We start from the raw sequence: 47,090 nt of genomic DNA, 5'->3' as shown, positions 1-47,090 counted from the left end.
TGGGATTTTAAAATCCCAAAAGCCTTTCGACCCCAATTATTTGACTGCTACCCCTTGACAGGTCAAGACAGTATCTAAAACTTATTCGTTACCATCTTTACGGGCGATTCCCTACGGGATAGCTTCGCTTCACGTACTTACTTCAAACTCTCACAGAACAAGTGCTTGAATTCAAATCTCTCTTAAATCAATCCGAAATTTATCGCACTAATACTGCTAGCAGAAACACCACTGAGAGAAGCTAAAATCTCCCCAGTTTGTGCAAATCGGATTAAAGTTGCACCGCTATCTTGGACAATTGCCAATTGCGAGAAACTCAACCCGTTACCCAATACTAACAAGTCTTTACCGAGTTCAAAATCATCAATTGTATCAATACCGGAATAGCTAGAGAGTAAGAACTTATCATTCCCTACATCCCCTACTAAGGTATCATCCCCCAAATCGCCGCTGAGGAAATCGTTACCCTGACCTCCTAGCAGAATATCATTGCCTTGACCGCCGTAGAGAGTATCGTCGGCTTTTTCACCAATTACGATGTCTTCGCCTCGATTGCCAGAAAGGAAGTCAGTAGCCGCACCACCAGTCAAAGTATCAAAACCCTTTCCGCCGTAGAGAGTATCGTCACCAATTCCACCATCTGTTAAGTCGTTCCCTTGATTGCCATTCATCCAATCGTTGCCATCTAGGCTAAACAGCAAGTCATTTCCTTTTTTACCGCGCAATATATCATCGCTAGTGCTGCCCGTAATGGTATCATCGCCATCTGTGCTTTCGGTAGAATTTTCCCCATCTTTAACGAATTCTATACCGCTGCTGGGGAAAGGTTCTTCGGAGGTAGACGGTGTACTGGAGTCATCAGTATCTACAGTATTGCGGACTGTGGGATTGTTAGCTGTCGCCGACTGAATTTGGGTATTGAGAGATGCACCAGTATTTTCGGAAATCGCCGACTGAATCGTCTTATTTCCGGCTGCGACTTGCAGTAAATCTTGGGCTACTTCTCCTTGTGCAACTTTTTGTATGCGGGCGATTTCTGTGGCGGCATCTGAGGGCGAGGTATTGCTGGAGACGATCGCCTTTATTCGCTGATTTCCCTCTGCAATAATAGAGGCAGCATCCGAAGCAATACTAGATAGTTGCGGTACTTGCAGTTGACTCGTCGCCGACTCAATCATCGCCTGCAATTGCGTTGAATTGCTTAAATCGACAGTGCCAGATTTAATTTGATTGGCAACGGCAGAAATTACGCGATCGGCAATCTCACTTTTCGGGGTATTTGAAGCACCGCTAATTAAATCTGTGACTAAAACAATGGTATTTTGCACCTCAGCGTGTGCTGCATAAACCGCCAAACCGTTCGGGTCGTTTTGAGTAATTGCCTGTAGCGGATCGTAGCTAGTCAAGTCAATTCCTGACGACACTCCCAGTGCAGATTTTACCTGATTTTGGGCCTGATTTTGGTCACTACCTTGCTCGATCAACTCGGTCAATAGGGTAGTTAACGGAGTGACAACAATAGCATCAGGTGTGGCAAAGAGGGGGGTTTGCTGCGGCAAATAAGTAGAAGTATCGATGCCATCGGTAAGGACAATTTTGCCTTCATTTTGTTCGATATCACCACTGTTATTTTTGTCGAACTTGTCAAGAGAGACATCTAAGTTAAAGCTGCCATCGGCGTTAGTAATGGTGAAGGGTTCGTTATCATCTCGGATACCGTTAAAGTTGCCATCAAAGAAAACAGTAGCCCCGGCCATGTAACCGTCAATTGCTCTGCCCCTAGTGCTAGAACTCGGCCCCAAACTAAAGTTAGCTAACTCAAATGTGGCCAAGTTATTATCGTAGACTGTTGTGTAATCAAATCCGCAAGGATAAGGTATACGGAAGCGCTTACCAAATATTTTGAAACTTTTCTCACAGAATTTGACTGAAATTACCTTAGCTTCAGCACCCAAGAAAGCATTAACTTGTCCTGTGACATCAAACAGTACCGAGGGTTGGCTGATGCGCGAAGTGATTTCCGATGTTCGGATTTTTCCGTCGCCGCCTTGTTTGGGCTGGAATTCTCCAATATCTATCAAATCGATGCCGACTTTTCCTTGAATTCCACCTTTGACATAACCCTCGACAATTTTCGCATCTATCCCTGCACCCACCGCAATACTAGCGTCAAGACTGAGTTCGTCAACATCTGGCCCTGTACCGTCAGCATTTTCGCGATCGCTCACATAAAACCCATTCAAAACTTGGTCAGCAGAGTCCGCAGCAAAATTCGAGTTTTTCCACTCATTTAATCCGTAGGTATCGTACCCAAATCCTAGATGAGCTGAAGCACTAAAATTCCCTTCCAGTAAACCCTCGATCGGCCCCCATATCGGAAAATTTTGCTCGATATTAAAGTCAAATCCCAGTTTGGGCATCTGATAGCTGAAGACCGGAACATCCGGTTTACCTATCAGCAATTGAATCGCGGTTTCTGGTTTCGTCAATAGTGGCAAATCAAAGCCATCAATATCTTGTAAAGCATTTAAGAAGTCCTTGATATTGGCGCTTGTTTGGGAGTTAACTTGTTGGTTAGCCGTTTGCTGTACAGCATTTGTTGGAACTGGTAAAGCATTCTGAACATTAGCACTTGGGTCGGCAACATCTATATTACCCAGAGTGTAGGAACCCAAGTCAATTTTATCTGGAGAATTTGCTATTTGGTTTGCCAACTCCACAACTTTATCAACCTTCGCAACCGCCTCTAAAAACCGAGTATCGATATCGCGACCAGAGATTTTTGCTGCCAGTTCTAGTACACTGACTATGCCATCCCCATTTTTATCAAACGGCTCCGCTAGACCTATTTTAGACAGTAATTTGGTGTCAGCATTGAGGAAGTTGATAACTGGTCGAAATGGTTTAATGACATCGGAAATTTTACCGATAATTGGTTTAGCAAAATTATTGACAAATGTTCCCAAGTCTAGTTGCATATTGTTAAATGCAAGTGCGGGCTTTTGCGGCCCGGTGAATTGACCGTTAGCGTAATTTAAAATGGGCCAATCAACTGCTAAGTCGAAGTTATACGAGGGGAATGCAGCATTGCCGTTGATGCTGGTTTTTGCTGTGAGACCGAGATTAGCCTCGCTGCTTAAGCTGGCGTTGAATAACTCTTGAAACTGATAGTTGCCTTGCAGTTCTGGCAAGGTGAGGCGAGATCCATCATTGGGGCCGCCTAGATTGTCTAAGTCATTGAGCTTGACTTCGAGGTTGGCATCGACTTTAGTAGGGTTGTTGGTATCGTTTGCCAGGTCAACTTGGAAAAAACCTAAGTTGCCTTTAGCCTGGAATTGGTCATCTAGGTTCAAGTCAATGTTGGCGGTTAACTTGGTTTTGTCAGTATCTATGTAGCAGCCCAAATCTTTACTAACACCAACTCCTAAGGACAAGTTGTAGTTGTATTTTGATTTGGCTTTTCCATCTACATCTAAGCTTAATGCCGGCACTCCTAAATTTTGCGAGAGATTGAGATCCGGAAACTGATATTGCTTGGCAAGAGTAATTAGCAAGGTACTTTCATCAGCACTGGAATTCTCAGTTAAAGCAACATTGAAGTCAGAGCCCAGTGCAGTGCGGAGGCTACTTTCTAACTGACTCAGACTTTGAGTTCCATAATTTTTAATCGTATCGACTAACTTAGTCTTGAAGTCGCCAATAAAATCTGGGGAAATGTCCTTGAGGGGGCCGACAATCGGCAGGTTAACTGCCTGTAATTGGTCGTCAAGAATTTTCTCAAGTTTATCCAATCCAGCTTCTACGCCGCACCAATTCTTCTGTGTGTCGATGGTACCACCAGGCGTTGGCGGTGTCGGTGTCGGCGGTTCTGGTGTCGGTGTCGGCGGTTCTGGTGTCGGTGTAGGCGTTGGCGGTGTCGGTGTCGGCGGTTCTGGTGTCGGTGTAGGCGTTGGCGGTGTCGGCGTCGGCGGTTCTGGTGTAGGCGTTGGCGGTGTCGGTGTCGGCGGTTCTGGCGTCGGCGTCGGTGTAGTGTCGTTATCCGCGATCGCCACTGTCACCCCTGGAACCACAACCACATTATACTTAGCATCAGTGCTAGTCACACTGTGAGTAAGATTAGCGCTGTGTCCCCCTTCCACAATCCTATCGTCAACAGCCTGCACTGTAACTGTTTGAGCGTCGTTCCAATTATCCGCAGTGAAAGTCACAGGGGCGATCGCCTGAATCTGCTCACCTGTTGTGAGAGTTATAGTTACAGGGGCGATCGGCTGCGACATTAATTCGATCTCATAACTGCCATTCGCACCGCCTTCTGTAGCAGTTGTTTGCGTGGGAGTAATAGAAATACCAGCGGTATCATTGTCTTTATTGGTAATGCTAACATCCGCTACATCTCGGTTGTTATAATTCACATCTGTACTAACAGCAGCAGCCGTGACTATTTTGTAGTCAATATCGCCGTCAGCACTGCTATCCTCAACCCCTGTTACTGTCACCTGCTGCGGTGCACTCCAGTTAGCCGGAGTGAATGTTAAACTATTAGTCGAAACTGTTCCCTCGGCAACATTATCCGTGTTCAAACCGATAGTCACATCAGCAGTCGGCTGAGTATTTAGAACCACAGAAAAGTTAGCCTTGGTGCCCTCTTCCCCAGTAATTAATCCCGCCGTCGGATTAATTGTAATTCCCGGAGTGTCATCGTCACTGTTGGTGACAGTGACATCATCAGGATCGAGGCTATTGTAATTAGCATCGGTACTCACAGCAGCAGCCGTGACAATTTTGTAAGGTTGAGGGCCATCAGCTACCAAATCGTTAACACCACTCACCGTTATTGTTTGCGATTGATTGTAGTTAGCAGGAGTGAAAGTTAAGCTATCAGTCGAAACAGTTCCCTCTGCTGGGTTGGAACTCCTCAAACCGATGGTAACGTTAGCAGTTGGTTGAGAATCGAGTTTGACTGTGAAATCTGCCTTTCCGCCAGCTTCTGTTGTTGATATTGCTTTTGGACTGACAGTGAAACCGGCAGTATCATCATTAGTAATAGTTGTGGTGGCAGTAGCAGTAGTAATTGTCGGTGTAGAATCTAATTTCGAGGGATTGGACAGCGTAACCTCAAGGGTTTCATTGGTTTCGATCGCCGCATCGCCTAAAACATCAAGAGTAATGGTTTTCGATGTCTCGCCCGCTGCAAAATTAATCGTACCAGTCGCAGCAGTTGCACCGGATGTGCCGCCGATGTTTTTGTAGTCGCTACTGTCAGCAGTACCTGCGATCGCATAATCTACTGTGCTTGCCAACTCAGTGCAACCGCTGCGGGTAACAGTAAAAGTGGCAGCAGTTTTGCCTTCATTGCCTTCAGTAACGGTTGCAACACCAGCAGTAATCGCGTAGTCGATCGGATTAAGCAGAATTGTCACCTTGCTAGCACCCGCTCCGATGCGATCGCCTGGTCCTGAAATCACTCTGTTAAATCCGGCGTAAATCTCGGAATTGACTGGCCCCGTAGCATCAACTTGGCCGTTGAGGGCGTAAAGATACGGCGAATTCAAGCTATTTTTTAGCCCATTTTTGTTATCCCACGCCAGTTGTTCGTTGCTGACTTCTAACTCGACACTCGAAGCGTTAGTCACAAAGTTAGGCACATTTCCTTGGGTAAGTTCTCCGCCAGGAGGTGTATTGTAGTCATTCCCGTTAACGCTCATATTGCCGTTAACAATCTGCATCTCGGCATCGCGGCTTTGAGTGCTGCCATCCCCTCCATAGCCGTCGTTTGACCCTGAGTCACCGAGATTTACCGTCCATCCTGACGGGGCTTTGTCGTATTCAACGATGAATTTTGCTTTCTTGATCTTGCCGTCAAAATTAATTTTTGCTACGGCTTCTAACCAACTGTCTGCGTTGGAGTCGGTAGGGGTATTTACTAGAGAAATAAACTGGTTTGACCCACCAGTAATTGTCCCTGTTTTGAGGTCTATTTGATACGGACTCAGGCTTGAAACAGTATCGTTGGCTGGAATAGTTAATGTGGTTTGAGCCGTTGTATCGGCTATGCCACCTGTAATTGTGTCAAAGTTGAGGATTGCGGTTTCATCGTTTTCAGGGAGATTGTCAGCTTTGATAGTAACTGCAACATTCTGGGTGAGTTCCACACCTGTCGCACCTGCGGGGAATGTAATCGATGTAGGGGAAATGGTGTAGTCAGAATTTTCTGTGGCTGTGCTGCTGGGGTCGATCGCAATTGGTACAATAACATCAGCAAAAGGAGTCCCGCCGCTGAGAGTAACGGGAATATTAACTACTGTATCTGTTGTTCCTTCTGTACCGCTGTAAGCAGCCGCACCGAAATTAACTTTATTGCGTGTATTCAGCAGAATTGAGACATCTTTAGAGGTAAAGTTCGGCGTCGCTAAATCCAACTGGCCGTCAGCATTAAAATCTGTCGCAGCGATCGAACGGGGAACATTTCCTACACTAAAATTGATGGCAGTACCAAAACTGCCAGTACCATCCCCCAACAAGACTGAGACATTGTTATCTCCGCCGTTAGACGCGGCTAAATCGGTTTTGCCGTCGCCATTAAAGTCGCCCGCAATTACAGATTCGGGAGATAAGCCGACACTAAAGTTGGTAGCAGTACCAAAATTACCCGTACCATCCCCCAACAAAACTGAAACGTTGTTAGAACCGCTATTCGATGCAGCAAGATCGAGGTTGCCGTCGCCATTAAAGTCGCCTGTAACGACAAAGTGATTCCCCGTCCCCGCACTAAAGTTAACGGGGGCGCTAAAGTACCCCGTACCCTCTCCTAACAAAACTGAGATATTGTTAGTGGCGCTATTGTTCGATGTGACTAAATCGAGTTCGCCATCGCCATTAAAATCGGCTGTGGCAATAGTAAGAGATGCTCCTGCATTAATGCTAACGGGATCGCTAAAGCTACTGGTACCGTCTCCCAAAAGAATTGAAAGGTTGTTGCCATTCAAAGGGGCTGTGGCTAAATCTAACCTGCTATCTCCATTAAAGTCGCCCGCAGCGATCGATCGAGGATTTATCCCTGAACCGAAGTTGGTAGGATTGCCAAAAGTGCCAGTACCTGTCCCCAGCCGGATGGAAACGAAATCGCCGTTAGCGCCACTAATAGGATTGGCTACAGCTAAATCGAGGTTGCCGTCTCCATTAAAGTCGCGCACTGCAATGGAATTAGGAACCTCGTTGCCGGGATTAAATAAGTTAGTAGCAGTACCAAAGCTGCCCGTACCTGTTCCCAACAATATGGAAATATCTCTAGAACCCAAGTTTGCCACGGCTAAGTCGGGGAAACCGTCGCCGTTAAAGTCGCCCGTATTAATAGAAAAAGGAGTTGCCGTCGGCGAAAAGCCCGCACTAAAGTTAGTAGCCGTACTGAAGCTGGAGAGAACGTGGCTGTAAGCCGCCAGCACTTCTGGCCGAAATGCTAAAGGTGTTGCTATTTTCCCTGATGTTACTTCTAGGAACCAGTCGCCGCCTTTTGCTGCACTTCCGGTGAGGTTTTGCGAAGCAGCAACCGACGCGCCGGTTAACTCACTCAGGCGTTTTATAAATGCTTTACCTGTCTCGCCTGCTGCTACGTTGCACCCATACAAAAGAATGTGAGGTCGATTGTTGGGGATTGAGTCGGTTCGTGGGGAAAACCACTGCTGTAGATCGTGCCGATCGCACTCTATATCATCTAAACTAAAGCGAACGTCGCCGAGTTGGAAGCTGCCGGGAGCACCGTGAGAAACAATGTGAATGCTGTCAATATTGGTACGAAGAGCTAAAATTTGAGTAATTTGGTCGATCGCATCCCGGTTCCCATCCAAAACAACTACTTCCGTACCCGGTGTTACTCCGGCAATCAAACTTTGATAATCTTCAACTTGAGTGTCGATAAAGGCGATCGACCTTACTGAAACTGGAATATTTAAATTTGGCATAATCCACCTGACTGCGGTTTCAAAAAAATACAAAAATTCCGCTATTTCGTGACTGGCGTCCGAAACCATCTATCAATTTTTATTTATACAGACACACCCGTTCTCCGTAAAAACCCGGTGAGCGATCATCTTTCGTCCTCAAACTAACAGTTTTTTTACGGAATATATGTAAATTTTTCTTAAAAAATACCTGATTAATTAAAAGTTTGATAAATATACGGAAAATACTTAAGTATTATTACTGTAAAAAATGAGAGGTTGATTTACCACAAATATTTATGAAACGTAAGTGCAATTGTACAGAAATTTCAAACTCAGCAATTTTGATACATACTTTAGGGTGCGTCAGCAATTAGTCGTGCAGAAAATACGGTCTTCTAACGCACCTACTAAACTTTTGACTACCGCAAACCCCCATCTATCCCCGCTAAAATCTTCTCGGCTTGCCCGCACAAAGCAGCGTGACAGAAACCGTTACTCGCCAACAATCCCCCCCACTGACTCACATCTCCCCGGTTATATTGCAAAGTAGAACCGTCAAAACGAGTAAATTGACCGCCCGCTTCAGTCAAAATTAATTCCGGTGCCGCTAAATCCCAATCTTTCGGTGCAGACTTTCCCGAAAGAGCAATATAAACATCAGCCTTTTGTTCGACAATTGTCGCAATTTTACAGCCGATACTACCGATAGCTATTTGATTTTGACAAGGCAGTTTTTGTAACAATTGATTAAAGCGATCGTCCCGGTGACTGCGGCTAGTTACTATAGATAAATCTGCCACTATATTTCGCGCCGAAACCTGCAATTTGACCGCAGAACCGTCCCGAGTTTCCATAAAAGCGCCAGCATTTTGTACCGCGTAATAAATCTTTTGCTGTTGGGGCCAAGCCACAACGGCCAATACCGGTCTTCCCTCGAATGCTAAAGCAATGTGAACGGCAAATTCACCTGTCCTGTCAATAAAATCTCGCGTTCCATCCAAAGGGTCAATAATCCAAACCCAACTTTGGGGTAAGGGAACTTTGCCATAAGTTTCTAAATAAGATTTGTAAGTTTCTTCGCTGAGATAGCCAAATTCTGCATTCCCTAAAGCCGACTGCAATTCGTCGAGAATGTAAGAATTGACTGCGACATCGGCGGCGGTGACGGGGCCATCTTTTTTTTCTTGGATGTCGAGGTTCGGAGTGTTGGAATCCTGGCGATAATAGGATTGTAGGATATCTGATGCACTCCAGGCGATCGATCGGGCAATTTCGCTGATTTCTTCGAGAGTTTTCATGAATTTCTTTTTTGTGAACCGCAGATGAACGCCGATTAACGCAGATTTCTGTAGGGGCGGTGCCCCCGTGCCCGCCCCGGGAAACCATAGATTAGCAACTACCAATTAATATGAGGATATTTCCATTCATAATAATTAGGAAACACAAAATTAGTAAACGAAACCGAAATACTAACCTCCAATGATTTTACATGATGCCACCAACCGACAGGAATAAAGATAGCCTCTCCCGGTTCCAAAATCACTTCAATAATTTTCGCATCTCTGTAAAGCGGGTATTTGTCATAATCAGGATTTTCGCCGTCCACCTTGCTGAAAACTCCGACGTGATTGTAAAGCAGAGGTGTTTGTTGTGGAGAAATCAATTTAATTAGTTTGCGGCCAGAAACTTGAGCCAAAATTAAATTAACTGGATCATGGTGCAGCGGTGTAATCGTGCCTTTTGGGCCGAACCAAAAGAAAACTCTGCCTTTTGTGTCCGTTGGATTTAGGTATTCTGGGAAAATTTCAATGTCGTCGAATAGGGGTTTAAATTCCTCTCTTTCCAGAGTTTTGTTGTTAGCAACCATGTAGTAGTCGTTGCTAGGCCCGCCCTTGACCACCATCTCTACATATTTGCGGAACAAGACAATTTTTTTGTGATTTTCTATCTTAATTTCGTAATTCGGGTCGGAATTTCGGTTGGCTTGAATTTGTACCTCTGTATCGCCGTATTTTTGCTGCAAATACTCTGGCGTCCACAACTGCAATGCTTTCCAGTTGTGCATAATGTTGGTAATAATTACAGGAGTATTTTTGGCGTAGTAATTTTCGAGAAAATACTCTCTAGAAAGGCTGCTTTTGCGTTCGATTGTGCCAAACTTGGAAGACAATGCAGCTAATTGATTGCTAATCCTGAGATGCGATTCTAATTTCTGCAATAACTGCACGTACTGACTACCTGCTTGAAAGTAGGGATGAGAGGATATTTCCCTAACTTCTGCCGTGGCTGTTTCCGCATCTATGCCCGTACTTATTAGGGCTTGAATGATTTCTGCGTCTGGTTGATTTAATAATTTGTTTGCCGCCACCCACTGTTTCATATTGTCGGGGACTTCTTGTTTGCTTGGGGTGAGTAGATTGGGCAAGTTTTGTGTCAGCCATTCTAGGTTAACTTGCTGTTGTTCTGTGAGGGTAATCCGCAAAGGGGGAAGGGTGATAGTTAGGGGTTGGGGGTCAGACATGATTCGGGTATGTTGTTTTGGGAGTGTTTTGTGTGACTTAAACTTGTCTTACTAATATAGCAATTTTGTTAACGAACCGCGAAGGCGCTAAGGGCGCGAAGGAAGAGAAGAGGTAAGTTCACAAATTTTGTCGAACTTGCTGTCAGGATTTTAACTCAACAAGTGCTGCCAGTTCAATTTTTCTAGCTTTGAGCGGTTTTAACCGGATAGTTTGGTTAATTTTTATTTAAAATTAACCCTTATTCATCCAGGCGCGGGTTCCGAAGTTTTTGCAGGAATGGGAAGCGATTTTAGCCGCTGCAGTGAGAGTATCGGTAAAGTTGTTTTGCAAAATGTAGTGACAGAAAGCCCCGTGAAAGATGTCGCCCGCGCCTAAAGTATCTGTGGCTTGAATTTGAGGTACTTCTACAGTGCCATAACTGCCATTGCTGAGGTATAAAATTGATTTTTCGCCACGAGTGATGGCAATATGGGAAATTCCGGCTGCTGACAGGTAAGCAAAGACTTGTTCTGAATTGTCGCAGTTGGGCGGATGAAAGTTATCGGAACATACCGCCCATTCTATAAAAGGCAATATTTCCTCTAATCCGGGTTTCCAACTGCCGCCGTCGAGGACAATGGGAATGTTTTTTGACTTGGCAAGTTGAGCAATTTCTTGGCTGGCTGCGATTTGATGTCCGTCCAGCAGTACAATACTAACGGTTACTAAAATATCCTGGTTAATTACTTGGCGGTCAACTTGCGATTTCGTAGCATTGATGGAAATTACCGATCGATCGCCCGTTGCTTCAGTTACAATAATCGAGGACACTGGCGGCGAGTGCGATCGCCCTGGCTCCAAATCAATTATCCTGACATTATACTCCGCTAAGTCTGCACGAATTAATTGAGCGATCGCGTGAGTGCCCAAAACCCCAGCCCATATCGCCGCATTCCCCAAATAGCTAAAAGTGACCGCAGCATTCGCCGCTGGCCCGCCCGCAGCAATGGTACAATCAGAAGCAACAACTTTCTGATTTTCACCCGGAGGCTTCTCGGCCAAATAAACTAAATCTAAAGTCGCCAATCCCAAAAACAATCCCGTTTTCATAAGTTCTTAAATATGTGGCATGGGCGTCCCGCCCGTGCTTTATCTGCGGTTAAAATAAAAAATATCCAAATGCAGCCAAATCCCAATACAGGAACACTTTACATCGTCGGAACCCCGATCGGCAACCTGGAAGACATGACCTTTCGCGCCATCCGAATCTTGCAAACAGTAGACTTCATCGCCGCCGAAGATACCCGCCATACAGGCAAACTCTTGCACCATTTTCAAATCAAAACGCCCCAAATCAGCTATCACGAACACAACCAACAACAGCGACTTCCCGAACTCATCGACAAACTGCATTTAGGCAAAGATATCGCCCTCGTCACAGATGCCGGAATGCCTGGGATTTCTGACCCCGGTTCCGAGTTGGTCAAAGCTTGCGCGGATGCTAATATTAACATTATTCCGATTCCCGGCCCGACCGCCTGCATTGTTGGCATAACTGCATCAGGATTACCCACAGAGAGATTTGTATTTGAAGGTTTCTTACCCGTGAAAGGTCAAGAACGCCAACAGAGTTTAGAAGCTTTGCAAATAGAATCTCGCACTATAATATTATACGAATCTCCCCACCGATTGCGACAAACTTTACAAGATTTAGCAAATATTTTAGGAAGCGACAGACCGATTGTGCTGGCGAGAGAGTTAACTAAAATGCACGAAGAGTTTTGGCGTGGTAGTATAGAAAGTGCGATCGATCTTTACACCAATCGCGAACCCCAGGGAGAATTTACCCTCGTAATTGCCGGCATCCAAACAGCCGCACCAATCTTTTCCGAAGACGCCATCAAAGCAGAATTGCAAACATTAATTGCAGAAGGCATAAGTCGTTCCCAAGCCAGCCGCCAGCTAGCGCAACAAACATCCCTCCCCCGCCGCCAAATCTACCAACTCGCCCTGACACTAGACGACAGTTAATGATTATAATAGAAGGAATGCACGCCACCGATTTTGACACGCATACACGGATTAATTATTGACCACAAGTCAGTAGTCAGAAAGAAGACCGAAGTTGAAGTAATACTTACAATCATACTATAAAAACCTATGGCACGCGGCAACTACGAGCGACACAAACCATATTTACGCAACCCCCACATCAACAAACCAATCGCCGAGATTTATGCAGACTTAGACGCCTTTACCTGGGAGATATTTGAGGATCAACCCCACCGCTTCGAGACCGTCAGTTTTTACGTCTTGCTTCCCCCATTGATGTACGAAGGAAAATTCATCAAAGGAATTTACTTCAGCGAAGCAGTCGAACTAATCAACAAACTATTTCCCGGATTATCATCAGTCTTTCATTCCTTTACCTATGCCCCCTGGATTGGATATTCCTGGGCACCCATAGCCGATGCTTACTCCAGCTTGTACAAAAACCCGCAACGGGATAAATGGTTTCGCGAAACGTATCCTGAGCGCGCGCACAAACCAACTATACCCTTACAAGACTGCGACTTCATCAACGAATACTGGATTTCCCCCAGGAATGTCCCTGAAAAAGACATCGATTTACTCGCCGTCGCCCGAATTTCCGAAGAAAAGAACTTGCCAACAATTGCCAAAGCCTTAAAAGTTTACCGCCAAAAATACCCGCAAAAACCGATAAAATTAACAGTTATCACCGGACACGACTTTGATCCTAGCAACCTGAACACTCTCGACGAATGCGCCTTAAACGAATGGCGACAAATCGAGACAATTTTAACCAATCCCAAGGACTACATTAGCTTAGTACCGAGAGTAGACTACTACAGCGAAATGCCCCTGTATTATTCGCGAGCAAAAGCATTTGTACTCGGTTCTCTCCTCGAAGGAAAAAACCGAGCCATCATGGAAGCCATGAGTTGCAACGTACCAGTAATTTGTTTCCAAGAATTCAATCAATACGCCAGAGGAGACTCGCCCGTTTTCCCCGAAGGTGCAGGGCTTTATGCTAAATTCAACCCAGAATCTCTCGCCGATACTATATATACAGTATTGGAAAATCGGACAGAATTCAGACCACGATATCAGTATTTAAAGCATTCCGGGCGCAAGAACTTTTTCAATACTTGTATAGACAGTTTTCCTTACTATCAGCACAACATTCCCGACTACAAGCCCGGAGATGCGATTAACAATTTGTGGCTAGATTTAGCAGTTCAGCAAAATTATCAAGTCAGCTTGAATAGCTTTTTGTACGGAGGTTCACCCATTTCTCACCTGCGCGGAATAAATGCGATTCAGCAGAACCTCGGCGAGTTAACAAAATTCAAATAACATATCAAAATAGCCTGAGTCAACGCACCCTAAGATTTTGCTTGTGCCAGAGATTTATTTTTTACGTCAGACGTAAATTCCCATTCTAAGCCTAGTAAATTCAACAGGAGTGGACATTCAGTTTCATTGGAATGCTTGCCCAAACTATAATTGTGATATTTTTAATTATTTATTTGGGCAAAGTCTTTTTTATTTGTCTTAGCTGTGATTTCTAATTCAGAACCGAATAAACTTAACTGAGTCGAAGAATCAGCTTGATTTTTTCTTTTCCTCAAACCTGGTTTTTCAGATTCTTTAATATCTTGATGTATCTTGCTTGCTAGTACCCGAGCTAACTTAACAGGTACTGCATTGCCGACCATTTTGTATCCGTCAGCAATATACTTGTACTTAAAAATAAACTCATCCGGGAAAGTCTGAACTCTCGCACACTCTCGCACAGAAAGGCGACGGTAAGGCAGAGGCGAGTTGCGGTCAAAAATGCGCTTATCTTTGCCAACCAAAATCATTTTGTTAGCTTGAGGGTGCAGAGGTGCGTGTCTGCCGCTTGCCTGAATTGTAAACGAAGGTTCACCCCAGCTTCTAACTCGATTTCGCGACATATAAATGCTCGAAAATCCCAAATCTGCACATTCGTGATTCGGGACAGAATCGTGATAATTATCTAATTTACCCTTAACTGACATTGGGGCGATCTCCTGCAAATCAAAAATCGCATCTTTCAGGGTTAAAACATCGGTTCCAGGTTCAGGAAACTCAAAACCTAAACCCAGATTCTCCCGATAACCAACAACAATCACCCTTTGCCTATCTTGCGGCACACCAAAATTTTTGGCATTCAGCAACTTGAACGAAACCCGATATCCAATTTCCTCAAACTGCGATAATATATAAGTGAAAGCATCCTTGTTTCTGGGGGCTAAGATGCCCCTAACATTCTCAGCCAAGAAAAACAAAGGCTGCTTGTCCCGCACAATTCTGATATACTCCCAGAAAAGTTGACCCCGACTGTCATCAATTCCCCGTTTCGCGCCCGCCGCACTCCAACTTTGACAAGGAGGCCCGCCGATAATCCCAATACACTTGGAAATTTCATCAGAAGGGATTTTTCTGATATCTCTTTTATCTAAAATAGTGTCAGGATGGTTGAACTCGTAGGTACCCCAAATAGTGCGATCGCACTCATTCGCCCAAACAATATTAAATCCCGCCTGTCGAAAGCCCAAATCCAACCCACCACATCCTGCAAACAGAGATATGATATTCATAATGCCTTTGCCTTTAGTGTTAGATTTTGTAAGTAATAATTTTAGCAGGTATGAGGTTGTCAGCATTATCGGGACATTTAATCGACTGAGTATTAATATTAAATCCGGGAACTGAGATGGATTCGATCTTTGTTCTGCTGTCAAGTGGAAAAGACAAATATTTACTTTCCTTCAGTATGGCGATTATCTGAAAATTTTTCTTAGGGTCATATCCTGTATTTACATAATCAAAAACAGTGGAAGGATTATTTATGAGCCACATTGGTCTAATTCTTAAGGATGTTATACTTAACGGGTCTAGTTTATTTACTCTACCTAACTCTTCGGTTTCACTAAATTCGACATCGGAAATTGCATTAATTCCACTGGCTATCTGCTCTTTAATCCCTTCATAATATTCTTGGCTAGCAGCATAGCAATCACCATAAATAAGCCATAGGGTTTTCAAATATTCTTTACTTATGACTCCAATTGCATAAATAATATCCTTTTCTGTCCATGTTTCACACTCACGACAAACTAATGTAATTTGTGGATTGTCAGAAAATAATTTTGATTTGGGATAGGAACTATTTAATTGAATCGAACCCTTGGGAGTTTGTATTTTATAGACTTCTATGGCATCGCCATTTCTGATCATTAAATTTGGAGGATTACTCTGATTGGTACGAATCCAAGAAAATACTTCATCGTACTTTTCATGTTTGCTGGGTTCCGGTTCATTTATAGCATTGGCAAAAGCATCCTTGACAAAAGACTCGAATGCTGTAGAACTGGGTAAGTCAGGTATAGGGTGATTAATAATTGTAGCGATCGCTTCCAGTATATTCGTCATTGGCTATAAAAAATAGAGAACGCAATTAAACCAGAGCTAATCATAGCAGAGATCCTCAATGAATGCAAACTCCATCCTCAAATCTTACCAACACTTTGGCGTCCACCTCGGTCTAGAAAGTATTCACCAACTTCTAAAAAAACTAGACAACCCCCACAAACAAGTACCCATTATCCACGTTGCCGGCACCAATGGCAAAGGTTCCGTTTGCGCTTATCTCTCTTCCGTACTAACAGAAGCAGGCTATCGAGTTGCACGCTACACATCCCCGCACCTAATAGATTGGACAGAAAGAATTTGCATCAACCAAAAACCGATTTCCCCAACAGAATTGCAGCAGTGTCTAGAACGAGTTGTCGCCGCCACCGAAAACAACACCGAAACTCCCACTCAATTTGAAATAATCACCGCCGCAGCTTGGCTGTATTTCGCTGAACAAAAAACAGACATCGCAGTCATAGAAACTGGATTAGGAGGAAGGTTAGACGCGACTAACGTTTGCGAAACACCTCTCGCTAGCGTCATCACTTCTATCAGTCTCGAACACTGGCAAATACTCGGCCCCACCGTCGCTGATATTGCTGGGGAAAAAGCGGGAATTCTTAAATCAAAATGTCCGGCAGTTATCGGAGAATTGCCAGAATCAGCTAGAATAGTAGTAGAAAAACGCATTCAAGAATTAGACTGTCCGGCAACTTGGGTAAAACCAGCAATAGATTTAGGACAAGGATTCACAGAATATCAGTTAAATCAAAATGCGGTTAAAATAAAATATCAATTGCCGCTGCTGGGAAAAATTCAATTAATGAATTCAGCAATTGCGATCGCAACTTTGCAAACTCTCCAAAACCAAGGATGGCAAATTTCCCCAACCGCCATCGAAAACGGTATCGCTAAAACCCAATGGCCCGGAAGACTTCAGCAGACAACTTGGAAAAACCGCAATATATTAATTGACGGCGCGCATAACCCCGCCGCAGCGATCGCCCTGCGTGAATATGTCGATCGCCTGAACAATCACGCGTCACCGATTAACTGGGTAATCGGCATTCTGGCGACTAAAGACTGCGATGATATTTTGAAAGCATTACTCAAAAAGGGCGATCGACTTTACCTAGTACCCGTACCCGATCAAAACTCATCATCCCCTGCAGAATTAGCCGCCCTAGCTCAAATTATCTGCCCCGAATTAACTCTCTGTCAAGCCTTCCCCGACTTAAAAACAGCTTTAGATGCTGCTGTTACAGGCGACAACCTAACAATCCTTTGCGGTTCGCTTTATCTCGTCGGCTATTATCTGCAACAACAATCCCAAGCTTAAACCCATCAGAATTGTGTTTCTTCCTCAGTAAAGATAGGAGGCCACAATTCCGAAACGGGCAATTCCCAACCGGGAAAAAGTTCTGCTACTGTTAAGATATCGCCATTTCCTAAAACAGTCGGTTCACCTGTAGAGCGATAAATAGTCACTGTTTCTTCATCAGGATCGATCAGAATTCCGACGATCGCACCCAGCTCTATAAACTTCAAAACCTTGGTTTCTATAAGCTTAATGCGATCGCTCTGAGATTTAATCTCAACCACCAAATCGGGGACAAGTTCTCCAAAATAACGGGGACTTTGGCGCAAGCGGGCGGCGCGCACAAAAGAAACATCCGGTGCTTTGACATTCGTATCCGGCATGATGAAACCGCCTGCGGAGTCAAAGACTCTCCCCAAGCGGCGGGGATAAACCCAGTTACCCAGCAAGCGAATCAAAATACTGCTGATTTCACTGGATACGATGTCTGATGGCCCCACAATTGAAAGTCTCCCGTCTTCTAGTTCAATTTTGTAATCTAAACCCGCTTCGGAAAAAAGGGTTTGAACTTGGTTTAAATCTTTGAGTGTCATCGCTGGCATAAGAATTTTATCCTATTCTGAGCTGAGCTTTGATTTTAACACGAGTTAAATTTCTGAATATTTGAGGAATTCAGGCTATATTCCTACAAATATTCAATCAAGCTGAATTGAGAAAGGCGATCGCACGGGATAAATAAACTCGGTTTCTGGGATGAGCAAGCCTTCTTATCAACAAACATTTACTTTTAAAATATTGGAGATTGTCTTATCCAGAGTTCTCCTCCGACTCCGCCTTGTGAAGAGGCGATAATTTCATCATTCGATAATAACTTAAAAGCTTATATGCTGATATATATGGCGGCACAGCTTGCTATTATTTAATAATATGTCAATTTGCAGAAAAAAGCAAGGGGCTAGAGCAAATAAAATCCCGCCCCTGCTGCAATTCAAAACTACCTTTGATCCCAAGCCTTAGCCGCATCAGCCACAGCTTGGTCTACCGACTTCTCATCCAACATTGCCGCCTGCAAATTGTCATAAATCGCCTTTTGCAGCTTCTTAACATCCTTGAGAGGCGGAATCAATAGCTCGGCGGAACTCAACCCAGAAGCACTAACAACCCGAGCGCGATCGGCAGCAGGAGCATCAGCAGCAACTGTCTTAAAATAATCGTCCTGCAAAGCCTCAACCGTAGAAGGCAAAACATTAGCAGCCTTAGCAAAAGCCAACTGATTTTGAGAATTAGTGACATACAGAGCAAACTTGACAGCATCATCAGGGCGCTTGCTGTCGCGGGGCACAACCAAATTCATCACCGCCACAGTCTTCTTGCCTGTTTCCCCCGTAATTTGAGGCGCAGCAGCCGAAACAGCACCAATACTAGGAGCATTCTCAGAAATCGCCTTCAAAAACTGAGGCCCGGAAGCCAACAAAGAAGTTTCCCCAGCTTGATAAAGCTCGATCGCCCTGCGGTGTCCCTGCACCAAAACATCCTGCGGCAAAAGTCCGTTTTTGTACAAATCTACCCAATACTGAAAAACAGCTTTGCCCTTAGCAGTATTAAAAGCCGCCTTGCCTTTAGCGTCAACCAAAGGCACACCCATCTGCACGAAAGATTGCAAAACCTCCGCCGAATCTTCCGGCACAAAAGTCACAAAAAAAGCAAACTTACCAGTCTTTTCCTTCACCTGCTTGGCAACAGTTGCCAACTCGGCATAAGTAGCAGGAGGCTTAGCAATTCCAGCCTTCTTCAACAACTCCGTATTGTAAATAGTTACCCCAGTCGTGAGATACCAAGGAATGCCAAAACTCTTGCCGTCGAGTACGCCAGCTTTCCAGATATTTGGCAGATAGGTCGATCGAACTTGCTGCGGAATCCGAGAATCCAAATCCAGCCAAGCATTGCGTCCCGCCAACAGCGAAGCAAAATCGGGATTTAGGTTAACCACATCCGGCGCAGTTTTAGCCGAAACAGCCCCCAAAATCTTGCTTTCCATCGCCGACCAAGGAACGTCCACCCAGCGCACCTTCACCCCCGGATTTTCCGCTTCAAAACCGGCGATCGTCTTGTTGAAATACTCAGTAAACTGAGGTTGAAGCTGCATAGTCCAGAACTCGATTTCCTGCGTATTATTTGCCTGGGAATTAACAGCAGGCTTGCCGCAACTCACCACCGCAGCCAGCAGCAGCCCCACCAGTCCAAAAACAGCAAACAGTTGCCAAGATTTACGTTTCATAGAATAAAATTTGAGAGTTATCGGAACCGTCAGACAAAAAAGCGTGAAGCGAAGCTATCCCTTTCCCCGCAGGGGTTCCCGTTCCCCGTAGGGGTTCCCGTAGGGTAGGGTAGGGAATCGCCCGAATCAAGCGCATCGAGTCAGTAACAGAGTTTTGTACCTGGGCCCAGGAGCGAGATAGTCTGTTTTTGTGCAGAATCGGCAGGTTTTCGGTCGATAGAGCTGGAATTTATTGACATTCGCAGCAGAATAGCTATTGTCAAGTAAATTGGATAGCATAAAATCGGAACTAGCGATCGCGCAACACAGACAGAGCTGCGCAGCTACGGCGGGATACCGAGATTACAGCACTCTCTCGGCAGTTGGAAACCAACCCTCCAACACCGGGCGCGCTTAATCAGGCTGGCCAACTACAAAAGAAAAAAATAGCAATTACCGGCGACCCAATCACATGGTTAACTTTTTCAAAGGTCTACTTTCCCAACGCCAGCCAGGAATCGGGATCGAAATAGCCCCAGACCGCATCAACATCATTCAGCTCGAAAAGAAAGCTCAGACATTAAAATTAGCCACCCTAGCCTCAATAGAAGTTCCCGAAGACATAGTACAAGAAGGACAAATAGTCGATCCGCCGGGGATGGCAGAACTCATACGCGCCGTCCTCGCCGAAAACAAAATCAAAGCCAAGCGAGTAGCCACAGCCATTCCCGGCCGCGAAGCCGTCATCCGCCTCATCCCTGTTCCCGCAGAGCTCAACGAAGAAGAACTGCGAGATTACATGAACGCAGAAGCAGGACTGTACTTGCCGTTTCCCAGAGAAGACGCCGACGTAGACTATCAAAAAATAGGCCTATTTGTAGATGACGACGGAGTAGAAAAAGTGCAAGTCGTGTTAGTAGCCACCCGCAGAGAAGTTACCGACACATACATCGAAACTTTCAAAGAAGCCGGACTGATTATAGACGTACTAGAAGTAACCAGCTTTGCCCTAATCCGCACTCTCAAAGACCAACTGCAACAATTTTCGTCCCAAGAAGCCGCAGTTCTCACCGCAATAGAATTTGACAGCACCGAGTTAGCTATAGTAGTGGACGGTATACCTCAGTTCAACCGTACCATCCCGATCGGCACCTACCAAATCCAGACCGCCCTCAACCAAGCCATGAACCTGCCGCCAACCAGAGACACCAGCGAACTGCAAGGCATGACCCTGCCTGTCACAGATACAATGGGCGCATCGGGAGACGCCAATCCCGGCACAAATGCGATGATTAAAGTATTGGGAGAACTAGCAGACGAACTGCGCCGCTCAGTAGACTTTTACCTCAACCAGAGCGAAGAACTCGAAGTAGCGCAACTGCTGCTAGCAGGTCCTGGAGCTGCGATCGGCAAACTAGACGAATTTTTTATGCAAAGATTAAGCTTGCCCGCATCTCAAGTCGATCCCATCGAAACCCTAGGACTCGAAATCAGCCAAGAAATTACCCCAGAACAGCGAGCAGGTTTAGGAGTCGCCCTAGGTTTAGGACTAAGGGAGGTTATGTGACCTAACAGTTTTAGATGAGAGAAAAACAGATTTGAGAATTTTAGGTAAAAACCCCTTCCAAAAGAAGAAGGCAGAAAGCAGAAGGTAGAATATTGGAGGTAGAAGATAGAAGGTAGAATATATCTGAGGTAGAAGCAGCCCCTTCCTTCAGTAGAAGGCAGAAAGTTGTTTCTTTCTTCCCTAAATAAATCCTTCACTTGTACCAGCAATCTTGGGTTCTGTCTAAAATCTCAAATTTCAAATTTAAATCTATAGCAACAGCCAAGACTGTTAGGACATTCTTAATTCCTGAAACATAAACGCTAGATCACTTTTTCCTTCTACCTTCTACCTTCTACCTCGTGCCTTCTACCTTTTACCTTGTGCCTTCTGCCTTCTACCTTCTGCTATAAAATCGAGTGAAGCCATGTACAGCCTAGATATTAATTTTCTCAACGACCGTCCCGACTACAAACCCGTTGCAACCAAAAGCCCAGCTAAAAAAAGTTCCGGTGGAGCCAAAGACCAACTGCCCATATATGGGGCGACGCTGTTTGCCCTTGGCATCATCGCCGCAGTCATGGGCGCCTGGTGGTGGGCGACTAATGAAAATACCAGCTTGGCCACAAAACAAGAAGCCATCGACCAAGAACTGGCCAAGTTAAACACTCAAGCCAACACCATCAAAGCCATCAACGCCGAAACCGACCAAGTTACCGCGGAATACAAAGCATTAGCCGGAGTATTCGACCAAATTAAGCCTTGGTCGGCGATGCTGCAAGACCTCAGTGCTCGTACTCCGGCGGGAGTCCAAATTGGCAAAATCGAGCAAATCGACCCAAGTCCCTCCCCCGTTGCAGCAGCACCCCCACCCCCTGCTGCAACTCCCGCAGCCTCCCCAGGGGCGAGTCCGTCTCCAGCAGCCAGCCCCACCCCGGCAGCACCTCCCCCCCCCGTCGTCCCGCAGCAGGCATCAAAAGTACAAATTTCAGGGATAGCCAGTACCTTTGCTCAAGTTAACGACTTTATGTTGCTAGTCCAGCGCTCTCCTTTCTTCCTTAACACCGATACAAAACTGATAGCGGCCACATTAAAAAACAACCCCGCACAATTACAAGTGCGTAACGAAAACGCAGCACCAGCAGAACTTCCCAAACTGCGACCGGTGGTGGAATATAAAATTGAAACGACACTCAGCCCGACGGGGGCCTCCGAGTTGCTCCCCGAGCTGCGAAGCAAGCAAGCAGACGGCCTAGCAATACGGATAGAAACACTTCAAGAAAAAGGAGTGCTAGAACCACAAAAACCAGAGGTGAAAAAACAATGACAGCAAATCAGTTTATTCCCAGCGGCGCACAAGCAGAAGAGACAGGGGGTCAGGAAATATTCGGCATTAAGCTGACACCCCAAGTCCAAGCAATCGGCATCGCGGTTCTCGGCCTCGTCATTGCCGGTGGCATTGGCTACCAGTTCGTACTGCCCGAATTCCAAAAAAGAGACGCATTCAAGCAAAAACTTAGCGAAAGCGAGCAAACGCAACTGCAATTGCAAACTCAAATTCAAAAAAAGGCAGAAGCAGAAGCAAAGCAAGAAGAAGCAAAACAGCGCCGGGCAAACGTGACGGCAATGTTTGCCAGCGACGCCAGCGCCAACACGCTTTTGCTTGACATGACCCAACTCGTTAATAGAATCAACGCCGGCGTGCAAGGAGATGACCTCAAGGCTAAAATTACCAAATTTGAGCCGGATATGCCCCCAGCAGCAGCAACCGCCGCGCCGGGAGCTCCAGACCCTGATATTCTGGCAGATACCTCCTTCGGACCGTCCCTGGCTGGCAAGCTCAGACGCAAAAAATTTAAGGTAGAGTTTGAAGGCACTTTCGCTCAAACCCGCAATTTTATGCGTAACTTGGAGTTGATGCAGTCGCTGTTGGTAGTTAGGAATTTGAAATCTGAATTGCTAGCATCAAATCAGCCAATTGAGGTTGATTTTTTGAAGGGGAAAATAGTTCCTGTGGAGCAGCCGCCAACTAAAATTAAAACTGCTTTTGACTTGCACGCGCTGCTGCCGTTAAAGCAAGAAGAAAAACCGCCAACTCCGGCTCCGAGTCCTGGTGCTAAGTAGCGGTTGTTGGGCGGATAGATATTAGCTATTGTTCCCAACTTGCTTTTTCACAAACAAAGAGAAGGCCGAAGGTTTAATTTTGAAGATTGAAGGTAGAAGTAAAAAAATATGAATGCCACCAAAAAAAATATATGGCAATCAAAAATTTGCTCTATAACCTACTTTCTTCTAATACCAAGTTTCCCAAAAAGGGAACTGTAGGATAGTTTCTAACCATTATGTCAGCGGTTATTCCATCGAAAATCTAAAATCGAAAAGGGCATAACTTCTGCTTTTAAATAGACTCGAAGCGAGAATCTTTCAGTCAGTTTAGCAGCTAGCGACAAAAGACTGCGAACAACAAATACAAATTGTAGTTGAGGAGAGAACGTGAAACAGCATCTACGGTTAAGGGGAGGACTATTATGCAGCGTTGCAGGAGTTCTGATCGCCCAAGCCCCCGTCTTGGCAGTGCCGACTCAAGTCACAGGAGTGCAAGTAAGTCAAGGTAATAATGGCGTAAATATTGTCATGGCGACAGAAAAGGGCGATCGCCCGCAAGTTTTCGCCATCAATAACGGCAATACTTACCAAGCCACAATTATCAACACCCAGCTTCGCTTGCCACAAGGCAACAGCTTCCGTCAAGATAACCCCGCTCCGGGAATTTCTTCAGTAGAAATCAGCCAGGTAGAGGCTAACAGCATCCGCGTTGTGGTAGCCGGCACCAACGGAGTTCCCAACGGACAAATTGTTCCGGGACAAGGCCAAAGCATCGTCCTCAGCGTTGCCGGACAGGGTGGTACAGTACAGTCTGCCCAAACTGCACCCCCGCCGCCTCCGGGACTGCCGCTGAGCCAAACAGCTCCCGCGCCGGCTCCCCAAGTCCGCACCTCGCAAAACCCAGGTGTGCTGCTGCCAAATCCCGAAGTTACTGTTACCAGAAACGATCGCCCCCCCCTCCCCAGCGAAATACAATCCCAGACAAATCAGGCGGCGCCTTTCCAGCCGCGGGCCGTGGCGCCGCCCTTGGGAGATATCGCAGTGTCTAACATCGCCCCTGGCGCGGGAAATATTGAACTGAGTTCGGGAGAACGCATCCCCCGCTTGGTGCTGCGGGATGCCCCAGTCCGGGACGTTTTGGCTCTGCTGGCCCGCGCTGCTGGATTGAACATCGCTTTTACAGGTGGCGGGGCCCCTGGTCAACCCGGCCAGCCCGCAGTGCCGGGTCAGCCGGGAGCCTCCGGTTCAGATGAAGGGCCGAAGATTTCTTTGGACATCGAAAATGAGTCGGTGCAAGATGTCTTTAATTACGTGCTGCGGCTCAGCGGATTACAAGCTAACCGCCAGGGGCGGACGATTTTTGTAGGGACTAGCTTGCCGATCGACTCGCGCAATATTATCATTCGGACTCTGCGGCTCAATCAAGTTCGGTCTACGGATGCAGCTAACTTTTTGAGTGCTCAAGGCGCGGAAACTCAACTGCCGATTACTCGGGTGACGATTCAAAGCGTGGGCCAGGGAAATGCAGCGCGGGATGTGGAAATTAGGGAACCGGACATTAAGGCGATCGGCGCTAGGGAAGGCACGGGGCCGCTCTTGCTGAGGGGACTGTCGGTGCTGGCGGATTCTCGGCTCAATTCCATCACTTTGGTGGGAGACCCGCGCAAAGTTGACATGGCTGTGGCTTTCTTGACACAGCTAGATTTGCGTCGCCGTCAAGTGGCTGTCAACGTCAAGGTGATCGATATCAACTTGTTGGGAGACAACAGAACCAACAGCAGCTTCTCTTTTGGAATTAATAACAATTTCTTTGTCAATGACGGCGGGGTGGCAAGTCTCAATTTTGGCGGCATCAATCCGCCCAGTGGGACTGACCTTGAGGGGATCAACGCTCGGCCGATCGTCCCCAACCCCCTAGGAACCCCGGATGTTTTCTACGATGCGAACGGCCGGCGTATCGTGCCATTTACAGGTCAAGGTCTCGAAGGCCCTGCCAAAGGTGTGTTCCTCCAGCCGACAGCCCCAATTACTAATAACCCCACGCGAGTTGGAATTACGGATTACGAGCCTGGATCTCGGGACGCATCGGGAAGTGCAACTTTCGGCCTGTTCCCGCTGTTCCAGTATCCGAGGAGGTTCCTGTCGGCGTTGCAGGCAACTATTCAGAGCCAGAATGCCAAAATCCTGACCGATCCGACTCTGGTGGTTCAAGAAGGAGAAACGGCGAATGTGAATATTACTGATGAGGTGATTACTAACATCACGTCCCAAACCCAGAGTACCGGCAATACAAGTACCACAACGGTGACGGCCGTCAAAGACAGGGCTGGTTTGCAGTTGGGGGTGGCGATCGACCGGATTGACGATAATGGCTTTGTCTCTCTGCGGGTGAACCCGATTATCAGGACACCTGGCGGCGAGCAAAACCTGGCCACAGGCGCGAACACCAATACTATCAGGCTGCTGGGCGAGCGATCGTTGCAATCAGGCCTAATTCGCCTGCGGGACGGTCAGACTTTGATTGTTTCGGGGATTATCCGCGATGAAGAACGGGTTACAGCGAACAAGATTCCGATTTTGGGAGATTTGCCGATTATCGGTTCGCTGTTTAGGAGAACCAGTAAGGCCAACCAGCGGGCGGAGTTGATTGTATTGCTGACACCGCAGATTTTGGATGATAGCGATCGATCGAACTTTGGGTACCAAAACAACATTAGTCCCGACGCGCGCCAACTGTTGCAGCGCAGTCAGCCGGTCCAGCCGAGACAGTAGGAACAAAGGAAAAATGCCTTGCTGTCAACTTTCCACGCTCTTTCCCCTGAGTCCGACAGTCCTACAGTCCGACAGGGGTTGAAACCCCTGCCTCAAAGCTAAAGTCCTCTTTTAGAGGACTTTAGCACTCATTAGTCCTATGCAAGAGGAGTATAAATCACTCTTTCAGTCGTCTGAAGACGACTTCAGCTATGAGACAGGGACTTCAGTCCCTGGCGGGTTTCGGGAAAATGAAACAGCCCGACCCCACGGGGCAAAGAAAGAGGGGAAAGGAAGAAGGAAGAAGGAAAAATTTTTTCCTTTAGCCCTTGACAAATTACATTTTATTCCTTCTATTTCTCCTTTTTTAAGGCTTTCAAATCCACCGAGGCGAGAAATCTTCTCTCCAAGGTGGTATTTTTTTACCTAAATTTTGGGATTAATTAAAAAAATTGTCCAAATCCATATAAATTAAAGGTTCCACCGATCCATAACGGTCGGCAAGACTTTAGAATAATGCAGTGAAAATTAGATGCTGTGGGGTTTTCAGCAGTTAGAAACAAAAATTCCTTTTCTGACCAATTATCCTAGGGTAATTGGTATTCAGCAGGAGTTGTGATTCGGGGAAGCGGACGGGAGCAATCGGGAACCACCCAAACCTCCCAATCCACACCTCAATCGAGTTGATAACTCACGGCTAATAGTTGAACTAAGTCTGTTTAACGTAATTTTGCAAATCCAGAAGGAGTTCGCAATGAACAAAGGTGAATTGGTTGATGCAGTCGCGGAAAAGGCTAGCGTGACGAAAAAACAGGCAGATGCTGTTTTGAGTGCCGCCCTCGAAGCAATCATGGAAGCTGTGTCCGATGGCGACAAGGTGACGCTTGTCGGTTTTGGCTCATTTGAGTCGCGGGAACGCAAGGCTCGCGAGGGTCGCAATCCCAAAACTGGCGACAAGATGGAAATCCCGGCAACCAGAGTTCCTGCATTTTCCGCAGGGAAGTTGTTTAAGGACAGAGTTGCACCCCCGAAAAACGCAGAATAGCTGGCGAACTGAGTCTTGATTAGACCTGTACACGGTGGGAATTTAGCTTGGGCAGCCGCACTGGCAGGCTGCCCTCCCTCTGCTATTCTCGATTTTTCTGCGAGTATCAGTCCTTTGGGCCCTCCTGAGTCGGCCCTGGCTGCGATTCAATCACACTTGAGCAGTCTGACGGCTTACCCCGACCCGGATTATGGGGAGCTCAGGACTGCTTTGGGGGAGGCTCTGAATGTTGACCGGGATTGGATTTTGCCGGGGAATGGTTCGGCGGAATTGTTGACTTGGGCGGCTTGGGATTTGTCGAAGCTGGAGGCGACTTATTTGCTGACTCCGGCTTTTGGCGATTACTCGCGGGCCCTTTCGGCTTTCGGCGCGCAGGTGCTCAAATGTCCTTTGGATCTTAAATCTTGCACCATTGTCAAGAACGAGCAAGATGCCCATTCCACAAGAGATGAATTTTCTTGTGGAACAGTCAAGATGCCTGTTCCTAAACAAGTAATCGAGAATGGTGCAACTTCTCAGTTGGAACTGAAATCGTTGGACGCGGAGGCTGGAAGCCGATTAGTAACGGATGATTTGTCGGTTTCTAACCGTTCCCTTGTCTCCCCTTCTTTGCGTCTCCCGGTTCCTCTTGCTCTCGATGCCAATCATCGACGAGGTTTGCTCCTGAACAACCCGCACAATCCTACGGGTTTGCTGTTTGGTAGGGAGGCGATTTTGCCTTATTTGAAGCAGTTAGGTATGGTGGTGGTGGATGAGGCCTTTATGGACTTTCTACCGCCTTCTGAGCAGGAAACTTTGATCGATGCTGTTGAGGAGTTTCCGAATTTGGTGATTTTACGATCGCTCACTAAATTTTATTCTCTGCCGGGACTGCGGTTGGGCTGCGCGATCGCCCATCCCGATATCCTCCGCCGCTGGCAGTTGCTGCGCGATCCTTGGCCTGTAAATGCTTTGGCTGCTGCTGCTGCTGCTGCTGTGGTACGAGATACTGCTTTTGAGCAGCAAACCTGGGATTGGCTGCCTGTTGCTCGCCGAGAGCTATTTGAGGGTTTGGCGCATTTGCCGGGTTTGCAGCCTTTTGCAGGGGCAGCTAATTTCTTGTTGGTTGAGTCGTCGATGTCGGTTTCTTCGATTCAAAAAAGTCTGTTGGAACGACACCGGATTTTGATTCGGGATTGTTTGAGTTTTCCTGAGTTGGGCGATCGGTTTTTTCGGGTGGCTGTGCGCTCCAGGGCGGACAATCTGCGACTGATTGCTGGACTTTCCGAAGTTATTCGTTAGCTGACAGTTGTCAGTTGACGGTTGACTGTTGTCAGTTGACGGTTGACTGTTAACAACCAATAAAAGTTGACAAACTGATTTTATTGGTCGTTTGAGCGGACATACCCAAGAAACCTGGTTTCTATGATAAATCTCGGGTTTTACAGCGAAGTATCTAGGAAGAAACCGGGTTTCTGACCCCGCGCGCCGATCGTCCTAAACTAATGACTACTGACTACTGACTAATAACTAATGATTAATGACTAATGACTACTGACTACTGACTTCTTTATTTATGCTTGACTATGATTTAGTGATTATTGGTGGAACTCCGGCCGGACGTTATGCTGCTTTGACTGCAACTAATTTCCCGGCCCGCGTTGCTTTGGTGGAACCGCTAAGTAATTCCCAAGATTTGCCGAGTGGGGGGAAAGAGTCGATCGACCTTGGTTTGAGATACAGCCAAACTTTGAGGGAGGCTGCTCGTTTTGCCCAGCAGATCAGCCGCCAGCAGTTGGGGGTGCGTTGGGAAGTCGCGAATTCCTCCATGCCGCTCAAATTGCGGTTTGAGGGGGTTCTCAAGTGGGCAGATGATGTTGTTTCTAATTTGTCAGAAATTGATTCTCTCGGCCTTTTGGCTGCTCGCGGGGTCGATGTTATTTTTGGCAACGGCGAGTTTGTTGCGAAACCGGATTTGGCTTTTGTTGTCGGCGGGCGTTCATTGCGATCGCTCTGTTATTTGCTGGCTTGTCCAACTCTGCCGACGATTCCTAATATTGAAGGACTTTCATCTGCTGGCTTTTTTACTTCGGAAACTGTTGGGGAATTAGCAAAACTTCCACAGTTGCCTAAAAGTTTGGCTGTAATCGGCGCAGATCCCAGCGGTGTTGAAGTGGCTCAGACTTTTGCTCGGCTGGGGGTTGCTGTCACTTTGGTAGTGAAAAGTTCGCACATTTTGGCTAAAGAAGACCGGGAGGCTGCTGGGTTGGTTCAAGCTGCAATGGAAGCTGAAGGAGTGCGAATTCTGACTGCTACTGAGGTGACTCAAGCGAGGGTGATTGATGGTAAGAAGTGGATTCAAGCTGGGCCAAGGGCGATCGAAGCTGAGGAGATTTTTCTGGCCGCCGGTAGAGGACACAATTTTTCATCGTTAAATCTCGAAGCGGCTGGGGTTAAATTCAGCGATCGCGGGGTGATTTTAAATGAAAAGCTGCAAACAACTAATCACCGAATTTACGCGATCGGCGATCTTGCTGGGGGTTATCCGTTCCCTCACATCGCTAATTGCGAAGCTGCGGTTGCTGTGAAAAATGCTTTGTTTTTGCCGATGTTTCAAATAGATTATCGCGGGATTCCTTGGGCGATTTTTTCTGACCCGCAATTGGCGAGGGTTGGCTTGACTGAAGCGCAAGCAAGGCGCCGTTTTGGAGACGATCTCATTGTTTGTCGGGAATATTTCAAGAATGTTGAAAGAGCTCAAATGTCGGGGGATACAACTGGTTTTTGTAAGATGGTCGGGCGTCGCAACGGGGAGATTTTGGGAGCGAGTATTGTGGGGCCGCAAGCTGCTGAGTTGATTCACGCGATCGCCTTGGCTGTGCGTCACGGGATGAAGGTTGAGGCGATCGCCGAACTTCCTTATATTTGGTCGAGTTTTTCGGCAATTAACGGTCAAACTGCTGCTGTTTGGGAGTCGCAGCGCTTGGGCAGCAACACTTTTATGCAGAATTTGTGGGAGAATTTGTTTCACTGGCGCAGGTATTGGAAGTAAAAAAATCCAAGGGGTAATTGGTAATTCGTAATTGTAAGTATGTGAGTGGCAAAATATAATTGACTTGGGCTACTTCCATAGTCTACTTATGAACTTTGGCATTTAATGCCTGATTCACTTATTAGAGTGGGGCAGCTTGTTGTGGCATCTCGACAAATAATTCGGCTGGCGATCCCATGAATCCCTATTTATCCCAAATCTGACACACAAACTCAATTTTCTCTGCTTATCGCTTTAAATTACGCTCCGCCCGAATTGTATTAATGACATTAAATTATCACCTAAACTATAGATTAACATTTAATAGGCGATCGCATACAAGCATCGGTGTCAAAAATACTCTTAAGTACCTGATTAGTCTCTTAGATTCCTCTTCTATCAACTGCTGTCCTTCAATCAGCCTTAGCCTCCTTCATTTTCTACTTCGTCTTAACTCAAGTATAAACAGCTCTTACATAAACAATTCAAGTATTGTTTTAAACTCGTGCTTTAAGTTGAACCACAAAGTATATTAAGAAAAATGTAATAGAATAAATACCACAGCAGATAGAGCGACAATAGTATATATCAACTCTCAGAAACTTCAGGCTTTATAGAAGTAGTAGGAATACGTAGGTATGACTAGCATCACAAATCTTGTTCTAGGATATCACATAAACGAGCAAATATACGCAGGTAATCGAACTCTAGTTTATCGTGGCATTCGCTCGGAAAATGGGCAGCCAGTCGCGATCAAACTGCTGCGAAATGACTTTCCCCGCTTCAACGAACTGGTTCATTTTCGCAACCAGTACATCATTGCTAAAAACTTAGATATCCCTGGCAGTGTTAAGGCATACAGCCTGGAGACTTACCATAACCACTATGCTCTGGTGATGGAAGACTTTGGCGGAATTTCCTTAAGTAACTACCTTGCTAGTCTCACATCGGATAGCAACGAACCTCTAGAAGGCTTGCCCGTTAACGAGTTTCTTCCCATTGCCATTCAAATTGCCAACGCCCTTGACGGACTTTATCGCCACCACGTCATCCATAAAGACCTCAAGCCCGCCAACATTCTGATTAACCCCACCAGCAAAGAAGTGAAGCTGATTGACTTCAGCATCGCTTCCCTGCTGCCTCGCGAAACCCAAGAAATTCAAAATCCTAACATCCTCGAAGGCACTTTACCCTACATATCTCCAGAACAAACTGGCCGGATGAACAGGGGTATTGACTACCGCACAGATTTCTACTCTCTAGGAGTAACATTCTACGAATTACTAACAGGAAAGTTACCATTTCAAACAGATGATCCAATGGATTTGGTACACTGCCACCTCGCCAAACAACCTATCCCAGCCTCAACGATCAACCAGAGTGTTCCATTGGTGCTGTCTGAGATTGTCAGCAAACTGATGGCGAAGAATGCTGAAGGTCGGTATCAAAGCGCCCTAGGACTCAAGTTTGATTTGGAAACTTGTTTATCCCAGTGGCAAGAGACAGGGACGCTGACTAACTTTAAAATAGGGGAGCGAGATTTGTGCGATCGCTTTACTCTTCCAGAAAAATTATACGGTAGAGAAAGGGAAGTGTTCTCCCTGCTAGCGGCCTTCGATCGCGTCAGTGGGGGAAGCACCGAAATGATGCTCGTTGCCGGTTTCTCCGGCATTGGCAAAACCGCTGTTGTCAACGAAGTTCACAAACCAATTGTGAGACAGCGAGGATACTTTATTAAAGGCAAATTCGACCAATTCCAACGTAACCTTCCTTTTAGTGCATTTGTCCAAGCTTTTCGCGATTTAATGGGACAATTGCTGTCAGAAACAGATGCTAAAATTGAAGAATGGAAGTTAAAAATTTTGGCAGCTTTGGGCGAGAGCGCTGGGGTGATAGTTGAAGTCATTCCCGAACTAGAACGTATTATCGGCTCGCAACCGCCAGTCCCAGAACTTTCTGGCAGTGCCGGTCAAAATCGCTTCAATTTGTTATTGGAAAAGTTTATTCAATTATTCACAACAAAAGAACATCCTTTAGTGATTTTCTTGGACGATTTGCAATGGGCAGACTCAGCATCGTTAAAATTAATTAAACTGCTGATGAGTGCTACCGATAACTGCTATATCTTATTAATGGGAGCTTATCGAGATAACGAAGTGTTTCCAGCACATCCCTTGATGCTGACCTTAACAGATATTCAAAAAACTGAAGCAAAGGTGAATGCGATTACCTTAGCTCCGCTCGATCGAGCCGACGTAAATAGTTTAGTAGCCGATACTCTAGCTTGTTCTAGAGCGTTGGCTCTGCCTTTGACAGAACTCGTTTATCAGAAAACCCAAGGCAATCCATTTTTCAGCACACAATTCCTCAAATCTTTGCATGAAGATGGGCTAATTAAATTTAATTTTGAAGAGCGGTATTGGCAGTGCGATATTGCCCGACTGCGAACCTTGGCACTAACAGATGATGTAGTAGAATTTATGGCACTTCAGTTGCGAAAGTTGCCAACCCAGACACAGGAAGTTTTAAAGTTAGCTGCTTGTATTGGCAATCAGTTCGATTTAGGGACTTTAGCAATTGTTGATGAAAATTCGCCCGTAGAAACCGCAACAGCTTTATGGAAGGCACTAGAAGATGGGCTAATTTTACCCATTACCGAAGTTTATAAGTTTTATCAAGCAGAGGGGAATAGCAAAGCGGTAATCGGTAATGGGAAGGAATCTGACCAATTATCATTTACCCATGACCAATTACCCAAATATAAGTTTTTACACGATCGCGTCCAACAAGCAGCCTATTCTCTCATTCCTGAAGACCAAAAGCGCTCTACTCACTTAAAAATAGGTCAACTGCTGTTAAAAAATACGCCAGAAGCAGATCGAGAAGAAAGAATTTTTGATATTGTCAATCACTTAAATGTGGGAGTTGAGTTAATTACCCCGGAGGCAGAACGGGAGAAATTAGCACGATTGAATCTGGTTGCTGGAAAGAAAGCCAAAGCGGCTACTGCCTATCCTGCTGCGGTTGACTATTTCAAGATTGGCAGGGAATTACTGACAGCAAATAGTTGGCATAATCAGTACGAAGTAACATTAGCGTTGCATACCGAAGCAGCAGAAACGGCCTATCTAAGCGGTGACTTTGAGCGGATGGAAGAATTGGCATCAGTTGTGGAAAGCTGCGCCAAAATGCTACTGGACAAAGTGAAGGTATATGAAGTACAGATGCAAGCTTACATGGCGCAAAATAAGTTACAGGAAGCGCTGAATACGGGACTACAAGTTTTAAAACAGTTGGGGGTAGAGTTTCCCTGCGAGCCAAATCCGTCTGATATTGGGCAGGCATTAGGGGAAACCGGGTCAATTTTGAGCGGAACGCGAATTGAGGACTTAATTGAGCTGCCTCAAATGAGCGATCTTTATAAACTAGCAGCTATGAGACTTTTATCAAGTATCTTTGCTCCTGCATACATTGCTGCTCCTGCACTGTTGCCTTTGACTGTGTGCAAACAAGTACAATTATCCGTCCAATATGGGAATGCTTCTGTTTCTCCCTTTGCTTACGCCAATTATGGTTTTCTTCTTTGTGGAGTTGTGGAAGATATTGATTCAGGTTATCAGTTCGGTCAATTGGCTTTAAGTCTAGTGTCAAAGTTAAATTCTCAAGAAATCAAAACAAAGACAGCCTTCATAGTAAATTTATTTATCCGACATTGCAAAGAGCATCTCAGGGAAACCTTAGAGCCTTTGGTGTCAGCTTACTCTAGCGGACTGGAGGCAGGAGATTTAGAATATGCCGGCTATAATTTATTACAGTCTTCCTGTTCAGGTTACTATAGTGGCAAAGAACTGAATCTCCTTGAAAGAGAGATAGCAAGAAACAGAGATGCTATTCATAAAATCAAGCAAGAAACAGCGCTTAATTATATAGAAATTTATTGGCAGGCTATCTTGAATTTGCTGGGGAGAAGTGATAATTACTACCTTCTAAAGGGTGAAGCCTGTGATGAGCAGATGAAGTTGCCATTTTACCAGAAAGCGAACGATAAAGTGGGAGTTGCATACATATATTTAAACAAAATTTTACTTTGTTATTGGTTTGAAAAATACTCAGAAGCGATTGATAATATCGCTCTAGCAGAGAACTATTTAAATGCAGTAATAGGAATGCCCGTTGTTCCTGTTTTCCATTTCTACGATTCTTTGGTGCGGTTGGCGGTGTATTCTGACACTCCACACTCAGAACAAGAGAAACTTCTCGACCGAGTACAAGCTAATCAAGAAAAAATGCAGAAATGGGCACATCATGCCCCCATGAATCATCTGCATAAATTCTATCTAGTAGAGGCAGAACGGCATCGGGTGTTAGGCGAAAAAATAGAAGCGCTTGAGATGTACGACAAGGCTATTGCCCTCGCCAAAGAGAACGAATACATCAACGAGGAAGCTCTTGCTCACGAACTAGCTGCTAAATTCTATTTAGAATGGGGTAAAGAAAAACTGGCAAAACCATATTTAATTGATGCTTACTATGCTTACGCTCGTTGGGGAGCAAAAGCAAAGATTGACCATCTAGAACAGCGCTATCCTCAATTGCTTGCTGTGATCCTGCAACAAGAGCGAACTCGCCAGAATCCGAGCGAAACAATTCACACATCCACCCATAGTGAATCATCCGTATCTAACACGAATAGAACAATTATCGGTAGCACCAGCAGTTGGGGCTTAGTAGATTTGCCGACAGTTATCAAAGCTTCTCAAGCTCTATCTAGCGAAATTAAACTCGATCAATTGCTCACTACCCTCATGCAAGTGGTGGTGAAGAATGCCGGAGCACAAAGCGGAGCATTAATGTTGAATGAAGAGGGAAACTGGAGGCTCAACGTCCACTGCACAAACCGTCAAGACTGCCTTCTGCAATCAATTCCGGTTGAGGAGAGCGAAGTAATTCCTCTGAGCCTGCTCAACTACGTCAAACGTACAAAAGAAACCCTAATTTTTGATGATGCGAGCAATCAACCAAGATTTGCATCTGACCCCTACATAATCCAACACCAACCTCAGAGCCTGCTTTGCACTCCGATCAGCGAGCGAGGGAAAATGATGGGGATTTTGTATTTGGAAAATAATTTAGCAACAGGGGTATTCACGGGCGATCGCGTCGCCATCCTCAATATCCTGTGCTCGCAAGCAGCAATTTCCTTACAGAACGCCAGACTGTATCAACAATCTCAGGAATATGCCCAAAAACTAGAGCAGTCTATCCACGAGCTCAAACAGATGCAGTTGCAATTGGTGCAGGGTGAGAAAATGTCTGCTCTGGGAAATTTAGTCGCAGGGGTAGCCCACGAAATTAACAATCCCGTAGGCTTTATCGCCGGCAATTTGCAACCCGCTCAAGAATACGTGGGGGATTTATTCAATTTGATCGATCTCTATCAAGAAACATTTCCCAATCCGGGAGGGGAAATTGAAACAGAAATTGAGGATATGGACTTGGAGTATTTGCGAGAAGATTTGCCCAAATTGATTGGCTCAATGAAGGAAGGAGTCGATCGCATCCGCAATATCAGTACGAGTTTGAGAACGTTTTCCAGGGCAGATAGCGATCGACCAGTTTCTTTCAATATTCACGACGGACTCGAAAGCACTCTGCTAATTCTCAAGCACCGTTTAAAAGCCAGCGAGTTCCGCCCTGCCATTGAAGTGGTGAAAGAGTACGGTAACTTGCCCCTAGTAAAATGCTTTCCCGGACAGTTAAACCAGGTATTTATGAACGTACTGGCAAATGCCATTGACGCTCTGGAAGAGTCAAATAAGGAGCGCACTTTTAAGGAAATTAAAGCCCGACCTAATCAAATCACGGTTCAAACTGCTCTGAGCGAAGATCACAATCAGGTTTTGATTCGCATTAAGGATAATGGAGTGGGGATGTCGAACTCAGTCAAGGAAAACATCTTTAACCACTTATTCACCACCAAATCTGTGGGTCAAGGAACCGGATTAGGATTGTCTATAGCCCACCAAATTGTTGTGGAAAAACATGGAGGTACGTTACTCGTGAATTCCTCCTTGGGGCAGGGTTCGGAGTTTGTGATTTCTATTCCAGTATGAGCAGTTCGTGCTAGGCTTTTACCGCATAGAGCACCGCCTCCCAACTCGGAACCTCGTTATTACAAGAAAGAGGACACGGGGAACGGGAAACAGGCTTTCTTGCTCTCAGGCTAGGAACTAGCGACTACAAACTAGGGAAACAAAAACTCTAGGCTCATTCCCCCATACTCCGTCCGCACCTTATTAGTTAGTGACGGAGGCAGCGGTTTACAACCGCCTGCTTTACAAAAACTCTTCCCTGTTTTTGTTCTCGGTTTCGAGTTAAGAATTCCCTTGAGATTCTACGCATCTACCTTACTGAAACGAAAACGGCTATCATGCTACTGAGATTGTGGAGTTTAATTTCATAGCTGAAAACTCTATTTGAATTAACTCATTTTTGATAGAACGATCGCTAACATCATAATGTGCAGAGCGCGGGCCCTACGTTGAAGTTTGGGTTAGATAGGCAGCGCGCACCCTACATTAATAAGGTGCGCGCTTGCTACTTGAGGCTTAGATGTACGGAGAGGGTGGGATTTGAACCCACGTTAGAGTTACCCCTAAAGTAGATTTCGAGTCTACCGCATTCAACCGCTCTGCCACCTCTCCAATAGATTTGAGATGTGAGCTAAAAGTATTTTACCGCACAGTGCGCCAGATTGTAAATCTTTATAAAAAAGAAGTTTGATTTTCATCAGATTCCAAAGTGGTCTTAAATCCCCCTGTTGGAGTCCACTGGAGGGCTCCGTCGCGCCCTGTCCAGAATATCTGAGTTTTGCTTTGGCGCAGTTGGGCTGCGGTTTCTGGGTCGATTTCGTCAGCAGATGCGATCGCCACTTGCGGCCCAACTGCACCCAATAACTCAGCCGTCAGGGTTTTTCCTGACCACCACAGCACTTGAGCCGGCTTCAAGGTTCCCGTTGCGACCAATTGTTTTTGCGCTTCCGGTGTCATTTCACCGACGAGCAACCAAGTTTGATTTCCCACCAGGAATTCTACCACCGGCATCTCCGCATTCACCAACTGCAACCGCGTCGAACCCAGATCAACTGTACTGTTAGTTTCTAGAGGAAAGTAAACGCCTTGGCGAGATTGCACAGCCGTCATAAATTCCTGATTGTTGCCACGGTGAATTTGTTTCGGAGCCTTGTTATCATAAAATGTTTTAATTGGCAAGCGTTCTAGTAATTTTCCCCAACCACTGCTCAAACCTAAATGACCGTGAGTGGCGATCGCAAAATTCACAGAATTAACTCCTTGCTGCTGCAAAAAAGGCAACACTGTAAACCTTACGGTATTTTCGTCACCGCTATTAATTAGCGCCACTTTTCCCCTATCTTGAATTACTAAAACTGGCTCGCCAGATGTCGCCAGCAAAGTAACTTGAAATAAAGATGCTTGAACGTGCCAAGCTGGCAAAACTATGATACTTATTCCCGCCACAAGCGCCAGCGGTAAAATCCAAGCCGATGAAAAACTCGGCAGCGAAATAACTCTACTTTTCCCCTTCTTCCCTTTCCCCTTTTCCTGGTTTTTCCCTCGGACTGCTTCCGGCTTCCGTCTTTTTTCTTCCTTCCTTTGTCTATCCGTTACATCCCGTACATGGCTCGTTGCCGAACTTCCCCCGATCCAAACCCAGCAAATTAAACTGTAAAGCGCTATTAGTTGAAACACTGATACTTGACCGACAGCTACCGAATTACCAGGTAATTGCGAGAAATATTGGGCGATCGCAATTAACCCCTTTGCCGGATAATCGAGCAGTTGCGCTAAAATACTGCCAGCGGGCGGAAAAATCAATCCAGCTAAAGCGCTAACCATCCCCCCAATACTCAAAATCCACAGCAAAGGAGCCGCAATAATATTAACTAAAATGCTGTAAGGTGATACCACACTAAAAACATAAAGTAACAGCGGTAGCACCCAAACTGAAGCGGCGATCGGAACTACAACAATCGAAGCGATCGCGGGAGGCATCCAGTCCAACTTTGCCATCAGCGGGGGCGTTGTCACGATTAACCCCAAAGTCGCCAAAAAACTCAGTTGAAAACCTAAATCCCAAATCCACAAAGGGTTAACCAGCAGTAAAATAGTAGCAGCGATTAACAGCAATCCCAGCGGCTTAACTTGGCGGCTCAGCACCAAAGCAAATAATGTTCCAAATCCCATCAAAGCAGCACGGCATACTGAAGCTTCAAAGCCAGTTAATGCCACTAGCAAAAATAAAGCACCGACGCCAAAACTAAATTGTAATTGTTTGGAAAAACGTCTGGTCAAACCTAGAACTAAAGCCAAAACCATTGAAACTTGCGTGCCGGAAGCTGCGATCGCGTGGGCCAATCCAGCCTGCACAAAATAGTCGCGGATATTGTAAGGTAAATCTACTGCTTGTTTGCCGAGGGCGATCGCACTGATTAAGGGCCCTTCAGGAACATTCAACTGCGATAGTTGCGATCGCACGATCCGCTGCCGCATCGCTTGAATTTTCGATGGCTGCATCCCGCTGGGCTCCAAGAAAGCAGCCGTTTGGCTGTTAACTCGATTTACATCCGCAATCGCCTTTTCTCTCGTCCAGTCAATTTGACGACCTTTGAGTCCGACAAAAGCCCCTTCTCTGGCTAAATATGCTTGAAAATCAAAAGCCCCTGGATTCGACGGCGGCTGCGGTTTGTACAAGGAACCCACAACTGCGATCGTATTGTCGGCGTACAAACCCGTTGCTTGCAGCAGCGGCACTGTAACGTAGAGTTTGCCGGATACTGGGCGGTTTACGACTGCTCCTCCCTCGCCGCCGTTGATTTCGCTAACTAAATCTGTTTCTAGCCAAAATTGCGATCGACCCGATCGAGTCAATCGAGGCGTACTGACAACTCTACCGCGAACTGTCACCGCCACTTCTTGAGTGTTCCCGCCAGCCGGAATCAGTTTGCTGATGTCATCTACTGCCGGTTGGGGCGATCGAACTGCAAAATAAATGCTAGCTAGAAATGCCACCAAACCCGCCACTGCCCACACCCATTTCGCTCTCGGCAGCCTTTCCAAAAAACTCAACTCTTCCCTCGTATCTAATGGCTCTTCTAGAGTATTTTCCTTTTGTCGGCTGCGTCTTTTCTTAGTAACTTTTACAGAATTTAGAGTAAATTTTCGCAACAATTTCGGCATGGCGATCGCCACCGCTATTCCCAAAGCAAGTATCCCGTATCTCCCCCAAGGAACCGCTGTAGAAATCAATCCCAAAATGTAGGCAAGACAGAAAATGGCACCCGTTGCTTGATTCATTAATTAGTAATTTAGAGGGGGAATATTTCAGGGAAACCTATGCGGGACGTATGCACTCCTTACCAAAAAAACCGGGTTTTTAAACATAGATAAAAAGCTAAACGCTGTGTATTTAGATAAAAAACCCTGTTTCTGGCTACCCGTGCGTAAGTTAGGGCAAAATTTCTTTCCTTACATTCTTTCCCTTCCCCTTCCCCTTCCTCTTCCTCTTCTAAATAGACAGCCCCAATTTTAAACCGAAAGCCGCGTGCAGCACCATAAGTGCAAGGGCTGTCGTGCCTAAATAAGCGTGAACCGCGCGCAGTGCCAGCTTATTGCCCCCAAAACCCGTTAGCGAAATCAAGCTGCCAACAGCCAGTAAAACCAGCACTGCCGAACCCGTCCAAAAATGCGGACTTTCCATCACAGGTTGGTGCTGCATCACCAGCGACAGCAAGCCGCCTGTATAGCCCAAAGCTAGAAACAGAAACATCCAGGGTGCAAGCTTGCGGTGATCCGAGCGACTTTTGAGTGCGACATCTTTATCGGCGGCCAAACGTCCCTGCCATCCCGTATACCCGACAAAACTGCCCATCGCCACCACCACTATCCCCATCATTACAGGGTGTCCCCAATGGGTAATTGGTTCGGGAATTCCCAGACTGCGAAATTGACTGGCGATGGGTTCTAGTAGTTCGCTGAGATTTATCATTTGCTTGAGATTCCTAACTTCGCGATCGCTAATTTTGATTTAACCAACAACTTACTCTAAATAGCAATATATCGATCGCGATTTTCCATCACTGTTTCCAGCCAGAAGTCTGTATAAAATAAAAGAGCCGGACACAGGAGAAGTGTATTCCCTAGCATCAGCCGGGGAGCGCCCATTTCAGTTAATTTGAGCTGATCACAATCCAGTTTTTTGTCCCCACACCCGCAAGAGGATGCTATTGCAGACGGCGCTATGATTAAGCCTTACCGATTTTTGCAGCGAATTGCTCAACTGCTCGCCTACGCTTACTCCGCACTGATTGTCAGCTATCTGATTCTGAGACTGATCTTTTGGGACAGGCTGTGGCCGATTGCCTTGATGGGGGATTTTGTTCCTTGGATTTTCTTGCCAATCTTCCTGCTGCCAATTCTAGGGTTTTTTATCATAAAGAAACGCGGGTTCGCGATTGTTTCCTCTGTGGCTGGCATCTGCTTGCTGGGTTGGCTACACGTCACCTACTTTTCTCCCCAGCAGACGAACATCAGTGATTCCCAGCCAACCCTCAAGATTTTTTCTCTCAACCTCGGCTGGCATCACAAATCCCCACAAGCTTTGGTAAACCTAATTGAGGAAGAAAAACCAGACCTCATTTGTTTGCAAGAAATTAAGGAGGATTACGCCAAAGAAGTATTCTCTAAGTTTGCCGCATTATACCCGCACACCCTGGGGCGCGGATACCATGTGATTCTCAGCAGATATCCCATTCGCTCTTTCCAAAAGTTAAAGCTAGCCGGTGGGAACGAACCACAGGAACGAGCTATTATCGCAATGAACCAGCAAGATGTAGTTCTTTATAACATTTCAACCACCCCACCGTGGTTTCGCCAGCATAAAATTTTGCCTTTCCTCAAAATCCCAGTTTACGAGTACGGCGACCGACCGGCACAAATTCAAGATTTAGTGCGGCGACTCCAGAAAGAAACGCTGCCGACTATTGCTGCCGGGGACTTTAATCTGACTGACCAATCTCAAGACTACTATTATTTGAAAGCGGTTATGCAAGATGCTTTCCGAACAGCAGGAGTGGGTTTTGGCTTTACTTTTCCGCACGGGTGGGATCTGAGTTTACTGGTTAAACAGTTAAACTGGAAATTAACTTTTCCCCTGGTGAGGCTTGACTATGTTTGGTATTCTCACCACTGGGGGGCAAAATCAGCCAATGTTTTACCGGCGATCGGTTCAGAGCATCTGCCGGTGTGGGCAGAACTGCGGATGCGACCGGAATTTGGACGAGTGTAGGGGGTTGGCAACACTTTGGTGGGGCAACCACAAGGGCATTGGTATCAATTTAAGCTCCGCGCCGTGATGCTGTTGGCGAATCCGTGAAGGGTGACACCTTACATTTGCTCCCGTCGCACCCCTCTTAGAGCGTGTCCGGATAATTGCCCGCAATTAATTTTTCTATCCTTCTTCCTCTTTCTTCTTCCTTTTTGGCGTAGTTGGCGTCTTGGCGGTTCATTATTAAACCCCCCAAAGAAACAAAGTATTGATTCGCCAACAGTCTCATGGAATGCGCGACTATACAAACAGGGAATTTTAGACAAATGAAGATGTTTTCAACCAAGCACAGACGAATGGCTCGAATTAAGCCTTACTGGCTTTGCACTTGACTGCTGAATCGCCCGTATGCCATAGCCCTGGGTCTGCGCTTCACCCAATCTTCACAGCCTCATTCTCACTCTGGATGTTAAATCCTACCTGCCTGCTCAAAGTTAATTTCAATTCCTTGACTTTTGAATGCCAAAGTTAGAAATTAACATCGCAGCCGACGAACACTCCCACTTCTACATTTTGCTAATCGCTCTCAAGGGAGAACCAACTGCTGAAAAAAAAACTAGAGGTTCCAAGTTTGAGACTTCTGGCATAAAGTATGCCGTCTGCCCAGGCTCACTTCGATAGACTGAGCGCTAAACCGTCTGAAGGCACCCTGATAGCACCCTTGTCTGTTGAGCAGCCATCGCTGTGCACCTAAATGAACCCTCTCAACTAACTCGCTGGGGATTCGGTTTTAGCAGACAAGCACCCACTTTCTTGCGTCGCCTTCCTCGGAACCGTGCAATCGCTACAATCACTGCGCCGTCGCTAAAGTAGCTTCCGAAGGTTGGATTTGATACTTTACGAGATTTGCCAGTTCTTGTAACTGATTAATCGCTTCTGCACCTTCTAGTTTCATCAGTTCGCGGTCGTCCCGCATCTCAGTCCAAGTGATACCGTAATCTGACACTAAAAATCGAATCAGATGGTTGTCCGTCAAACTGACCATAAATGAGGCACTGTTCATCTGACCCCCGCAAGTGTAGCAGGATGCCAGATAACCCCGATGCTCTAGCACGATCGCTAAAGCTTGAAGGTTCATTACCAAATCTTGAACGAATTTACGGTGTTGTTCTGCAAGTCTCAGAAACACAGTTCTCCTCCTATCACCACACCGTGTATTTTACATCCCATTTAATAATTTCTTAATAAGTGGGTATTTAGGTGCTGGTTCAGTATACGTTTAGTATGCTCAAAAAAAATCGGATTAGCGACCTCTTCAGCCTACCTATACTAGATTAACCGAGTTGTGATCGAAACGAAGTATCAGCAGCGACATTCAGCCAAAACAGGCTCTAGCGGGGTACTCCAGCCGGAAAATTTGCCTGCTGTCACGGGTGATTCAGCCGTCGGAGAGCCCAAAGATACAAATAACTAATGATAGTAATGAAATTAGTTAAGTATAAGAGTTCAATCACCCTGCGGGTACTCGTCCCAAAGCGTCGTCGTCTGCCGCAAGCTCCGAAAATCGCCATTCCCCAAAATCAAGTGATCCAGCAGCGGAATCGACAAAAACTGCGCTCCCGCCAGCAACTGCCGCGTCAAAGCAATATCCTCCGGGCTGGGTTCCACAATCCCCGATGGGTGATTGTGCGAGATAATCGCCCGCGTCGCCCCCTGGCGGATCACCTCGCGAAAAATATCCCGTGGGTGAGCCAAAGTTTCCGTTGCTGTGCCGATAGTAATTACCTGAGTACCCAGCAGCCGATTTTTCACATCCAGCAACACCACAGCAAAACGTTCCTGAGACTGCCACATCAAATCCTGACTCAGGGCATCCGCCGCCGCTTGCGGAGAGTCAACCACAGCCATTTCCGGCGGCCGCGACTGAAACACCCGCTTCCCTAACTCCACCGCAGCCAAAATCGAAGTTGCCTTGGCAGGGCCAATCCCGTGAATCTGCGTCAACTCCTGAACGCTAATAGTGCGTAGCACAGCCAAAGGATCACGGTGGTGCAAACTCAACTGATTTAAAATATACTGTCCGAGCCCGACGGCGGAAAGCTTGCCGGGTCCCTGACCAGTACCCAGGAGAATCGCAATCAATTCTGCAGTCGCCAAACTTTTCGGGCCACCCGCCATCAACCGTTCCCGTGGCCGTTCACTCGTTGGCAAATCGACAATTCTCAAGCTGTAAGTCATAGCTGCACCCGCACCGCAAGCTCAACAATTAGACAATTTTAGCCGATCGATTTGCGTTCTTCAATTCGTACAATCACCCAAAAAAGCCTTCATCATTAACCGAGGCTGTTGGCAGAGCAAATCTAACCTAGCGTTTCGCAAGCGATCGAGTCTCGATCTCGATCGAGCTTAAAAGGATCGCCCGGATATGCTTCTAAAACTCGCTGCGCTTCGGCCTGAGTCGCAAAGTCAGAACAGTTGCAATCCGAGTTAACGCAACTCGGAAAATCGGCACTTTTAACCTTCACTCTAGTAATTGTTATCCCCTTCAAATTCGGTTTTATGAAAAATTTTTACTTCTCCCCCATAAACAAAAACTTGCACTTCCTCGTCATATCTTGATTTTAGAATTCCGGGGCAAAGCTCCCATACCAACTCCCGAAACAACAATTTGACTGCTTTTGCCGCTACGCGCGATCGCACAAGTCGCACCGGCCGCCCGCTGAGTTTTTCCGCGTCCATTACTTCCCCCAGCCGATCGCCGATGTCGTTGTTCATGCGGCAGCGCGTAACCTCAAGTCTGGTAAACACCCACTGCCATAAGGCTTTCCGGCACAAGTCACTGCCGCCAACTACTTTAGATTTTTGCAAATCGCCGCTGCTTTCCTGGGATGGCGCGTAACCCAAAGCCTTGCAAAATCGGCGAAGTGACAAATGCCGTTTGGTCGGTTTGCCCGATCGCCGACCGGTGCGAATTTTGACATCGGGTTTGCCGTCTGCGCCGAGGTAATTTTCAATTGGGAAGATTTGGGACAGCAACAGCGCCTCGACTCTGCGACCGAAACCAAACCGGGCAAAAACTTTGCGGTAGGGTAAAAACTGTGGCTGGGCGACCAATTTGGAGAGCTCGAATTCGATCGCCATTTCTTCTCGCTGCAAGTCGCAGATGCGGGCGGCGTGGCGTCGCACTTCGTCGGTGATTCCCAATCCGATCGACCGTTCGTAGAGCAAATCGTACTTTACAGACTGTCGCTGGCTGCAAAGCCAACCCCATAACAGTGGCACTTTTTCGCCAGACCGCAGCGATTTAATTAGCGCCGCTTCTGGAAACTGCCAAGCCAAATCTTGCCGCGCCCTATTTATGATGGGGCTTTGGACGCGGTTGAGGTGAGCGAGCCGCAAGACTAATCGGCGGATTTCTACAATTGTGCGATCGCGCATTTGAACAAATCGGCGCGGGTTTGCTTGGTAATCCCAGCCGTAAATTGCCAGCGCCAGCGCGTCGGCGTCGTCGTCTTTGTCGGGCAATCCCAAGTGATGCTCGCGAAAGCTTCTTAATTCCTTGTGACCGACCAGCCGCACTTCTACCCCGGCGCGGGCGAGTTGGGTTCCCCACAAAACCTGATAATTAACGCCCGTGGGTTCCATTATTGCGATCGTGCTGGCTCGATTTTCCGATCCAATTAGTGCGAGTAACTCATTTATTCCGTGCGCTGTAGCGGCGAATTTGTGGAAGTTGTAGCGGTAACAAAATTCCTTTGGCTCGTCAACTTTCTCTAAAATCAGGCAAGCGGAAACTGAGGCTTTACTGATATCTAGCCCTAAAATTTGCAACATTCAATTTTTGTAGGTGAGGTTTCCAAATCCCGCAGCAACAGCTTATGAATCACCCAAAGGCCACAAAATGAGCCTAATTCACTCTTAAAGCTTCTAAGTGCGCGAGATTCAATTAATAGGTAACAGCCGAGCTTGAGAAGGTTAAAAGGCCACAAAAGCCTGATTCGGTTTTAAAGCCCTAAGCTGTTCCCGTCTTAATCGGCGGTCGGGTTGGAATCGATCCGCGACTCCCCATTATTAAGGGGGAGTTTCGGCCGCTGATTCCGTGCGGCGCTCGTCAGGCGGTTGTTGTGATTGAGTTGGTCGCTACCAGGGCGATGTATGCGTAAAGGTAGTCAATGTTTTGCATTAAAATCGTTGCAAATTCATCTGTTGAGTAAGTTCGCAACAGGTGATTTGCAGCATTGACATACTGATTTAAGCAGCGGTCAGGAGGCTGTTTTTGCAGTAGTCCGCGTGATTTAGCTTCTTTGATAGTGAGAAAAACTTCTTGCGTTTCGGCATCGCTAAAGTTGTCGAATCGCTTTTTTGCCGATTTGATTAATTCGGTGATGTGGTGCTTGTTTTTGGTTGGCATGGTAGATTGATAGATGCGAATAGAGGACTGTTAGCCAAGACAGCTCAGCTCAGATACGGCGGTTAGAGTGTAACTAACCGCTATTTTTCTAAATGTCGGCTGTTGGTATTTCGACTTTGAAACCCTGCTGCATCGGGTTTTCTTGATATTTTGCCAAATAAGATGCGAGGGCTTCGGTGATTTGTTTGTCGCTGATTGTTTCCATTTCAGTGTTTATTTGAACGGAAATTGCAGCAATAAGATAATTAAGGTCGGCCCCAGTAACTTTTTCTAAGGTAGATAACACCATTGCATTAGATAATGCAGTGCTAAAAATCATTATTTGTTGCTCCATTGGTAGGTCGGTTAATGTGACCGCTGGAGGCTTTGCGCTATCGTCGGGGATGATTTGAATTGATTTGAGATTCAGTTCGCAACTGTTTAAAGAATCGTCCAACACTTCGGCGAGTTCTTCTAGTTCGCGGTAGTTGCCCTGGCTTTTTAATATCAAGGCAGCAAGCTGGTAGTCGAGAGCGACAATTTGCGCTTTGATTTCAGAGCGAACTGGAGGCAAGTCAGAATGCCGATAAGTGAAAGTATTGTGCATGGTTTTTTAAAAACTAGGATGAGTCGGACGCTTTGTCCGATCTAATTGGTAAATTGATAGCTTTTTGATGGCATTTTGAGGGCTTTTTGCTCCCAAAACCTGCTACGCGTTTTGGCTTGGACTGGCGGGCGAACGCTTCGGCTCGATCGCAAATTTCGACTTGCTCGGCCGTCAGTTCGGTCTCTTCCTCATCTTCGGGCGGTTCGTCGTCGGGGGGTTCTGTGCCGCCAATGAGCATTTCGAGGTACTTACTGACGGCCATGCCGGCCGCTGCTGCCTTCTGCTGCAGGAGTTGGTAAGCTTTGCCGTTGATGCGGACTTGCTTGGCTCTGTCTTCTGGATTCTCGTCCAGGGCTTCTTGGATTTTGGCCGCTGTGATTAGCTGCGGGGGGAAGCCGTCAAGCACGGTCTGCCATTTTTCCTCTAGTTGGGTTTGCCCGTACTCGTCCACTTGAGCAAATTTCACCAGAGGCAGCGCTTGAGCGACTGAAGTCGGCAGAATCTTGAACTTGGATTTGATGAGGTGGAGACAGATTTTGGCTGCCTGGATAATCTTTTTGCAGTAGAAAGGCGATCGCCCTAATGCAAGTTTGCAGTATTCGGCGAAATCGCGATACTGCCGTTTATAGAGACGGTAGCGGCGAACAGCGTCAAGCATGATTCCTTGCCGCACGTAGTCGAGAAAACTGCGTTTGATTTTCTGAGTTAAGCTGATACGCAGCTAGATTGTATAATTTAAATATAAAATAAGCGCTCATTAGTTAGAATGTATGCCAGCCAAAAACCATCTATCTCAAAATCAAAAACAGAGAC

At 46.3% G+C, this 47,090-nt stretch carries 30 protein-coding genes and 1 tRNA gene; 13 read left to right on the top strand and 18 right to left on the bottom strand.

The genetic code is table 11. The features are described from left to right. Positions 1-182: 182 nt before the first annotated feature. The 4 genes from QUA25_RS22005 to QUA25_RS21990 form a co-directional block, all read right to left on the bottom strand. Positions 183-8,027, bottom strand: a complete 7,845-nt coding sequence (locus tag QUA25_RS22005; RefSeq protein ID WP_333041266.1) for a DUF4347 domain-containing protein — start codon at positions 8,025-8,027, stop codon at positions 183-185. 332 nt (positions 8,028-8,359) lie between these two features. Next, on the bottom strand, positions 8,360-9,238 hold the full coding sequence (locus QUA25_RS22000) for a 3'(2'),5'-bisphosphate nucleotidase CysQ (RefSeq protein ID WP_333041265.1): 879 nt from the start codon (positions 9,236-9,238) through the stop codon (positions 8,360-8,362). A 98-nt stretch (positions 9,239-9,336) separates the two neighbouring features. Further along, positions 9,337-10,461: a cupin-like domain-containing protein gene (locus QUA25_RS21995; protein WP_333041264.1), complete on the bottom strand. Its 1,125-nt coding sequence runs from the start codon at positions 10,459-10,461 to the stop codon at positions 9,337-9,339. 232 nt (positions 10,462-10,693) lie between these two features. Continuing rightward, the gene (locus QUA25_RS21990) at positions 10,694-11,551 is read right to left on the bottom strand and encodes a sugar kinase (RefSeq protein WP_333041263.1); all 858 of its coding nucleotides are present in this window, start codon (positions 11,549-11,551) and stop codon (positions 10,694-10,696) included. A gap of 69 nt (positions 11,552-11,620) precedes the next feature. Between QUA25_RS21990 and rsmI the strand changes: the two genes are divergently transcribed. Together rsmI and QUA25_RS21980 are read left to right on the top strand one after the other, a co-directional pair. After that, positions 11,621-12,472 (top strand): 16S rRNA (cytidine(1402)-2'-O)-methyltransferase, encoded by an 852-nt coding sequence (gene rsmI / locus QUA25_RS21985; RefSeq protein WP_333041262.1) that lies wholly within the window; start codon positions 11,621-11,623, stop codon positions 12,470-12,472. A gap of 129 nt (positions 12,473-12,601) precedes the next feature. Further along, entirely contained in the window at positions 12,602-13,819 is a 1,218-nt protein-coding gene (locus tag QUA25_RS21980; RefSeq protein WP_333041261.1) for a glycosyltransferase, read from the top strand. 161 nt (positions 13,820-13,980) lie between these two features. On the opposite strand, the gene QUA25_RS21975 is transcribed toward QUA25_RS21980, so the two are convergent. Further along, complete coding sequence (locus QUA25_RS21975; RefSeq protein WP_333041260.1) at positions 13,981-15,087, bottom strand: DNA cytosine methyltransferase; 1,107 nt, start codon at positions 15,085-15,087, stop codon at positions 13,981-13,983. Positions 15,088-15,106: 19 nt separating this feature from the next. Then, positions 15,107-15,922 carry an NgoPII family restriction endonuclease gene (locus tag QUA25_RS21970; protein ID WP_333041259.1) on the bottom strand — a complete coding sequence of 272 codons (816 nt, stop codon included), beginning with the start codon at positions 15,920-15,922 and terminating at the stop codon, positions 15,107-15,109. Between the two features lie 58 nt (positions 15,923-15,980). Here QUA25_RS21970 and QUA25_RS21965 point away from each other — a divergent pair, with 58 nt between their 5' ends. Next, positions 15,981-17,243, top strand: coding sequence for a folylpolyglutamate synthase/dihydrofolate synthase family protein (locus QUA25_RS21965; protein ID WP_333041258.1), 1,263 nt, complete (start codon positions 15,981-15,983; stop codon positions 17,241-17,243). A 5-nt stretch (positions 17,244-17,248) separates the two neighbouring features. On the opposite strand, the gene QUA25_RS21960 is transcribed toward QUA25_RS21965, so the two are convergent. Continuing rightward, on the bottom strand, positions 17,249-17,824 hold the full coding sequence (locus tag QUA25_RS21960; protein WP_333041257.1) for a Uma2 family endonuclease: 576 nt from the start codon (positions 17,822-17,824) through the stop codon (positions 17,249-17,251). A gap of 392 nt (positions 17,825-18,216) precedes the next feature. After that, positions 18,217-19,500 (bottom strand): sugar ABC transporter substrate-binding protein, encoded by a 1,284-nt coding sequence (locus QUA25_RS21955; RefSeq protein WP_333041256.1) that lies wholly within the window; start codon positions 19,498-19,500, stop codon positions 18,217-18,219. Between the two features lie 451 nt (positions 19,501-19,951). Here QUA25_RS21955 and pilM point away from each other — a divergent pair, with 451 nt between their 5' ends. The 8 genes from pilM (at position 19,952) to QUA25_RS21915 (ending at position 36,050) form a co-directional block, all read left to right on the top strand. After that, complete coding sequence (gene pilM, locus QUA25_RS21950; RefSeq protein WP_333041255.1) at positions 19,952-21,046, top strand: type IV pilus assembly protein PilM; 1,095 nt, start codon at positions 19,952-19,954, stop codon at positions 21,044-21,046. 406 nt (positions 21,047-21,452) lie between these two features. Continuing rightward, positions 21,453-22,352 (top strand): PilN domain-containing protein, encoded by a 900-nt coding sequence (locus tag QUA25_RS21945; RefSeq protein ID WP_333041254.1) that lies wholly within the window; start codon positions 21,453-21,455, stop codon positions 22,350-22,352. After that, positions 22,349-23,149, top strand: coding sequence for a pilus assembly protein PilO (locus QUA25_RS21940; protein WP_333041253.1), 801 nt, complete (start codon positions 22,349-22,351; stop codon positions 23,147-23,149). The genes QUA25_RS21945 and QUA25_RS21940 overlap by 4 nt, the downstream gene beginning before the upstream one ends. 369 nt (positions 23,150-23,518) lie before the next feature. Beyond that, the gene (locus QUA25_RS21935; RefSeq protein WP_333041252.1) at positions 23,519-25,903 is read left to right on the top strand and encodes an AMIN domain-containing protein; all 2,385 of its coding nucleotides are present in this window, start codon (positions 23,519-23,521) and stop codon (positions 25,901-25,903) included. 715 nt (positions 25,904-26,618) lie between these two features. Continuing rightward, entirely contained in the window at positions 26,619-26,927 is a 309-nt protein-coding gene (locus tag QUA25_RS21930; protein WP_278187376.1) for an HU family DNA-binding protein, read from the top strand. 15 nt (positions 26,928-26,942) lie between these two features. Further along, positions 26,943-28,208 carry a threonine-phosphate decarboxylase gene (locus QUA25_RS21925; protein ID WP_333041251.1) on the top strand — a complete coding sequence of 422 codons (1,266 nt, stop codon included), beginning with the start codon at positions 26,943-26,945 and terminating at the stop codon, positions 28,206-28,208. 274 nt (positions 28,209-28,482) lie between these two features. Further along, positions 28,483-29,958 (top strand): NAD(P)/FAD-dependent oxidoreductase, encoded by a 1,476-nt coding sequence (locus QUA25_RS21920; RefSeq protein WP_333041250.1) that lies wholly within the window; start codon positions 28,483-28,485, stop codon positions 29,956-29,958. 617 nt (positions 29,959-30,575) lie between these two features. Then, complete coding sequence (locus QUA25_RS21915) at positions 30,576-36,050, top strand: AAA family ATPase (protein WP_333041249.1); 5,475 nt, start codon at positions 30,576-30,578, stop codon at positions 36,048-36,050. A 504-nt stretch (positions 36,051-36,554) separates the two neighbouring features. On the opposite strand, the gene QUA25_RS21910 is transcribed toward QUA25_RS21915, so the two are convergent. The 3 genes from QUA25_RS21910 to QUA25_RS21900 form a co-directional block, all read right to left on the bottom strand. Beyond that, positions 36,555-36,641, bottom strand: a tRNA-Ser gene (locus QUA25_RS21910). A 60-nt stretch (positions 36,642-36,701) separates the two neighbouring features. Continuing rightward, positions 36,702-39,311 carry a ComEC/Rec2 family competence protein gene (locus QUA25_RS21905; protein ID WP_333041248.1) on the bottom strand — a complete coding sequence of 870 codons (2,610 nt, stop codon included), beginning with the start codon at positions 39,309-39,311 and terminating at the stop codon, positions 36,702-36,704. 211 nt (positions 39,312-39,522) lie between these two features. After that, positions 39,523-40,002 (bottom strand): DUF4079 domain-containing protein, encoded by a 480-nt coding sequence (locus QUA25_RS21900; RefSeq protein ID WP_333041247.1) that lies wholly within the window; start codon positions 40,000-40,002, stop codon positions 39,523-39,525. 210 nt (positions 40,003-40,212) lie between these two features. On the opposite strand from QUA25_RS21900, the gene QUA25_RS21895 reads away from it, so the two are divergent. Then, a complete protein-coding gene (locus tag QUA25_RS21895) occupies positions 40,213-41,301 on the top strand; it encodes an endonuclease/exonuclease/phosphatase family protein (RefSeq protein ID WP_333041246.1) in 1,089 nt (362 codons plus the stop codon). 829 nt (positions 41,302-42,130) lie between these two features. Here the strand turns inward: QUA25_RS21895 and QUA25_RS21890 are convergent. Next, a complete protein-coding gene (locus QUA25_RS21890; RefSeq protein ID WP_015176985.1) occupies positions 42,131-42,469 on the bottom strand; it encodes a DUF1815 family protein in 339 nt (112 codons plus the stop codon). 156 nt (positions 42,470-42,625) lie between these two features. On the opposite strand from QUA25_RS21890, the gene QUA25_RS21885 reads away from it, so the two are divergent. Next, complete coding sequence (locus tag QUA25_RS21885; RefSeq protein ID WP_333041245.1) at positions 42,626-42,754, top strand: hypothetical protein; 129 nt, start codon at positions 42,626-42,628, stop codon at positions 42,752-42,754. Between the two features lie 32 nt (positions 42,755-42,786). On the opposite strand, the gene radC is transcribed toward QUA25_RS21885, so the two are convergent. The 6 genes from radC to QUA25_RS21855 all read right to left on the bottom strand — a co-directional run bounded on the left by radC (position 42,787) and on the right by QUA25_RS21855 (position 46,935). Next, complete coding sequence (gene radC / locus QUA25_RS21880; RefSeq protein WP_190736147.1) at positions 42,787-43,518, bottom strand: RadC family protein; 732 nt, start codon at positions 43,516-43,518, stop codon at positions 42,787-42,789. A 122-nt stretch (positions 43,519-43,640) separates the two neighbouring features. Next, entirely contained in the window at positions 43,641-43,805 is a 165-nt protein-coding gene (locus QUA25_RS21875; protein ID WP_333041244.1) for an excalibur calcium-binding domain-containing protein, read from the bottom strand. Position 43,806: 1 nt separating this feature from the next. Next, entirely contained in the window at positions 43,807-45,114 is a 1,308-nt protein-coding gene (locus QUA25_RS21870) for an IS110 family transposase (protein WP_333041243.1), read from the bottom strand. Positions 45,115-45,391: 277 nt separating this feature from the next. After that, positions 45,392-45,691, bottom strand: coding sequence for a hypothetical protein (locus tag QUA25_RS21865; protein WP_333041242.1), 300 nt, complete (start codon positions 45,689-45,691; stop codon positions 45,392-45,394). 88 nt (positions 45,692-45,779) lie between these two features. After that, on the bottom strand, positions 45,780-46,277 hold the full coding sequence (locus QUA25_RS21860; protein ID WP_333041241.1) for a hypothetical protein: 498 nt from the start codon (positions 46,275-46,277) through the stop codon (positions 45,780-45,782). Between the two features lie 13 nt (positions 46,278-46,290). Beyond that, positions 46,291-46,935 (bottom strand): hypothetical protein, encoded by a 645-nt coding sequence (locus QUA25_RS21855; protein ID WP_333041240.1) that lies wholly within the window; start codon positions 46,933-46,935, stop codon positions 46,291-46,293. Positions 46,936-47,090 lie beyond the last annotated feature (155 nt).

This window comes from Microcoleus sp. Pol17C6 (genome assembly GCF_036701145.1).
GTDB lineage: Bacteria > Cyanobacteriota > Cyanobacteriia > Cyanobacteriales > Microcoleaceae > Microcoleus.
Note: the sequence above shows the minus strand (reverse complement) of the source record. Positions and strands in the feature narration are given on the sequence as shown.

Bases quoted from the DNA above. Each gene is read 5' to 3' on its own strand.
- QUA25_RS22005 (WP_333041266.1), bottom strand. From the start codon at position 8,027: ATGGTTTCGGACGCCAGTCACGAAATAGCGGAATTTTTGTATTTTTTT.
- QUA25_RS22000 (WP_333041265.1), bottom strand. From the start codon at position 9,238: ATGAAAACTCTCGAAGAAATCAGCGAAATTGCCCGATCGATCGCCTGG.
- QUA25_RS21995 (WP_333041264.1), bottom strand. From the start codon at position 10,461: ATGTCTGACCCCCAACCCCTAACTATCACCCTTCCCCCTTTGCGGATT.
- QUA25_RS21990 (WP_333041263.1), bottom strand. From the start codon at position 11,551: ATGAAAACGGGATTGTTTTTGGGATTGGCGACTTTAGATTTAGTTTAT.
- rsmI (WP_333041262.1), top strand. From the start codon at position 11,621: ATGCAGCCAAATCCCAATACAGGAACACTTTACATCGTCGGAACCCCG.
- QUA25_RS21980 (WP_333041261.1), top strand. From the start codon at position 12,602: ATGGCACGCGGCAACTACGAGCGACACAAACCATATTTACGCAACCCC.
- QUA25_RS21975 (WP_333041260.1), bottom strand. From the start codon at position 15,087: ATGAATATCATATCTCTGTTTGCAGGATGTGGTGGGTTGGATTTGGGC.
- QUA25_RS21970 (WP_333041259.1), bottom strand. From the start codon at position 15,922: ATGACGAATATACTGGAAGCGATCGCTACAATTATTAATCACCCTATA.
- QUA25_RS21965 (WP_333041258.1), top strand. From the start codon at position 15,981: ATGAATGCAAACTCCATCCTCAAATCTTACCAACACTTTGGCGTCCAC.
- QUA25_RS21960 (WP_333041257.1), bottom strand. From the start codon at position 17,824: ATGCCAGCGATGACACTCAAAGATTTAAACCAAGTTCAAACCCTTTTT.
- QUA25_RS21955 (WP_333041256.1), bottom strand. From the start codon at position 19,500: ATGAAACGTAAATCTTGGCAACTGTTTGCTGTTTTTGGACTGGTGGGG.
- pilM (WP_333041255.1), top strand. From the start codon at position 19,952: ATGGTTAACTTTTTCAAAGGTCTACTTTCCCAACGCCAGCCAGGAATC.
- QUA25_RS21945 (WP_333041254.1), top strand. From the start codon at position 21,453: ATGTACAGCCTAGATATTAATTTTCTCAACGACCGTCCCGACTACAAA.
- QUA25_RS21940 (WP_333041253.1), top strand. From the start codon at position 22,349: ATGACAGCAAATCAGTTTATTCCCAGCGGCGCACAAGCAGAAGAGACA.
- QUA25_RS21920 (WP_333041250.1), top strand. From the start codon at position 28,483: ATGCTTGACTATGATTTAGTGATTATTGGTGGAACTCCGGCCGGACGT.
- QUA25_RS21915 (WP_333041249.1), top strand. From the start codon at position 30,576: ATGACTAGCATCACAAATCTTGTTCTAGGATATCACATAAACGAGCAA.
- QUA25_RS21905 (WP_333041248.1), bottom strand. From the start codon at position 39,311: ATGAATCAAGCAACGGGTGCCATTTTCTGTCTTGCCTACATTTTGGGA.
- QUA25_RS21900 (WP_333041247.1), bottom strand. From the start codon at position 40,002: ATGATAAATCTCAGCGAACTACTAGAACCCATCGCCAGTCAATTTCGC.
- radC (WP_190736147.1), bottom strand. From the start codon at position 43,518: ATGACTTACAGCTTGAGAATTGTCGATTTGCCAACGAGTGAACGGCCA.
- QUA25_RS21870 (WP_333041243.1), bottom strand. From the start codon at position 45,114: ATGTTGCAAATTTTAGGGCTAGATATCAGTAAAGCCTCAGTTTCCGCT.
- QUA25_RS21865 (WP_333041242.1), bottom strand. From the start codon at position 45,691: ATGCCAACCAAAAACAAGCACCACATCACCGAATTAATCAAATCGGCA.
- QUA25_RS21860 (WP_333041241.1), bottom strand. From the start codon at position 46,277: ATGCACAATACTTTCACTTATCGGCATTCTGACTTGCCTCCAGTTCGC.
- QUA25_RS21855 (WP_333041240.1), bottom strand. From the start codon at position 46,935: ATGCTTGACGCTGTTCGCCGCTACCGTCTCTATAAACGGCAGTATCGC.